The 57369-nt window shown below is 71.8% G+C and carries 51 protein-coding genes (1 of these 51 only partly in view); 14 read left to right on the top strand and 37 right to left on the bottom strand.

The annotated features are described in order from the left end of the window. The 4 genes from ACFWJB_RS27325 to ACFWJB_RS27340 form a co-directional block, all read right to left on the bottom strand. Positions 1-179, bottom strand: a 179-nt coding sequence (locus ACFWJB_RS27325; RefSeq protein WP_386925518.1) for a DUF2510 domain-containing protein, incomplete at its 3' end; no start/stop codon positions are given. 30 nt (positions 180-209) lie between these two features. After that, positions 210-1001, bottom strand: coding sequence for a 3-oxoacyl-ACP reductase (locus ACFWJB_RS27330; protein ID WP_386925465.1), 792 nt, complete (start codon positions 999-1001; stop codon positions 210-212). Continuing rightward, positions 998-2389 carry an aldehyde dehydrogenase family protein gene (locus tag ACFWJB_RS27335; RefSeq protein WP_386925467.1) on the bottom strand — a complete coding sequence of 464 codons (1392 nt, stop codon included), beginning with the start codon at positions 2387-2389 and terminating at the stop codon, positions 998-1000. The genes ACFWJB_RS27330 and ACFWJB_RS27335 overlap by 4 nt, the downstream gene beginning before the upstream one ends. An 8-nt stretch (positions 2390-2397) precedes the next feature. Further along, on the bottom strand, positions 2398-3762 hold the full coding sequence (locus tag ACFWJB_RS27340; RefSeq protein ID WP_385458397.1) for a glutamine synthetase family protein: 1365 nt from the start codon (positions 3760-3762) through the stop codon (positions 2398-2400). 72 nt (positions 3763-3834) lie between these two features. Here ACFWJB_RS27340 and ACFWJB_RS27345 point away from each other — a divergent pair, with 72 nt between their 5' ends. Together ACFWJB_RS27345 and ACFWJB_RS27350 are read left to right on the top strand one after the other, a co-directional pair. Beyond that, positions 3835-4569, top strand: a complete 735-nt coding sequence (locus tag ACFWJB_RS27345) for a FadR/GntR family transcriptional regulator (RefSeq protein WP_386925469.1) — start codon at positions 3835-3837, stop codon at positions 4567-4569. Between the two features lie 68 nt (positions 4570-4637). Then, positions 4638-5339 (top strand): gamma-glutamyl-gamma-aminobutyrate hydrolase family protein, encoded by a 702-nt coding sequence (locus ACFWJB_RS27350; RefSeq protein WP_385458399.1) that lies wholly within the window; start codon positions 4638-4640, stop codon positions 5337-5339. Positions 5340-5401: 62 nt separating this feature from the next. On the opposite strand, the gene ACFWJB_RS27355 is transcribed toward ACFWJB_RS27350, so the two are convergent. Continuing rightward, positions 5402-6358 carry a LysR family transcriptional regulator gene (locus ACFWJB_RS27355; protein WP_385458400.1) on the bottom strand — a complete coding sequence of 319 codons (957 nt, stop codon included), beginning with the start codon at positions 6356-6358 and terminating at the stop codon, positions 5402-5404. 70 nt (positions 6359-6428) lie between these two features. Between ACFWJB_RS27355 and ACFWJB_RS27360 the strand changes: the two genes are divergently transcribed. Then, positions 6429-7586 carry a TDT family transporter gene (locus ACFWJB_RS27360; RefSeq protein ID WP_386925472.1) on the top strand — a complete coding sequence of 386 codons (1158 nt, stop codon included), beginning with the start codon at positions 6429-6431 and terminating at the stop codon, positions 7584-7586. On the opposite strand, the gene ACFWJB_RS27365 is transcribed toward ACFWJB_RS27360, so the two are convergent. From ACFWJB_RS27365 to ACFWJB_RS27380, 4 genes are all read right to left on the bottom strand, one after another. Beyond that, on the bottom strand, positions 7513-8241 hold the full coding sequence (locus ACFWJB_RS27365) for a helical backbone metal receptor (protein ID WP_385458402.1): 729 nt from the start codon (positions 8239-8241) through the stop codon (positions 7513-7515). The genes ACFWJB_RS27360 and ACFWJB_RS27365 overlap by 74 nt on opposite strands. Positions 8242-8248: 7 nt before the next feature. Further along, positions 8249-8818: a helix-turn-helix domain-containing protein gene (locus ACFWJB_RS27370; RefSeq protein WP_385458403.1), complete on the bottom strand. Its 570-nt coding sequence runs from the start codon at positions 8816-8818 to the stop codon at positions 8249-8251. A 418-nt stretch (positions 8819-9236) separates the two neighbouring features. Beyond that, positions 9237-11852 (bottom strand): ABC transporter permease/substrate binding protein, encoded by a 2616-nt coding sequence (locus ACFWJB_RS27375; RefSeq protein ID WP_385458404.1) that lies wholly within the window; start codon positions 11850-11852, stop codon positions 9237-9239. Next, a complete protein-coding gene (locus ACFWJB_RS27380) occupies positions 11845-12933 on the bottom strand; it encodes a glycine betaine/L-proline ABC transporter ATP-binding protein (protein ID WP_385458405.1) in 1089 nt (362 codons plus the stop codon). Before ACFWJB_RS27380 ends, ACFWJB_RS27375 begins: the two co-directional genes overlap by 8 nt. A gap of 154 nt (positions 12934-13087) precedes the next feature. Between ACFWJB_RS27380 and ACFWJB_RS27385 the strand changes: the two genes are divergently transcribed. Both ACFWJB_RS27385 and ACFWJB_RS27390 read left to right on the top strand, forming a co-directional pair. Then, the gene (locus ACFWJB_RS27385; protein ID WP_385458423.1) at positions 13088-14032 is read left to right on the top strand and encodes a 5'-3' exonuclease H3TH domain-containing protein; all 945 of its coding nucleotides are present in this window, start codon (positions 13088-13090) and stop codon (positions 14030-14032) included. Positions 14033-14197: 165 nt separating this feature from the next. Further along, positions 14198-15040, top strand: a complete 843-nt coding sequence (locus ACFWJB_RS27390; RefSeq protein ID WP_386925475.1) for a siderophore-interacting protein — start codon at positions 14198-14200, stop codon at positions 15038-15040. A 56-nt stretch (positions 15041-15096) separates the two neighbouring features. Here ACFWJB_RS27390 and ACFWJB_RS27395 read toward each other — a convergent pair whose 3' ends face one another. Next, a complete protein-coding gene (locus ACFWJB_RS27395) occupies positions 15097-15678 on the bottom strand; it encodes a GNAT family N-acetyltransferase (RefSeq protein ID WP_385458407.1) in 582 nt (193 codons plus the stop codon). A gap of 80 nt (positions 15679-15758) precedes the next feature. Between ACFWJB_RS27395 and ACFWJB_RS27400 the strand changes: the two genes are divergently transcribed. After that, on the top strand, positions 15759-16730 hold the full coding sequence (locus ACFWJB_RS27400; protein WP_386925478.1) for an RluA family pseudouridine synthase: 972 nt from the start codon (positions 15759-15761) through the stop codon (positions 16728-16730). Here ACFWJB_RS27400 and ACFWJB_RS27405 read toward each other — a convergent pair. From ACFWJB_RS27405 to ACFWJB_RS27480, 16 genes are all read right to left on the bottom strand, one after another. Next, positions 16724-18214 carry a cytochrome P450 gene (locus ACFWJB_RS27405; RefSeq protein WP_385458409.1) on the bottom strand — a complete coding sequence of 497 codons (1491 nt, stop codon included), beginning with the start codon at positions 18212-18214 and terminating at the stop codon, positions 16724-16726. The genes ACFWJB_RS27400 and ACFWJB_RS27405 overlap by 7 nt on opposite strands. Positions 18215-18266: 52 nt before the next feature. Beyond that, positions 18267-18887, bottom strand: coding sequence for an ATP/GTP-binding protein (locus tag ACFWJB_RS27410; RefSeq protein ID WP_385458410.1), 621 nt, complete (start codon positions 18885-18887; stop codon positions 18267-18269). Further along, positions 18868-19272, bottom strand: coding sequence for a DUF742 domain-containing protein (locus ACFWJB_RS27415; RefSeq protein WP_386925480.1), 405 nt, complete (start codon positions 19270-19272; stop codon positions 18868-18870). Before ACFWJB_RS27415 ends, ACFWJB_RS27410 begins: the two co-directional genes overlap by 20 nt. After that, entirely contained in the window at positions 19269-19646 is a 378-nt protein-coding gene (locus ACFWJB_RS27420) for a roadblock/LC7 domain-containing protein (protein WP_202436838.1), read from the bottom strand. The genes ACFWJB_RS27415 and ACFWJB_RS27420 overlap by 4 nt, the downstream gene beginning before the upstream one ends. 26 nt (positions 19647-19672) lie before the next feature. Next, positions 19673-21280, bottom strand: a complete 1608-nt coding sequence (locus tag ACFWJB_RS27425) for a sensor histidine kinase (protein WP_385458412.1) — start codon at positions 21278-21280, stop codon at positions 19673-19675. A gap of 388 nt (positions 21281-21668) precedes the next feature. After that, on the bottom strand, positions 21669-24476 hold the full coding sequence (locus ACFWJB_RS27430) for a DEAD/DEAH box helicase (protein WP_386925483.1): 2808 nt from the start codon (positions 24474-24476) through the stop codon (positions 21669-21671). Positions 24477-24643: 167 nt separating this feature from the next. Beyond that, on the bottom strand, positions 24644-25549 hold the full coding sequence (gene tatC, locus ACFWJB_RS27435) for a twin-arginine translocase subunit TatC (protein ID WP_385458414.1): 906 nt from the start codon (positions 25547-25549) through the stop codon (positions 24644-24646). 92 nt (positions 25550-25641) lie between these two features. Further along, the gene (gene tatA, locus ACFWJB_RS27440; protein ID WP_385458415.1) at positions 25642-25923 is read right to left on the bottom strand and encodes a Sec-independent protein translocase subunit TatA; all 282 of its coding nucleotides are present in this window, start codon (positions 25921-25923) and stop codon (positions 25642-25644) included. Positions 25924-26189: 266 nt separating this feature from the next. After that, positions 26190-26384 (bottom strand): hypothetical protein, encoded by a 195-nt coding sequence (locus ACFWJB_RS27445; protein WP_385458416.1) that lies wholly within the window; start codon positions 26382-26384, stop codon positions 26190-26192. A 48-nt stretch (positions 26385-26432) separates the two neighbouring features. Further along, on the bottom strand, positions 26433-26666 hold the full coding sequence (locus tag ACFWJB_RS27450; protein WP_361577975.1) for a hypothetical protein: 234 nt from the start codon (positions 26664-26666) through the stop codon (positions 26433-26435). 56 nt (positions 26667-26722) lie between these two features. Further along, positions 26723-27808 (bottom strand): helix-turn-helix transcriptional regulator, encoded by a 1086-nt coding sequence (locus ACFWJB_RS27455; protein WP_386925486.1) that lies wholly within the window; start codon positions 27806-27808, stop codon positions 26723-26725. Between the two features lie 17 nt (positions 27809-27825). Next, positions 27826-28779 (bottom strand): helix-turn-helix transcriptional regulator, encoded by a 954-nt coding sequence (locus tag ACFWJB_RS27460; RefSeq protein WP_385458418.1) that lies wholly within the window; start codon positions 28777-28779, stop codon positions 27826-27828. 126 nt (positions 28780-28905) lie between these two features. Further along, a complete protein-coding gene (locus ACFWJB_RS27465; protein WP_328428862.1) occupies positions 28906-29277 on the bottom strand; it encodes an FKBP-type peptidyl-prolyl cis-trans isomerase in 372 nt (123 codons plus the stop codon). 58 nt (positions 29278-29335) lie between these two features. Then, positions 29336-30337, bottom strand: coding sequence for an FKBP-type peptidyl-prolyl cis-trans isomerase (locus ACFWJB_RS27470; RefSeq protein ID WP_385458419.1), 1002 nt, complete (start codon positions 30335-30337; stop codon positions 29336-29338). A 155-nt stretch (positions 30338-30492) separates the two neighbouring features. Beyond that, positions 30493-31854: a Pup--protein ligase gene (pafA, locus tag ACFWJB_RS27475; RefSeq protein ID WP_055416065.1), complete on the bottom strand. Its 1362-nt coding sequence runs from the start codon at positions 31852-31854 to the stop codon at positions 30493-30495. 9 nt (positions 31855-31863) lie between these two features. After that, complete coding sequence (locus ACFWJB_RS27480; RefSeq protein WP_385459680.1) at positions 31864-33123, bottom strand: MFS transporter; 1260 nt, start codon at positions 33121-33123, stop codon at positions 31864-31866. A 107-nt stretch (positions 33124-33230) separates the two neighbouring features. On the opposite strand from ACFWJB_RS27480, the gene ACFWJB_RS27485 reads away from it, so the two are divergent. After that, positions 33231-34241: a LacI family DNA-binding transcriptional regulator gene (locus ACFWJB_RS27485; protein ID WP_385459641.1), complete on the top strand. Its 1011-nt coding sequence runs from the start codon at positions 33231-33233 to the stop codon at positions 34239-34241. A 120-nt stretch (positions 34242-34361) separates the two neighbouring features. Here the strand turns inward: ACFWJB_RS27485 and prcA are convergent, their stop codons facing one another. The 5 genes from prcA to arc form a co-directional block, all read right to left on the bottom strand. After that, positions 34362-35123, bottom strand: a complete 762-nt coding sequence (gene prcA, locus ACFWJB_RS27490; RefSeq protein WP_386925490.1) for a proteasome subunit alpha — start codon at positions 35121-35123, stop codon at positions 34362-34364. A gap of 66 nt (positions 35124-35189) precedes the next feature. After that, positions 35190-36035, bottom strand: a complete 846-nt coding sequence (gene prcB / locus ACFWJB_RS27495; protein ID WP_351019907.1) for a proteasome subunit beta — start codon at positions 36033-36035, stop codon at positions 35190-35192. Between the two features lie 214 nt (positions 36036-36249). Next, on the bottom strand, positions 36250-36468 hold the full coding sequence (locus ACFWJB_RS27500) for a ubiquitin-like protein Pup (RefSeq protein WP_016325855.1): 219 nt from the start codon (positions 36466-36468) through the stop codon (positions 36250-36252). A 178-nt stretch (positions 36469-36646) separates the two neighbouring features. After that, the gene (gene dop / locus ACFWJB_RS27505; RefSeq protein ID WP_386925493.1) at positions 36647-38158 is read right to left on the bottom strand and encodes a depupylase/deamidase Dop; all 1512 of its coding nucleotides are present in this window, start codon (positions 38156-38158) and stop codon (positions 36647-36649) included. A 229-nt stretch (positions 38159-38387) separates the two neighbouring features. Next, positions 38388-40154 carry a proteasome ATPase gene (arc, locus tag ACFWJB_RS27510; RefSeq protein ID WP_385459648.1) on the bottom strand — a complete coding sequence of 589 codons (1767 nt, stop codon included), beginning with the start codon at positions 40152-40154 and terminating at the stop codon, positions 38388-38390. Positions 40155-40399: 245 nt separating this feature from the next. On the opposite strand from arc, the gene ACFWJB_RS27515 reads away from it, so the two are divergent. Continuing rightward, on the top strand, positions 40400-40705 hold the full coding sequence (locus ACFWJB_RS27515) for a ferredoxin (protein WP_385459650.1): 306 nt from the start codon (positions 40400-40402) through the stop codon (positions 40703-40705). A gap of 72 nt (positions 40706-40777) precedes the next feature. Here the strand turns inward: ACFWJB_RS27515 and ACFWJB_RS27520 are convergent, their stop codons facing one another. The 3 genes from ACFWJB_RS27520 to ACFWJB_RS27530 all read right to left on the bottom strand — a co-directional run bounded on the left by ACFWJB_RS27520 (position 40778) and on the right by ACFWJB_RS27530 (position 44234). Further along, positions 40778-41356, bottom strand: a complete 579-nt coding sequence (locus tag ACFWJB_RS27520) for a hypothetical protein (RefSeq protein WP_385459652.1) — start codon at positions 41354-41356, stop codon at positions 40778-40780. A 272-nt stretch (positions 41357-41628) separates the two neighbouring features. After that, the gene (locus ACFWJB_RS27525) at positions 41629-42531 is read right to left on the bottom strand and encodes a tRNA (adenine-N1)-methyltransferase (protein WP_384253267.1); all 903 of its coding nucleotides are present in this window, start codon (positions 42529-42531) and stop codon (positions 41629-41631) included. Between the two features lie 122 nt (positions 42532-42653). Beyond that, positions 42654-44234, bottom strand: coding sequence for a site-2 protease family protein (locus ACFWJB_RS27530; protein WP_385459654.1), 1581 nt, complete (start codon positions 44232-44234; stop codon positions 42654-42656). 173 nt (positions 44235-44407) lie between these two features. Between ACFWJB_RS27530 and ACFWJB_RS27535 the strand changes: the two genes are divergently transcribed. Together ACFWJB_RS27535 and ACFWJB_RS27540 are read left to right on the top strand one after the other, a co-directional pair. Continuing rightward, entirely contained in the window at positions 44408-45391 is a 984-nt protein-coding gene (locus ACFWJB_RS27535; protein WP_385459656.1) for a RecB family exonuclease, read from the top strand. Between the two features lie 14 nt (positions 45392-45405). Continuing rightward, positions 45406-46077: a response regulator gene (locus tag ACFWJB_RS27540; protein WP_385459658.1), complete on the top strand. Its 672-nt coding sequence runs from the start codon at positions 45406-45408 to the stop codon at positions 46075-46077. A 123-nt stretch (positions 46078-46200) separates the two neighbouring features. Here the strand turns inward: ACFWJB_RS27540 and ACFWJB_RS27545 are convergent, their stop codons facing one another. From ACFWJB_RS27545 to metH, 3 genes are all read right to left on the bottom strand, one after another. Continuing rightward, on the bottom strand, positions 46201-47805 hold the full coding sequence (locus tag ACFWJB_RS27545; protein WP_385459660.1) for an ABC transporter substrate-binding protein: 1605 nt from the start codon (positions 47803-47805) through the stop codon (positions 46201-46203). A 441-nt stretch (positions 47806-48246) separates the two neighbouring features. Continuing rightward, positions 48247-48948, bottom strand: coding sequence for an HAD family hydrolase (locus ACFWJB_RS27550; RefSeq protein WP_385459662.1), 702 nt, complete (start codon positions 48946-48948; stop codon positions 48247-48249). A gap of 137 nt (positions 48949-49085) precedes the next feature. Continuing rightward, the gene (gene metH, locus ACFWJB_RS27555) at positions 49086-52598 is read right to left on the bottom strand and encodes a methionine synthase (RefSeq protein ID WP_385459664.1); all 3513 of its coding nucleotides are present in this window, start codon (positions 52596-52598) and stop codon (positions 49086-49088) included. Between the two features lie 388 nt (positions 52599-52986). Here metH and ACFWJB_RS27560 point away from each other — a divergent pair, with 388 nt between their 5' ends. The 4 genes from ACFWJB_RS27560 to ACFWJB_RS27575 all read left to right on the top strand — a co-directional run. Further along, positions 52987-53760 carry an IclR family transcriptional regulator gene (locus tag ACFWJB_RS27560; RefSeq protein ID WP_386925499.1) on the top strand — a complete coding sequence of 258 codons (774 nt, stop codon included), beginning with the start codon at positions 52987-52989 and terminating at the stop codon, positions 53758-53760. A gap of 340 nt (positions 53761-54100) precedes the next feature. After that, complete coding sequence (locus tag ACFWJB_RS27565) at positions 54101-54895, top strand: MIP/aquaporin family protein (RefSeq protein WP_386925501.1); 795 nt, start codon at positions 54101-54103, stop codon at positions 54893-54895. Between the two features lie 84 nt (positions 54896-54979). Continuing rightward, complete coding sequence (gene glpK / locus ACFWJB_RS27570) at positions 54980-56518, top strand: glycerol kinase GlpK (RefSeq protein WP_385459670.1); 1539 nt, start codon at positions 54980-54982, stop codon at positions 56516-56518. Between the two features lie 8 nt (positions 56519-56526). Further along, positions 56527-57369, top strand: the 5' portion of a protein-coding gene (locus ACFWJB_RS27575) for an FAD-dependent oxidoreductase (protein WP_385459672.1). 774 nt of this gene lie beyond the right edge of the window; only the first 843 of its 1617 coding nucleotides appear in the window; the start codon lies at positions 56527-56529; its stop codon lies beyond the right edge, outside the window.

The raw sequence follows: 57369 nt of genomic DNA on the forward strand, positions 1-57369 counted from the left end.
GGCCGCCGCTGCCCGGGGCCGCCGCCCGGCGCCCGCGGCACGGCCGGGGGCTGCGGCACGGGCGGGCCGAAGCCCTCGGGCGCACGCCGGTGCTCGGTCCAGGCCGCGCCGTCCCACCAGCGTTCCCGGTGCGGGTCCGACGGGTCGCGGTACCAGCCGGGCGGAGGCGTCATGCTCATCCCGGCACTGTAGGACGCCGGTGCGGCGATCTACAGCGGTGTGACGTAGGCCCCGGAGATCCCGCCGTCCACCAGGAAGTCGGTGGCGTTGACGAAGGAGGAGTCGTCGCTGGCCAGGAAGGCGACGGCGGCGGCGATCTCCTCGGCCTCGGCGAAGCGCCCGACCGGGATGTGCACGAGCCGGCGCGCGGCCCGCTCCGGGTCCTTGGCGAACAGCTCCCGCAGCAGCGGGGTGTCGACCGGGCCGGGGCACAGGGCGTTGACGCGGATGCCCTCCCGCGCGAACTGCACGCCCAGCTCCCGGGACATGGCGAGGACGCCGCCCTTGGAGGCCGTGTACGAGATCTGGCTGGTGGCGGCGCCCATCCGCGCGACGAAGGACGCGGTGTTGATGATCGAGCCCCTGCCCTGGCGCCGCATGTGGGGCAGGGCGGCCCTGCAGCACAGGTAGACGGAGGTGAGGTTGACCTCCTGCACGCGTTTCCAGGCCTCCAGGCCGGTCTCCAGGATGGAGTCGTCGTCGGGCGGGGAGATGCCGGCGTTGTTGAAGGCGACGTCGACGCTGCCGTACGTGTCGTACGCCGCCCGGAACAGTGCCTCGACCTGCTCGGGGTCGGTGACGTCGGTTCTGACGAAGAGGCCGCCGGTCTCCTCGGCCGCCGCCCTGCCCCGGGTCTCGTCCACGTCGCCGCAGACGACGTGGGCACCCTCGGAGGCCAGCCGGCGGGCGGAGGCGAGGCCGATGCCGCTGCCGGCTCCGGTGACGACGGCGGTGCGGCCGGTCAGGCGGCGGCAGATGATCTCCTCGGTCGCTTCGCTCACTGTGCGGGGCCCTCCGGGCTCGTCGGGACGTTGCTGAGGAAGACGTTCTTGGTCTCGGTGAAGGCGGCCAGTGCGTCCGGGCCCAGTTCGCGGCCCAGCCCGGACTGCTTGAACCCGCCGAACGGCGTCCAGTAGCGCACGCTGGAGTGGGAGTTGACGGACAGGTTCCCGGCGCGCACGGCGCCCGACACGCGCAGGGCGCGGCCGACGTCCCGGGTCCACACGGAGCCGGAGAGGCCGTAGTCGGTGGCGTTGGCCAGGCGGATCGCGTCGGCCTCGTCCTCGAAGGGCAGGACGACGGCGACGGGCCCGAAGACCTCCTCGACGGCCACCCGGGCGTGCGGGTCGACGCCGGTGAGGACGGTGGGCGGGAACCAGAAGCCGGGGCCGCCCTCGGGTGCCTTGCCGCGGATGCCGGCCGCGCCGTCGGGGACGTAGGAGCGGACGCGGTCCAGGTGGGTCCGGGAGATCAGCGGGCCCATGTCGGTGTCCTCGTCGGCCGGGTCGCCGACGCGGACGGACTCGACGGCGGGGGCGAGGAGGTCGAGGAAGCGGTCGTGGACGGCGCGCTGGACGAGGATGCGGGTGCGGGCACAGCAGTCCTGGCCCGCGTTGTCGAGGAAGGACATGGGGGCGGCGGCCGCGGCGGCCTCCAGGTCGGCGTCGGCGAAGACGATGTTCGGGCTCTTGCCGCCGAGTTCGAGGGTGACGGGCTTGAGCAGGGCCGCCCCCGCGGCGGCCACCCGGCGGCCCACGGCGGCCGACCCGGTGAACACGATCTTGGCGACGCCCGGGTGCCGGACGAGCGCGTCGCCCGTGACCGGGCCGCGTCCGGGCAGCACCTGGAGCAGGCCCTCCGGCAGGCCGGCCTCCAGCGCCAGTTCGCCCAGGCGCAGAGCGGTCAGCGGGGTCGTCTCGGCGGGCTTGAGGAGGACCGCGTTGCCGGCCGCGAGCGCGGGGGCCGTGCCCCAGGCGGCGATCGGCATCGGGAAGTTCCAGGGCGCGATGACGCCGACCACGCCGAGCGGTTCGAGGAGGGTCACGTCGAGGCCGCCCGCCACCGGGATCTGCCGGCCGGTGAGCCGCTCCACTCCCCCGGCGGCGTAGTCGAGCAGGTCACGCACGTTGCCCGCCTCCCAGTGGGCGTTGCCGACGGTGTGCCCGGCCTCCCGGACCTCCAGCCGGGCGAGCTCCTCCAGGTGGCCGTCGACGGCGGCGGCGAAGCGGCGCAGCAGCCGGGCCCGGTCGCCCGGCGCGAGGGCCGCCCAGGCCGTCTGGGCCCGCGCCGCCCGGACGACGGCGGCGTCCACGTCGGCGGCGGAGGCGGCGGGGACGGTCGCGAGGACCTCTTCGGTGGCGGGGTTCAGTACCCGCAGGTCGTCGGGCAACGGGGGCCTCACAGGCGTTCGAAGGAGCGGCGCAGCTCCCAGTCCGTGACCGCGGCGTCGAAGGCGTCGAGTTCGACGCGTGCCATGTTGCGGTAGTGGGCGACGACCTCGTCGCCGAAGGCGGCCCTGGCGATGGCGCTGTTCTCCCACAGCTCGGCGGCCTCGCGCAGGGTGGTCGGGACGTGCGCGAAGCCGGCGGCGTAGGCGTTGCCCGGGCAGGGATCGGGCAGCTCCAGGCGCTGTTCGACGCCGTGGAGGCCGGCCGCGACCATGCCGGCCACCGCGAGGTACGGGTTGACGTCGCCGCCGGGGAGCCGGTTCTCGAAGCGCAGGGAGCGGCCGTGGCCGACGACGCGCAGGGCGCAGGTGCGGTTGTCGTGCCCCCAGGCGACCGCGGTCGGGGCGAAGGAGCCGGGCTGGAAGCGCTTGTAGCTGTTGATGTTCGGGGCGTAGAGGAGCGAGAACTCCCGGAGCGCCGCGAGCTGGCCGGCGAGGAAGTGCCGCATGACCTCGGACATGCCGCCCTCCCGGTCGCCGGGCATGACGGTGTTCCCGTCGGCGTCCGCGAGGGAGAGGTGGATGTGGCAGGAGTTGCCCTCGCGTTCGTTGTACTTGGCCATGAAGGTGAGCGACATGCCCTCCTGGGCGGCGATCTCCTTGGCGCCGGTCTTGTACACGGCGTGCTGGTCGCAGGTGACGAGGGCCTCGTCGTAGCGGAAGACGATCTCGTGCTGGCCGGGGTTGCACTCGCCCTTGGCGGACTCGACGGCGAGGCCGGCGCCGGCCATCTCGTTGCGGATGCGGCGCAGCAGGGGTTCGACGCGGCCGGTGCCGAGCACCGAGTAGTCGACGTTGTACCGGTTGGCCGGGGTTAGGGCGCGGTAGTCGGCGTCCCAGGCCTGTTCGTAGGTGTCCCGGAAGACGATGAACTCCAGTTCCGTGCCGGCCCGGGCGGTCCAGCCGTGTCCGGCCAGGCGGTCCAGCTGGCGGCGCAGGATCTGGCGGGGCGCGGCGGACACCGGGGAGCCGTCGGCCCAGGCGAGGTCGGCGACGGCCAGGGCCGTGCCCCCGTTCCAGGGCAGGCGGCGCAGGGTGTCCAGGTCGGCGTGCAGGGCGAAGTCGCCGTAGCCGCGGTCCCAGGAGGACATCGCGTAGCCGTCGACGGTGTTCATGTCGGTGTCGACGGCGAGGAGGTAGTTGCAGCCCTCGGTGCCGTGCTCGAGGACCTCGTCGAGGAAGAAGCGCGCGGCGAACCGCTTGCCCTGCAGGCGCCCCTGCATGTCCGGGAAGGCCAGGACGACGGTGTCGATCTCACCGCCCGCGACCAGGGCGTGCAGTTCCTCGACGCCGAGCGGGGCTGTGCGGTCTGCCACGGAGGGGCCTCCTTCCGACCGGGACCCATAAGGTATTGCCGGGAACCATTGTTGGGAAGGGGGCGCGGCGGTATGCCGGAGGGGAACGGTGGGAGCGTGCCGGACCGGCTCACGCCGGTGCTGCGGCCGGTGCGGGCCGGCAACGGCTTCGAGGAGGCGCTGGAGCAGATCCTCCAGGTGGTCCGGCTGGGCCTGGTGCCGGCGGGCGGGCGGCTGCCGGCCGAGCGGGAGCTGGCGGAGCGGCTGGGGGTCAGCCGGGTGACGCTGCGCGAGGTCCTGAAGGTGCTCCAGGACCAGGGGCTGCTGGAGGCCCGGCGCGGCCGGTACGGCGGCACGTTCGTGCTGCCCCGCCCGGACGCGGGCGGCGAGGACGAGCTGCGGCGCCGGATCGCCGGGGTCGACCTCGAGGACGTGCTGCGCTTCCGGGAGGTGCTGGAGGTGGGCGCGGCCGGGCTGTGCGCGGCGCACGGGCTGACGGGCGGGCGGGCGGCGCGGCTGCGCGCGGCGCTGGACGCCACGCACGACGCGCCGCTGGCGGAGTACCGGCGGCTGGACACGATGCTGCACCTGGCCCTCGCGGAGCTGTGCGGCTCGCCGACGCTGACCGCGCAGTACGCGGCCGTCCGGGCGAGCGTGAACGGCCTGCTGGACTGCATCCCGCTGCTGGTGCGCAACCTGGAGCACTCGCAGCGGCAGCACACCGCGCTGGTGGAGGCCGTGCTCGACGGGGACGCGGACGGAGCGCGGGAGATCACGCGGGAGCACTGCGCGGGGACGGCCGCACTGCTCCGTGGCTTCCTGGCGTGAGCGTTACGCGCGCGGGCCGGCCGGCAATGGTATGACGACGGTCCTTTGGTACTTCACCGGGAGGTCGGATGGGTGACAGGCCGCTGATCGGCGTCAGTACGTATCTGGAGCCCGGGGCGCGCTGGGGGGTCTGGGAGCTGGAGGCGGCGCTGCTGCCCGCCGCGTATCCACGGCTCGTGCAGCGGGCGGGCGGACTGGCCGCTCTGCTCCCGCCGGACGCGCCGGAGCACGCCGCCGCGGCCGTCGCCCGCCTCGACGGCCTGGTCGTCGCGGGCGGCCCGGACGTGGAGCCGGTCCGCTACGGCGCCGAGCGCGACCCGCGCACCGGTCCGCCCGCACGCGCCCGCGACGCGTGGGAGCTCGCGCTCGTCGGGGCGGCCCTCGCGGCACGCGTCCCGCTGCTGGGCGTCTGCCGGGGCATGCAGCTGCTGAACGTCGCGCTGGGCGGCACGCTCGTGCAGCACATCGAGGGCCACGCGGAGGCGGTGGGCGTGTTCGGCGGCCATCCGGTCACACCGGTGCCGGGGACGCGGTACGCCGGGGTGGTGGCGGAGGAGATGTTCGTGCCGACGTACCACCACCAGGCGGTGGAGCGGCTCGGCGCGGGCCTGGTCGTCTCGGCGTACGCGGCGGACGGAACGGTGGAGGCGGTCGAGCTGCCGCCCGCCGACGGCTGGGCCCTGGGCGTGCAGTGGCATCCGGAGATGGGCGAGGACGACCGCGTGATGCGGGCCCTGGTGGACGCGGCGACGCGGGTCGGCTCCGCCTGAACGACCCCGGCGGCGGGGCCGCCCGCCCCGGGGTGCCGGCCGCTCACCGCCGGTGGGCCGGGTCAGCCCCGGGTCAGGGACAGCAGTCGGCGTGCCGGGCCCGTCGGGCGGTGGCCCGTCGGCCACACGGCGCGCAGGTCGCGGGCCAGGGCGACGTCCGCCACGGGCACGCTGACCAGGCGCCGCGTCGTGAGTTCCTCGCCGACGGCGAGTTCGCTGAGGACCGCGGGGCCGGCGCCGCCGACCGCGGCGGCCTTCACCGCGGTGGTCGACGACAGCTCGATCAGGGGACGGGCCAGGCCGCCCAGGGCCGCGTCCAGGACCTGCCGGGTGCCCGAGCCCTCCTCCCGCAGGATCAGCGGGGTCGCCGCCAGCTCCTGCGCGGCCAGCGGGCGGCGCCGCCGGGCCCACGGGTGCGTGGGTGCCGCCACGACGATCAGCCGGTCGTGGGCGATGACGGCGGAGTCCAGACCCGCCGGGACGCTCACGCCCTCCACGAACCCCAGATCCGCCTCGTCGGCCAGCAGCCGCTCCGCCACGGCCGCCGAGTTCCCGGCTAGCAGCGACACGGCCGTGTCCGGAAGCTGGCCGCGCAGCGCGACCAGCCAGCCCGGCAGCAGGTACTCGGCGATGGTCATGCTCGCCGCCACCCGCAGCCGTGAGTCGCGCCGGTCCCGCAGCGCCTGCGCGCCCGCGTCGAACGCCTCGGCCGCCTCCACGATCCGGCGCGCCCAGTCCGTGACCAGCGCACCGGCATCGGTGAGCCGGGAGCCGCGCGGCGAACGGTCCACCAGGGCCACCCCGAGCTGGCGCTCCATCGAGCGGACGCGGCTGCTGGCGGCCGGCTGGGTGATGCCCAGCTCGCGCGCCGCCGCGCCGAGACTGCCCAGCCGCGCCACCGCCAGCAGCAGCTCCAGTGCGCCGAGATCCGGCACCCGGTGCGACAGCGAGCCCGCGACGTGCCGCCCCGGCTCGCCGGGTCCGTCCTCCCCGTTGCCCCTGACACTCCAGCTGCTCATAACCCCAGCTTATGCCCCCATAGGGACATGGTCCCTGGTCAGGGGCTTCGGGCGCCGGGACGGTAGGAGCATGGTCACCGCAGCCCAGCCCTTGTCCCCCACCCCCGTCCCGGTACGGCGTGTCCCGGCCGTCCGTCATCTCGGTCCGAACTGGTACGCGTGCGTCATGGGCACCGCCGTCGTCGGCACCGCGGGCGCCGGGCTCCCCCGGCAGGTGCCGGGTCTGCGCCCCGTCTGCACCGCCGTCTGGGCGCTGTCCCTGGCCGTGCTGGCGGCCCTGCTCCTGGCCCGGTCCCTGCACTGGCGGTACCACCGCGACCAGGCCCGCGCCCATCTGCTGGATCCGGCGGCGGCCCCCTTCTACGGCTGCCTCTCCATGGCCCTGCTGGCGGTCGGCGGCGGCGCCGTGACCGTGGGCCGGGACTGGACCGGCGGGCCGGCCGCGGTCGCCCTCGGCACGGTGCTGTTCACCGCCGGTACGGCGATCGGGCTCGCGGCGGCGGTCGCCGTGCCGTACCTGATGGCCGTACGGCACCGGATGGAGCCGGGTCAGGCCACCCCGGTCTGGCTGCTGCCGCTCGTCGCGCCGATGGTGTCCGCGGCCGTCGGCCCGCTGCTGGTGCCGCGTCTGCCGCCGGGCCAGCCCCGCGCGACGCTGCTGCTGGCCTGTGTCGCGATGTTCGGGATGAGTCTGCTGGCGACGCTGGTGACCCTCCCGGTGATCTTCGGGAGGCTGCTGACGGGCGGCCCGCTGCCGCTCGCGCTCACCCCGTCGCTGTTCCTGGTGCTCGGCCCGCTCGGGCAGTCCACGACCGCCGTGGGGAAGTTCGCGGACGCGGCCCCCGGTGTGCTGCCCGGCCCGTACGCCGAGGGGTTCGCCGTGTTCGCCGTCCTGTACGGCGTTCCGGTGACGGGTTTCGCGCTGCTGTGGCTGTGCCTGGCCGCCGCGCACGTCGTGCGGGCCCGGCGCCGGGGCATGCGCTTCTCGATGACGTGGTGGTCGTTCACCTTCCCGGTGGGGACCTGTGTCACCGGCGCCGAGGCGCTGGCCCGGCACACCGGTCTCGCCGCCTGCGAGGTGCTCGCCCTCGTCCTGTACGCGCTGCTCGTCGCCGCCTGGGCCGTCGCCGCCGTGCACACCGGGCGCGGGCTGGTCAGCGGCGCGCTGCTCGCAGGGCCGCGCCCAGCCGCCGGGGCGCCTCGGCCAGTGACGGCCCATACCAGGTGAGGGACCGTCCGTCGACGAGGGCGCAGGGCAGGCCGGGGAAGGCGTCCGGGCCGTCGGCGGCGGTGAAGCGGTACGGCTCGTCCGGCAGCACCACGACGTCCGGGCGGGCCGCCCGCAGTTCGTCGACCGGGACCCTCGGGTAGCGCTCGGCGTGGCCGGCGTACAGGTGGTCCACACCGAGGCGGGCGAGCACGTCGCCGGCGAAGGTGTCGCGGCCCAGCACCATCCAGGGCCGGCGCCAGACCGGCACGACGGCCGTGACGCGCTGCTCCGCGGCAGACGGGGCCGGCACGGCCGACCAGGCCTGCTCGGCCGCGTCCAGCCACCCGGGCCGGGACGGCGCGCCGCAGGCAGCCAGCACCCGGGCGAGTTCCACGAAGGCCTGTGCCACGGTGCGCACCTCGGTGACCAGGACCTCGACACCGGCCGCGCGCAGCGCCTCCAGGTCGGGGGCCCGGTTCTCCTCCTCGTTGGCGAGCACCAGGTCGGGCGAGAGGGCGAGGATCCGCTCGACGTCCGGGTTCTTCGTGCCGCCGATCCGGGCGGCGTCGAGACCGGCCGGGTGCGTGCACCAGTCGGTGACGCCGGCCAGGACGCCGGGGACCGTGCGGGCCACGGACTCGGTCAGGGACGGCACCAGGGAGACGACTCTCACCGCGGCCTCACCGGCGCGGCCGGTTCCGTACGGCCTCGATGTGCTCGGCGACGGCGACGACGATCAGCCGCGTGTCGGGCACCGTCGCCCGCCAGCGGTGGCGCACCCCGCCGGTCAGGTACAGGGTGTCGCCGCGGCCCAGCCGGTAGGCGCGCCCTTCTGCCTCGATCTCCACGGCACCCTCGGCGACGAACATCAACTGGTCGTTGCGGTACTGCAGTTCCCGGCCCGCGTCGTGGTCACCGGTGAACTCGGATGCGTGCATCTGGTGGTGGCCGCGCACCAGGGAGCGCACCCTGGGCCCGAGTTCGGGGTCGGGGTCCTCGGCCCGGACCACGTCCACGCTGCACGCGGGGTCGGCGGCGGCGAGCAGCTCCACGGCGGTGGTGCGCAGGGCGTCGGCCACCTTCTCCAGGGAGGTCTGGCTGGGGCGGGCCCGGTCGTTCTCGATCTGGCTCAGGAAGGGCACGGACAGGCCGCTGCGCTCGGAGACCACGGCGAGCGTGAGCTCCAGGGTCCGGCGGCGGCGCCGTACGGCCGCGCCCACTCGAAGGTGCTGGTCTTTGTGGTCGCCCATCGCTCCGGCTCCCTCCTTCGCCCGTCGCCGTGGTCCCGCCGTCCCGTGCCGGGGCACCGTCCCCCGAGGGGTTCCCTGCACCCTACGCATGTTCGGCAAACCGTTTCATGCGGCCGTCACATCGCTGTCACGGTGCGGTGGCCGCGACCTCTCGGTTCTCGCCACGCGACGAGCCGCCCGCTTCGTGCGGCGGGCACCCTACCGGTTCAAGGCACCGGCGGCTCCCGGTGTTCCCGCCGGTCCGCATCATGTCGCCGACCGTCCCGCGAGGCGGTGTGGCACTCCGTGGTTGTCCGGATCCCGACCGTGGTCCGGCGGAGAAACGACCCGAGGGGTGGGCCTCGCGCTCGGGAAGCGCGGGGACCCACCCCTCGGGGGCGTCCGGTGCGGAAGGCCGTCCTACCGCCGGTTCATCCGGTCACTGCGGGGTCATGCGCCCGACCATGTCCGGGTGTTCCTTCAGCCAGTCGGCCACCGCCTGCTCCTCGTGCCCCTGACCGCGGTTCTTGATCTCGGCCTCCAGGCTGCCGAGCTCGTCCTCGCTCATGTGGAAGTTCTTGATCCACTTGGTGAGCTGCGGGTACTGCCCGGGGAACTTCTCGCTGGAGATCGTACGGATCGTGTTGCCCTCGCCGAAGGCCTTCTTGGAGTCCTTCAGCTTGGTCAGCCCGTACTCGCTGTACGCCCAGTGCGGCGACCACAGGACGACGGCGACCGGCTCGTGCTTCGCGTAGGCCCGCTTGAGCTCGGCCAGCATCGCCGGGGTGGAGCCGTCGACGACCTTGTACTCCTTGTCCAGGCCGTAGCCCGGCAGGACCTCGTCCTTGAGGAGCTGCATCTCGCCGGTGCCGGGCTCGATGCCGATGATCCTGCCGTCGAAGAGACCGGCCTTGCCCTTGAGGTCCGCGAGGGACTTGACGTCCTTCACGTACGAGGGGACGGCGATCTCCAGGGAGGTCGGCTCGTACCAGGTGCCCAGGTCGGTGAGTCTGTCCTTGTTCTTGTCCCAGTAGTTCTTCTGGGCGTGGGGCAGCCACGCGTCGAAGTTGAGGTCGATGTCGCCGGAGGCCAGGCCGGTGTAGACCGGGCCGACGTCCATCTGCTTGAGGTTCAGCTTGTAGCCGCGCCGTTCCAGGACGTTCTTCCACAGGTAGGTGACGGCGACGTCCTCGTCCCAGGGGAACCAGGCGACGTCCACGGCGCGCTCGGCCTCGGCCGGGGTGGCGCCGGAGCCGCCCTGCACGGGGGCCAGCTTGTCGACGAGGCCCGGGTTGGACTCGAGCCAGGTGCGCACGGCGTCCTGCTGCTTGCCCTTGCCGGCCTTGTTGATCTCGGCCTCGAGGCTGGTGAGCTGCTTCTCGGTGAGCTCGAAGTCCTTCATCCACTGGGCGACGGTGGGGTCGTCGCCGGCGAAGCCCTTGCGGGACAGCGTGTGCACGCCGTCGCCCTGGCCCCAGGCGCCCTTCGGGTCCTTCAGCTTCTTCAGGTCGAGGTCGTTGTACGCCCAGTGCGGGGACCAGAGCGTGACGACGATCGGTTCCTTCTTGCTCATGGCCCGCTTCAGCTCGGCCAGCATCGCCGGCGTGGAGCTGTCGACGACCTTGTACTCCTTGTCCAGGCCGTACTCGCCGAGGACCTTGCTCTTCAGCAGGGCCATCTCGCCCGCGCTGGACTCGATGCCGGTGACCTTGCCGCCGAACAGGCCGGCCTTGCCCTTGAGGTCCGCCAGCGAGTCGACGTCCTTCATGTAGGCGGGGACGGTCAGCTCCAGGGAGGTGTTGTCGTACCAGGAGCCGAGGTCGTCGAGCCGGTCGCCGTACTTCTTCCAGTACTGCTCGTGGGTGGTCGGCAGCCAGGAGTTGGTGACGACGTCGATGTCACCCTGGGCGAGGGAGGTGTAGAGCGGCCCGGCGTCGAACTGCTTGGCCTCCACCTCGTAGCCGCGCTGTTCGAGCATCTCCTTCCACAGGAAGGTGGAGGCGACGCCCTCGTCCCACGGGACGTAGCCGAGGGTGACCTTCTTGCCCTGGCCGACGTTCTTGCCCTCGGCGACGCCCTCGGTGTCGCCGGAGCCGCCGAAGATGCCCATGCCGCCGGCCACGAGGCCCAGGACGACGACGCCGATCACGGCGACCTGCGGGCGGGGCCGGTAGGACCAGATCTTCAGACCGCTCGCGGCCCGGGCCTTGGCGGCGGCGCGCCGGCCCAGCGGCGACACCTGGGTGCCCAGGGCACTGGTCATGCGGTCGAGGTAGATCGCCAGGATGACGATGGCGACGCCGGCCTCGGAGCCGAGGCCCACGTTGAGCTGGCCGATGGCCTCGTTGACGTCGCCGCCGAGGCCGCCGGTGCCGACCATGCCGGCGATAGCGGCCATGGACAGGCCGAGCATGATGACCTGGTTGACGCCCGCCATCACCGTGGGCAGCGCCAGCGGGAGCTGGACGCGCAGCAGCGTGTTGCGGGGGCTGGTGCCGAAGGCCTCGGCGGCCTCGACCAGTTCCTTGTCGACCTGGCGGATGCCCAGCTCGGTCATGCGCACGCCCGGGGCGAGCGCGAAGATCAGGGTGGCGACGATGCCCGCGGAGGCGCCGGTGCCGAAGAACAGGATCGCCGGGATGAGATAGATCATCGCGGGCAGCGTCTGCATGAAGTCCAGCACCGGCCGGACGATGCCGCTGACCCGGTCGGAGCGGGCGGCCCAGATGCCCACGGGCACCGCGACGACCAGCGCGATGATGGTGGCGACGAGCACCAGCGCCAGGGTGATCATCGCGTTCTCCCACAGTTCCAGGGAGACGATGAACGCGAATCCGAGGAAGGTGAGGACACCGGCGACGGTGCCGCGCAGCCAGAAGGCGATGACGGCGAAGATGCCGACCAGGAGCAGCGGTTCGGGCGCCTGGAGGACGGCGTTGATGCCGTCGTAGGTGCCGGTGAAGACGGTCTTCAGGAAGTCGAAGAGCCACGCGACGTGCTGGAGCAGCCAGTCGACGGCGTCGTTGACCCAGTCGCCGAGCGGAATCCTAGGCACGGGCCATCACCTTCTCGGGGCCCTTGCCGCGCCGGGAGTCGCAGGTGCCGGCGTCGGCCTGCTCGTCGCCCAGGAAGCCGATCAGGCGGCGGGACGGGACGACGCCCACCAGGTCCCCGTCGCCGTCGACGACCGCGACGGGGTGCGGGACGCGCGCGCTGATGGCGCACAGCTCGGTGAAGGGCGTGCCGGGCGTGGCCGTCTCGCAGTCGCAGTCGGCCTCGTCGCCGCGCAGTTCCGTCTCCATGACGGCACCCGCGGTCAGGACGCGGGAGCGGTCGACGTCCTGGGTGAAGGAGGCGACGTAGTCGTTGGCGGGACGTATGAGGATGTCCTGCGCGGTGCCGATCTGCACGATGCGGCCGTCGCGCATGACGGCGATGCGGTCGCCCAGGCGCATGGCCTCGTTGAGGTCGTGGGTGATGAAGACGATGGTCTTCTTCAGGGTCTTCTGCAGCTCGATCAGCTGGTCCTGCATGTCGCGGCGGATCAGCGGGTCGAGGGCGCTGAAGGACTCGTCCATCAGCAGCAGATCGGCGTCGGTGGCGAGCGCGCGGGCGAGGCCGACGCGCTGCTGCATGCCGCCGGACAGCTCGTCCGGCCACGACTTCTCCCAGCCGGCCAGGCCACACAGGGCGAGCGCCTCGTCGGCGCGGCGTTCGCGCTCGGCGCGGGGCACGCCCTGCACTTCAAGACCGTAGGCAGCGTTGTCACGGACGCTGCGGTGGGGGAAGAGCGCGAAGTGCTGGAAGACCATGCTGATCTTCTTCGAGCGGACCTCGCGGAGCTGCCGCTCGCTGATCTCGGTGAGGTCCTCGCCGCCGAAGCGGACGTGTCCGGCGGTCGGCTCCAGCAGCCCGTTGAGCATGCGCAGCAGCGTGGACTTGCCGGATCCGGACAGCCCCATGACCACGAAGATCTCGCCGGGCTCCACGGTGAAGGAGGCGTCGATGACGGCGGCCGTGGTGCCGTCGGCGCGCAACTCCTCCCGGTCGGCAGACTTGCGCAGTCGTTCGACCGCCTGATCCGGTTTTCTGCCGAACACCTTGTACAGGTGCTCGGCCTCTAGCCTCGCTGACACGCTTACCTCTTGGCTCGGGGGCAGGACAGGGATACGAAGACTGGCTAACAGTTGAACGAATCAACCAGCTACGACCCGGCTGCGCGCCTGCCCTGATCGTCCCGACCCAAACACATGAGTGACCCAGTTCACACGCCCTCCGCCGCCCGCCCCCATGACCTGCGGCATGATGCGAGGCGTGACCGGACGACTGATGCTCCTCGACACCGCCTCCCTCTACTTCCGCGCCTACTTCGGCGTACCGGACTCCGTGAAGGCCCCCGACGGCACACCGGTGAACGCCGTGCGCGGACTCCTCGACTTCATCGACCGCCTGGTGAAGGACCACCGTCCCGACCACCTGGTCGCCTGCATGGACGCCGACTGGCGCCCGCACTGGCGGGTGGAGCTCATCCCCTCCTACAAGGCGCACCGCGTCGCCGAGGAGCGGCCGGCGGGGCCGGACACCGAGGAGGTGCCCGACACGCTGTCCCCGCAGGTGCCGGTCATCGAGGCCGTCCTGGACGCGCTCGGCATCGCCCGCGTCGGAGTGCCCGAGTACGAGGCGGACGACGTGATCGGCACGTACACCGCCCGCGCGACGGGACCGGTGGACATCGTCACCGGCGACCGCGACCTCTACCAGCTCGTCGACGACGCCCGGGGCGTGCGCGTGCTCTACCCGATCAAGGGCGTCGGCACGCTCCAGCTCACCGACGAGGCGGTGCTGCGCGAGAAGTACGGCGTGGACGGCCGCGGGTACGCCGACCTGGCGTTGCTGCGCGGCGACCCGAGCGACGGCCTGCCGGGCGTGGCCGGCATCGGGGAGAAGACGGCCGCCAAGCTGCTCGCCGAGTTCGGTGACCTCGCCGGGATCCTCGCGGCGGTCGACGACCCGGCGGCGAAGCTCACCCCCTCGCAGCGCAAGCGGCTGACCGAGGCCCGGCCCTACCTCGCGGTCGCCCCCACCGTCGTCCGGGTCGCCGGCGACGTCCCGCTGCCGGACGTCACCACCGCCCTCCCGCACGCCCCGCGCGACCGGGCCGCGCTGGACGCGCTCGCGTCCCGCTGGGGTCTGGGCGGATCCCTGGAACGGCTGCTGACGACACTCACCGCCTGAGCCGTACCGTCGGGGTGCGGGCACCGCCCGCGCCCCGAATCAGGTCCCGGACGAGGGGAAGCCGTACTGTGCGCCCGCGAGCTCGGGGAGTCGTGGACCGCGAGGTCCCGACGGTGACGGGGATGCTAACTTAGGTAAACCTAACTCAGGGACTGGGAGGCCGTCATGGCAGAGCGTCCGGGCCGCAGGCCGCGCAAGCCGCACACCGCGCAGGTCGTCCGCACCGAGCGGCTGACCCCGCACATGCACCGCGTGGTCCTCGGCGGTGAGGGTCTCTCCGCGTTCTCCGCGGACACCTGCACCGACCACTATGTGAAGCTGCTGTTCCCCGCCGAGGGCGTGACCTACCCGGAGCCCTTCGACATGGAGCGGATCCGCGAGGAGTTCCCGCGCGAGCAGTGGCCGGTGACCCGGACCTACACGGTCCGCCAGTGGGACGCCGAGCACCGCGAGCTGACCCTCGACTTCGTGATCCACGGCGACGAGGGCCTGGCCGGCCCCTGGGCGCGGCGCGTCCGGCCCGGCGAGACCGTCCGTTTCCTGGGCCCCGGTGGCGCCTACGCCCCCGACCCCGCCGCCGACTGGCACCTGCTCGCGGGCGACGAGAGCGCGCTGCCCGCGATCGCCCGGTCCCTGGAAGCGCTGCCCGACGGCGCCCGCGCGTTCGCCTTCGTCGAGGTCGAGGGCCCCCAGGAGGAGCAGAAGATCGACTCCGACGTGGAGGTCGTCTGGCTGCACCGCGACGGCCGCCCGGTGGGCCAGGCCCTGGTCGAGGCCGTGCGCGGCCTGGACTTCCCCGAGGGCCGGGTGCACGCGTTCGTGCACGGCGAGGCGGGCTGCGTGAAGGAGCTGCGCCGGCTGCTGCGGGTGGAGCGGGAGATCCCCCGCGAGGACCTGTCCATCTCCGGGTACTGGCGGCTCGGCCACAACGAGGACGGCTGGCAGGCGTCCAAGCCCGAGTGGAACGCCCGCGTCGAGGCCGAGCAGGAGGGCGCGCCGGCCGCGTAGGACAGGTCGGCGGTCCCGCCCCGCCCGGCCGCGGGGCGACCGCGGGATGCCCCGCCTCAGTCGCCGCGCACGCGCGCGTGCAGGTGCATGTCGTGCCAGCCGTCGGGGTGCAGCACGGCCTGCCGTTGGGTGCCCTCGAGGGCGAATCCGGTCTTCTCCGCGACGCGGCAGGACGCCTCGTTGGCGACCGAGTGCACGAGCTCCAGCCGCTGGAAGCCGATCTCGTCCAGGGCCCAGCGGGAGAGCGCGGTCGTGGCGCGCGCGGCGACGCCCCGGCCGCGGGCCGGCGCCGCGGTCCAGTAGGCGACCTCGGCGACGCCGTCGCCGAGCACCACCTCCCGGAACGCCACCCGGCCGAGGAGCCCGTCGGTCGCCGCGTCCGCGACCGCCCACTGCGGCGCCCGCTCCTCCTCCCAGGCCTGCTGCCACTCGGCGATCCAGCCGCGCACCTCCTCCTCGGAGTCGGCGGCGCGCGCGTGCCACCGGTGCATCACGGGGTCCTGGAAGACGGCGTGGACGGCGGGCGCGTCCTCGGTGCGCCAGGGGCGCAGGACCAGGCCGTCGCCGGCCGGGATCACGGGCTGCGGGGTGCGGGAGAGGGTGCCGGGCGGAAGGACGGGACGCGTCAGAAAGGGCATGACCGGCATCCTGTCAACGGCGGTCGTGGGCGGACCATCCGTTTTCCGGGGCCGCCCCCGGCCTCGTACGCTGGCACCCGATGAGACGCCGTACCCCTCCCCCGCCCTCGCCCCTCCCCCAGCGCCACGGGGTGGACCCGGTACGGGTGCGGCTGCCGGCCGCCGGGCCGTGGGCCACCGTGCGCGAGCACCTGGTGGAGCGGCTGTCCGGCGCGGGCGCCGGAACGGTCGAGGACATGTTCGACGCGGGCCGGATCGTCGGGGCCGACGGACGGCCCGTCGCGGCGGACGCGCCGTACGAGCCGGGGCTGTACGTCTGGTTCCACCGCGACCTGCCGCCGGAGGTGCCGGTGCCCTTCCCGCTGGAGGTCGTGCACCGCGACGAGCACATCGTCGTCGCCGACAAGCCGCACTTCCTGGCCACCACCCCGCGCGGCGGCCACGTCACCGAGACGGCGCTCGCCCGGCTCCGCCGCGAGCTCGGCGTCCCGGCGCTCGGCGCCGCGCACCGCCTGGACCGGCTCACCGCCGGCCTGGTGCTGTTCACCGTCCGCCCCGAGGAGCGCGGCGCCTACCAGTCGCTGTTCCGCGACCGGCGGGTGCGCAAGGAGTACGAGGCGGTCGCGCCCTACGACCCCGCGCTCGCCCTGCCCCGCACCGTGCGCAGCAGGATCGTGAAGGAGCGCGGGATCCTGGCCGCCCGGCAGGTCGAGGGCGAGCCGAACGCCGTGACCCGCGTCGAGCTGACCGGGCACCGCGGCCCCGGCCCGGCGGGCGTGCCGGCGCTGGGGCGGTACCGGCTGGTGCCCGCCACCGGGCAGACCCACCAGCTGCGCGTGCACCTGAGCGCGCTCGGCGTGCCGATCCTCGGCGATCCGCTCTACCCCGAGGTGGCCGCGCCCGTAGCGGCCGGCGACTTCCGGCGGCCCCTGCAACTCCTGGCGCGGGAGCTGTCGTTCACCGATCCGGTCACGGGGCGCGAGCACCGGTTCCTGAGCGGGCGGTCCCTCGGGGCGTGGGCGGCGTACGAGGAGTGGGCCGGCGGTCAGTAGCCGCGCCACCAGAGCAGGAAGCGCTGCCACGCTCCCGCGGGGCGGGCCGGTGCCGTGGGCCCGGGCGTCGCGGCCGTCGCCGTGGGAGCGGTGGGCGCGGCCGGTTCCGGGGCCGTGGGCGCGGGTTCCGGTGACGGCGGCGGGGTGCCGACGTGCCAGGCGGCGCGCTGCCGCGGTTCGTCGGTGTGGCTGGGCCGCTGGTTCACCTCCTGCTGCGGCCGCGGTTCGAACCGCACCGGCAGCTCCACCAGGTGGCGCGACGCGATCGACGACCGCCAGCCGAGCTCGTCCTCGGCGCAGTCGAGCCGTACGTCCGGCAGCCGCATCAGCAGCGCGTCGATGCCGGCGTCCGCGATGGCGCGCCCGATGTCCTGGCCGGGACACTCGTGCGGGCCGCCGCCGAAGGCGAGGTGGGAGCGGTTGCCCTGCATGCCCGCGTCCAGGTCGGGGCGGATGCGCGGGTCGACGTTGCCCGGTGCGATGCCGAGCAGCAGTCCGTCGCCCGCGCGGATGCGCCGGCCGCCCAGTTCCGTGTCCTGCTTGGCGAAGTAGGCGAAGACCGTGCTGAACGGCGGCTCGTCCCACAGGGACTGCTCGACCGCCTCGGGCACCGTCATCTGACCGCCGCTGAGCTGGGCGCGGAAGCCCGGGTCGGTGAGCACCACGCGCAGCACGTTGCCGATGAGGTTGACGGTCGCCTCGTAGGCGGCGAGCAGGACCAGCCGCAGGTGTTCCCTGACCTCGTCGTCGGTGAGCCCGGCCGGGTGGGCGACGAGGTGACTGGCCATGTCGTCGGCGGGCCGGGCCCTGCGGGCGGCGGTGAGCCGTCCGAGGGCGTCCATGACGTAGGCGTGGCTGGCGATGGCCGTCTCGGTGCCCTTGAGCGTGTCGCGGGCGGCCTCCACCATGCGGTCGGTGTACTCGTCCGGCATGCCGAGGACCTCGCACATCACGCCCATCGGCAGGTGCTCGGCGAACTCGCCGACGAGGTCGGCGCGGCCCTCCTCGCAGAAGCGGTTGACGAGGCGCTGGGTGTGCCGCGTGATGTGCCGGCGCAGCCCGCGGTAGTCGATCGTGGACATGGCCCCGGTGACCGCGCCGCGCAGCCGCTTGTGCTCGTCGCCCTCGGCGTGCGAGCAGATCGGCTGCCAGGCGATGTGCGGCATGAGCGGGTGGTCCGGCTTGACCATGCCCTCGTTGAGCGGGGTCCAGATCCGGCTGTCGCGGGAGAACTGGGCCGGGGTGCTCACCATGTGGAGGTTCTCGGCGTGGCCGAGGACCACCCACATCGGCACGTCGTCGTGGAGCAGCACGGGCGCCACCGGCCCGTACTGTTCCCGCAGCTTCTCGTAGAGCTCGTCCAGGTCCTCCGTCTCGTGCAGCCGGCGCAGTCCGCCCGGTCCGAGGCCGTGCGCGGGGCAGCCGGGAGGCGGTCCGGGCAGCAGGTCGCCCGTTCGGGTCGGGGAGTGGCGTTCAGGCGTCACAGGGTCGCTCCGCAACAGGGGTGAGAGTCGGTCAGGGGGGCGTCCGGGCGGGTCAGGTGAGCGCGCCCTTGAGGGCGAGGGAGTGCAGGAGGCGCATCAGCGTCATCAGGACGTCCCGGCTGGAGGCCCGGCGCCGTACGTCGCAGTCGAGGATGGGGATCTCCTCGGGCAGGTCGAGAGCGGTGCGCAGTTCCGCGACGGGGTGACGGGGCGCGTCGGGGAAGGAGTTGACGGCGACGACGAAGGGCACGCCGCGTTCCTCCAGCCGCCCCATGACGTCGAAGCTGACCTCCAGGCGGCGGGTGTCCACCAGCACCACCGCACCGAGCGCGCCCTCGAACAGGCCGTTCCACAGGAACCAGAAGCGCTCCTGGCCGGGCGTGCCGAACAGGTACAGCACCAGCTGGTCGGTGATGGTGATGCGGCCGAAGTCCATGGCGACGGTGGTGGCGGTCTTGGAGGCGGAGCCGTAGTTGTCGTCCACGCCGACGCCCGCCTGGGTCATCGTCTCCTCCGTGGTCAGCGGTCTGATCTCGCTGACCGAGCCGACCATGGTGGTCTTGCCGACCCCGAAACCGCCCACGATGACGATCTTCACGGCGGCCTCGGCCGTGTGCGGCAGCCGGTCCTCCGTCCGTGGGCCCGGAATCGTGTCAGAGCTTTTGAAGTCCATGCATCACCGCTTCGAGAAGGGATCGGTCGGCGGCCTTCTGGCGGACGACCGGGGCGCGGGCCTGCACCAGTTCCGCCGTCAGCAGGTCGGTGAGCAGCACGGTCACCACACTGAACGGCAGGCTCAGGTAGGCCGACAGCTCGGCTACGGACAGGGGTGCGGCGCACAGCCGCAGCAGGGCCGCCTGTTCCGGTGTGGCGGACACCGGCGGGTCGGCGCGGGCCACGATCAGCGTGACCAGGTCGATGTCGGCGCGCTCGCCGCCTCCGTCCCCGCCGATGACGAACAGCCGCTCGGGGTTGCGGAGTTCGCCTTCCGCGGGTGGCGGGGGCGCCGGGGACGGATCGTGGCCGGGGGTTCGCCTCTGGCGCCGCGGAGGAGTCATACGGTCTGCCCGTTGCGCCGCGCGGGGCTGGTCAGGTGGGGTCCGATGCGGGCGACGAGGTCGGCCATGCTGAGGCTCATCCGGCCGGGCTCGCAGCGGACGTCGGAGAGCACGGCGAGGAAGGCGTTGGGGCCGGCGGCCATCAGGTAGAAGTAGCCGCCGTTCATCTCGATGATGACCATCTTCATCTCGCCGTCGCTGGTGGGGATCTCCTGGGCGACGGCCCCCGCCAGGCTCTGCAGGCCCGCGCAGGCCGCGGCGACCCGGTCGGCGGCGTCCGGGTCGCCGGAGTAGCGGGCGATGCGCAGTCCGTCGGCGGAGAGCACCACGATCATCTCGATGCCCGGTACGCCGTCGTAGAGGTCCCTGAGCATCCAGTCGAACTTGCCCTGCTGTTCGATCACTTGAGGTTCCCCTCGTCGTCGGCCGGGGCGCCGGCCGGCCGGCTGGTGGACTGCTGGTGGGCCTGGGTCAGGCCCGGGTGCTGCTTGAGGCCCTCCCAGAAGGCCTCGACCCACTGCCCCGGCGGGGTGGTCTCGGCCGGCTCGGGCTCGGGCTCCGCCGGGATGCCGTTCCGGGTCCGTTCGGCGGCCTCCCGGGCCTCGCGCTCGGCGTCCTCGCGCTCCCAGACCGCCTGTTCGGCGAGCCGCCGGCTGAGCGGCATCTTCACCCGGCTGCGGCGCTGCGGGAGGCCGCCCGCCGTCCACTCGGTGACCTCGGGGACGTCGTCCTCGAGCGAGACCGTGGCCGGGACGCGCGGGCTGGTGGGGCGGCGCTTCTTGGGCCTGCGCTGGGGGCCGGGGAGGGCGTCGGGGCCCGGGGTGGGGATCGAGGTCGCGCCGATGCCGTGGGCGAGGCCGACGCCGGGCTCGGTGGTCAGCATCGTGCCGGGCACGATGAGGATGGCGCGGACCCCGCCGTACGCGGAGGCCCGCAGCGAGACGTCCATGCCGTACTGGGTGCACAGCCGGCCGACGACGGACAGGCCCAGGCGGGGGTGCTGGCTGAGGTCCTGCACGTCCGTGCCGCGCTTGGCGTCCTCGAGCAGGCCCTCGATGCGGGCGCGGGACTCCTCGCTGAGGCTGACGCCGGCGTCCTCGATCTCGATGCACACGCCGCTCTGCACCTCGGTCGCGGTGACGTGCACCTTGGACCCGGGCGGCGAGTAGCGGGTGGCGTTGTCGAGGAGTTCCGCGGCGGCGTGGATGACCGGCTCGACCGCGGTGCCCTTGATGTTGACCTTGGCGATGGAGGCCAGGTTGATCCGGCGGTACTCCAGGATCCGGGACATGGCGCCGCGCAGCACGCTGTAGAGCGCGACGGGGTCGGGCCACTGGCGTCCGGGCCGGCCGCCGCCGATGACGGAGATGGAGTCGGCGAGGCGGCCGATCAGCGCGGTGCCGTGGTCGATGCGCAGGAGGTCGTCGAAGACCTCGGGGTTGCGTCCGTGGTCCTCCTCCATCTCGCGCAGTTCCTTGTTCTGCTGGTGGACGATCGCCTGGACGCGTCGGGCGATGTCGACGAAGGAGCGCTCGGCGGACTCGCGCATGGCGTCCTGGTGGTCGATGATCGCGCACACCGAGCGGATGAGATGCCGTTGCGGCTCGCCGAGGTCGGCGTAGGAGGCGTCGAGTTCGGGCAGGTGCCGCATCGTCTCGTCGGGTGTGTTGCCCCGGCGCATGTGGCGGACGGCGGCGGGCAGGATCTCGCCGCCGATGCGGGCCATCTCCTCGTGGTGCCCGGCGACCCGCCGTTCCAGATACGCGCTGTGACGGGCGTGTTCGGCGCGCAGCGCGCGCAGGGCACGGCCGCGGCGTACCGCTTCGGCCGCCGTGGCGACCACCAGCAGCGTGGCGACGGCGCCGCACCAGCCGACGGCGGGGCGGGCCGGGTCCGTCACCAGGGCGACGGCGGCCCCGGTCGCCGCGGCCATCAGTATGACGGGGAGCAACAGCGTCCGCGCGTAAGGAAGTTCACGGCGCCCTGGAGGGGAATCAACACTCACCATGTAGGCCCTCTGAAACGAGTCGGCGGGGATGGGGAAGCTTGCAGGGGGGTATGTGTGCGGGAGCTGACGGGACGTTCGGCGCATTGGGAACAAGCGCGCGAATCCACCTCAACTCGGTGCGCTGCGGGCGAGCCTAGTCCGAGCGGATCATCGTCGTGTCATATTCGGCAAGCACCTGAAACGGGCATGGGTGCCGGAGTAGCCTCGGGTTCATTTGCACGCTGGGCAGTCGTTCGAACACCTTGAGTAAGGGCGTGCGGGCGTGCGAATACCACTCACCGTGACGAGTGATCGGGACGCCGTGCCCCGGAAGCACGAAGGCCCGGCGGGGCGCGGTCCGCCCGCGTGTACGGGGACGGACCGCGCCCTGCCGGGCCGGTGGGGCGGATCAGCCCACGGACGAGTAGGCGACCACTCCGCGCAGCAGCCCTTCGACCGCCTTGCGGGCGTTCTTCGGGACCGTCGAGCCCTCGCGGGGCGCGGCCGCCGCGATCTGGCCGAGGACGTCGATGACCTGCTTGCACCAGCGCACGAAGTCACCGGCCGGCATCTCCGCCTCGCGGAGCACCTCGTCGAGGCCCTTGCCGGACGCCCACTCGTGGGCCGCCCAGGCGAAGCCGAGGTCGGGCTCGCGCTGGCCGACCCCCTCGGTCTGGCTGATCCGGAACTCCTCCTCCAGGGCGTCCAGCCGTCCCCAGATGCGCACCGTCTCGCCGAGCGCGGCCTTGGCCTTCCCGGAGGGCACCTTCGGGGCCATCGCGTCGTCGGCGACCCGCGACTCGTAGACCAGCGCCGAGACACAGGCGGCGAGCTCGGCCGGGGAGAGCCCCTCCCAGACGCCCTCGCGCAGGCACTCGCTGGCGAGCAGGTCGAGTTCGCCGTACAGCCGGGCGAGCCGCTTGCCGTGCTCGGTGACCTCGTCGGCGCGCAGGTAGTCCATCTCGGTCAGCAGGGCGACGATCCGGTCGAAGGTGCGGGCGATGGTGTTCGTCCGTCCCTCGATCCGGCGCTCCAGCTGGGAGGTGTCACGCATCAGCCGGTGGTAGCGCTCGGCCCAGCGGGCGTGGTCCTCGCGGTCGTCGCAGCCGTGGCAGGGATGGGCGCGGATGGCCTTGCGCAGCCGGGCGATCTCCCGGTCGTCGGCCGCCTGGGAACGCTTCTTGCGGGCCCGCTCCGGCGGGATGTGGCCGGCCTTGGTGCGCAGCGCGGAGGCGAGGTCCCGACGGGACTGCGGGGAGCGCGGGTTGAAGGACTTCGGGATGCGCATCCGCTCCAGCGCCTCGACGGGCACCGGGAAGTCCATCGACGCCAGCCGCTTGACCTGCCGCTCGGCGGTCAGCACCAGCGGGCGCGGGCCGTCGTGGTGCTCGAAGCCGCGGTGGCCGTTGGAGCGTCCGGCGGGCAGGCCCGGGTCCAGCACCAGGGCGAGACCGGCGTACTTGCCCGTCGGCACGTGGATCACGTCACCCGGCTTCAGCTTCTCCAGCGCCACGGCGGCCTCGGCGCGCCGCTGGCTGACGCCCTGCCGGGCCAGTTCGGTCTCGCGGTCCTTCAGCTCGCGGCGCAGCCGCGCGTACTCCTCGAAGTCACCGAGGTGGCAGGTCATGGAGGCCTTGTAGCCCTCCAGGCCTTCCTCGTTGCGCTGGACCTGCCGGGAGATGCCGACGACCGACTTGTCGGCTTGGAACTGCGCGAAGGAGGTCTCCAGCAGCTCCCGCGAGCGGTGCCGGCCGAACTGCTCGACCAGATTGACCGCCATGTTGTACGACGGCCTGAAGCTGGAGCGCAGCGGGTAGGTACGGGTGCCGGCCAGCCCGGCCAGGTGCTCGGGGCTCATGCCGCGCTGCCACAGCACGACGGCGTGGCCCTCGACGTCGATGCCGCGCCGGCCGGCCCGGCCGGTGAGCTGCGTGTACTCGCCGGGGGTGATGTCGGCGTGCTGCTCGCCGTTCCACTTGACCAGCTTCTCCAGCACCACCGAGCGGGCGGGCATGTTGATGCCGAGGGCGAGGGTCTCGGTGGCGAAGACGGCCTTGACCAGGCCGCGCACGAAGAGCTCCTCGACGACCTCCTTGAAGGTCGGCAGCATGCCCGCGTGGTGGGCGGCTATGCCCCGCTCCAGCCCCTCCAGCCACTCGTAGTAACCGAGGACGTGCAGGTCCTCGGCCGGGATGGAGGCGGTGCGCTCCTCGACGAGGGCGCGCACCTCGGCGCGCGCGTCGTCGTCGTTCAGCCGCAGTCCGGCGTACAGGCACTGCTGGACGGCGGACTCGCACGCGGCCCGGCTGAAGATGAACGTGATCGCGGGCAGCAGGCCCTCGGAGTCGAGCCGCTCGATGACCTCGGGCCGGCCCGGCGTCCAGATGCGGGAGCGCTGTCTGCGCTCGCGCTCGCGGTCGGCCTCCCGCATGTGCCGGCCCCGGCGGCGGTCCTGGTACGAGGGGCGGGTCGCCTCCATGCGGGCCATGCGCATGAGGTCCGGGTTGACGGCCTTCTTGTGGCCCTCGCCCTCCTCGAACAGGTCGTACATGCGGCGCCCGGCCAGCACGTGCTGGAACAGCGGCACCGGACGGTGCTCGGAGACGATCACCTGGGTGTCGCCGCGCACCGTGTCCAGCCAGTCGCCGAACTCCTCGGCGTTCGACACGGTCGCCGACAGCGACACCAGGGTCACCGACTCGGGGAGGTGGATGATCACTTCCTCCCACACGGCGCCGCGGAAGCGGTCGGAGAGGTAGTGCACCTCGTCCATCACCACGTAGCCGAGGCCGAGGAGGGTCTGCGAGCCGGCGTACAGCATGTTCCGCAGCACCTCGGTGGTCATCACGACCACCGGGGCGTCGGAGTTCACGCTGTTGTCGCCGGTGAGCAGCCCCACCTTGTCGGCGCCGTAGCGGCGGCACAGGTCGGCGTACTTCTGGTTCGACAGGGCCTTGATGGGTGTCGTGTAGAAGCACTTCTTGCCCTGCTGGAGGGCGAGGTGGACGGCGAACTCGCCGACGATCGTCTTGCCGGAGCCGGTGGGCGCGGCGACCAGCACGCCCTTGCCGGCCTCGAGTGCCTGGCAGGCCTCGATCTGGAAGGGGTCGAGGCCGAAGTCGTACATCTCGCGGAAGGCCGCGAGCGCGGTGGCCTGCTCGGCAGCACGCTGACGGGCTGCCGCGTACCGCTCGGCCGGTGAGAGATCCTCTGTCATCGTACTTTCGAGCGTACCGGGCCCCACTGACAACAGGACGATCTTTATCCGACCCGCGCCCGGATACCGGCGTCACGTCCCCGATGTGATGTTCGTCCCGGTGCGCCGTACATGCGGGAGGGGCCGGACGGTGATCCGTCCGGCCCCTCTCCCGTACCGCTGCCGGGTCAGGTCACGTCGTCGTAGCCGTTGTACCGGGTCGACGGCGTGCCGTCGACGGCACCGCTCGCCTGCTGGGGCAGGGCCCGCGCCGCCGTCACGGGTTCGACCTCGTCGACCGGTTCCGGCGTGAGGTCGAGCTGTGACGCCTCGTCGTCGTCGAGTTCGGCGTCGCTGTCGGCGCGGCGGCGTCGCTTGTCGTTCAGCAGGGCGAACCCGACCGCCATGAAGTACAGGACGACGATCGGCCCGGCGAGGGCGATCATGCCGACGGGGTCGGTGGTGGGTGTCGCCACGGCGCCGAAGACGAAGACGCCCATCACGACGCCACGCCACCAGCCGGCCATCCTGCGCCCGGTGACGGCACCGGCGAGGTTGAGCATGACGAGGACCAGGGGCAGTTCGAAGGCACCGCCGAAGATCAGGATCATCCGGACGATGAAGTCCAGGATCTTGTCCATGGGCAGGATGTTCGCCGAGCCGTCGGGCGTGATCCCCAGCAGCACGCGCATGCTGATGGGCATGATCGTGTAGGCGAGCCACCCGCCGCCGAGGAAGAGGGGTACGGCCGCCGCCACGAACCAGTACGTGTACTTCCGCTCGTTCTTGTGCAGACCCGGCGCCACGAAGGCCCAGAGCTGGTAGAGCCAGACCGGGCTGGAGAGGACGATGCCCGCCATCAGGCACACCTTCACCGTCGTGGTGAAGGGGGACAGCAGGTCGGTGTAGGCGATGACGGCGCAGGCGCCTCCGGTGGACTCCCCGAGACCTTCGGTACAGCGCGGCACGGGGTCCATGAGGAAGGTCATCAGCTGCTGGCTGTAGAAGACAGCCGCCACGGTGACGACCGTGATCGCCAGCATGCCTTTCGCGAGCCGGTTGCGCAGCTCACGCAGGTGCTCCACGAGGGGCATCCGCCCCTCGGGATCCTTCTCTTTCTTGCGGGCAGACTTGAGCAACCCACGTCCTCATCTCGTGCGGCGGGCCGGTCCTCACCGGCCCTGCGTCAGCGCTTGGTCGTGTCCGTCGGCTCGGTGACCGGGCGGGAGCTGGTCACGTCGCCGGGGGCGGCCTGGATGGTGCGCTGCGTCGCGGACTGCTCGGGGTTCGGCGGGTCGGCGGGGGCGGCGGACTTGTTGTCGTCCTTCATCGCCTTGGCCTCGCTCTTGAGGATGCGCGCGGACTTGCCGAGCGAGCGCGCCATGTCCGGAAGCTTCTTCGCGCCGAACAACAGGACGATGACGACGAGGATGAGAATGATCTCGGGGGCGCCGAGCCTTCCGAACATAAGTCTTTACCTTCTCACCGAGGCGGCTGGGTGGGGGTGCTGTGCGACCCGTTGGACAGGTGTCCGACCGATCGTCTCGTGCAGCGATCGTAACGCTCAGGGGTGAACGTCAGGCAATCCCCGTGCGTACTCCCGTCCGCGTCCGGGCCTCGTTTTCCGGAGCGCGATCAGCAGCGTACCTCTCGGAACCTGCGTGGTGACAGGGCGAAGTCGCCCCGAACGCGGCTCTCGGCACCCGCCGGGTCACTCCCGGAATGGGGCCGGACTCACAGGGCGTCCGCGGAGCGGGCGGCGCTCTGGGCGGCGCGCTCCAGGTCCGCGGCGGCCCGGTTGATGCGGGACGCCGAGTCCGTCACCTGCCGTCCCAGCCTCTGCGCCTCGACGAACACCCGTACGGCGCACACCGCGAGAACGGCGAGACCCAGGAAACCCACGGCAACCGCGAACATCGGCCAGAACATGACACCGAGCCTAGTCCGTCCCGCGGGCCGGTCGTGAACGGCGGCCGGTCACACGGTGGAGTGCAGCCGCAGGGTCCTGACCCCGCCGCCCGTGAGCAGCTCCACGATCCGCTCCCCCGCGGGCTTGCGGACGGCGGACCCGCACTCGGGGCACGTGAAGGAGTAGAACGTGGTGCGGCTCGTGGCGCCGATGGCCAGGCGCAGGGCGCTCGCGGCGAGTTCGAAGCGGCCCCGGCAGTCCGGGCAGCCGGCCCGGAAGACGACCGGGGAGACACGTCTCATGCCGGCGAACGCCGAGGCCGCCGTCACGTCCGGGAGACCGGGTCCCGTCACCTCGCTCACCGCGCCCGCTCCGGCCTGTCGTACCGGTCCGGTCCGCCGGCCTCCGTGGGCCCCGCCCCGGTCGCCGGTGCCGGCCCCGCACCGTGCGCCGCGACGGCCTCGATCCCGTCGTAGGCGGCGAGCGCCTCGCGGGCCGCCTGCCGGGCGCTGCCGGCGAGCTCGGGCGGGGACACGATCCGGCCGTCGCGCCCGAGCCGGAGCGCCAGCCGTCGCAGGGACGCCGGGTCGGGCGTGCGCAGGGTGATGCGCAGGCCGCCGTCGGGCAGCTCCTGCGCACTGTCGTGCGGGTAGTACTCGGCGACCCAGCGTCCGCCCGGACCGACCTCCACGACGACCTCGGGGTCCTCGGCGGCCGGCTGCACCAGCGCCTCGGACAGGTCCCGCAGCTCCACCTCGGGTGGCGCGGCCGGCTCGTCCAGGATCCGGATCTCGGCGACCCGGTCGAGCCGGAAGGTGCGCCGGGCCTCGGAGCGGCGGCACCAGGCCTCCACGTACGTGTGCCCCACGCTGACGAGGCGGATGGGGTCGATCTCGCGCTCGGTGAGCTCGTCGCGGGCCGGGGAGTAGTAGCGGATCCACAGGCGCCGGCGCTCGGAGATCGCCCGGTCGACGTCGGCGAAGACACCGCCCTCGGACTCGAAGGTGACGGACAGGCGCGAACTGGCGCCCGCGGCCTCGCCCGCCGCCGTCTCGACCTTGGCGGTGGCCCGCAGCAGCGCCTGCCGGTCGCTCTCGCGCAGGCCGGGCAGGGTCGCCACCGCGCGGGCGGCGACGAGCAGCGCGGTGGCCTCGTCGGCGGCGAGCCGCAGCGGCTCTGCCGCGTCGGCGCCCAGGGCGGCCGGGTTGTGCCACCAGATGCGCTCGCCGTCGGTGTCGATGTCGAGCAGATCGCCGCCGCGGAAGCTGGTGCCGCACATGGGCAGCACGTCGAGGTCGGAGACCAGCTCGTCCTCGGTGATGCCGAAGGCACGCGCGACGTCCTCGACCCGGGCGCCGGGACGCTCGCGCAGATACGTCACCAGGGACAGCATCCGTCGGGTCTGGTCGATGGCGTTCACGGGCCTGACCGGTTTGCCTGCCACTGTGTTGTCCGTCCCCCTCAGCCCTTGGCCACGGCGCGCAGCCGGTCCACCACGTCCGCACGCAGCTCCGCGGGCTCCAGGACCACCACGTCCGGCCCGAACTCCACCAGCCAGGCGTCCAGGCCGTGCCCGTACGGAATCTCCAACTCGTCCCAGCCGTCCCCGCGTTCCCGCACGGCGGTGGCCTTCGCCCGAAGGGGGTAGCCCGCGCCCGTCCGCAGCCGGATCAGCGCCGAGCGGTCGGCGGTCTCCCCCGCCCAGCTCGCGACCGTCTCACGGACGGTGACGACGTCGGGAACGGGAGCGGTGAACCGCGCGCCGCGCGAGCGCACCTTGCCGGTGATCCGCGACAGCCGGAAGACCCGCTCCGCGCCGCGGTCGCGGTCGAAGCCCGCCAGGTACCAGTGGCCGCGCCAGCACTCCAGGGCCCATGGCTCGACGTGCCGCGGCTCGGGCTGCGCCGCGTTGGCCTTGCGGTAGTCGAAGAGGACCGGCCGGCGGTCGCGGCAGGCCAGCATCAGCGGCTCGAAGGCGGCCTCGTGCACGGGGATGCGCGGCTCGAGCGCGCCGTGCGCCTCGTACGGGTCGACGTCCTCGGGCAGCCCGGCCGCCCGCAGCTTCTGCAGCGCGCCACTGGCGGCGCCGGCGAGCCTGGCCTGCTGCCACACCTTGGCGGCGAGCCCGAGGGCCGCGGCCTCCTCGGCGTCGAGGGTGATGGGTGGCAGGCGGTTGCTGTCGCGGCGGGCCAGGTACCCGATCTCGCCGTCGAGGCCCTCGACGGTCTCGATGACCAGGCCGAGTTCCCGCAGGTCGTCCTTGTCCCGCTCGAACATGCGGTTGAAGGAGTCGTCGGATCCCGCCTCGAGGTAGGCCTCGATGGACTCACGCAGCTCGCGCTTGCTGAGTGGCCGCCGCGTCCCGAGCAGACACAGCGCCAGGTTCATCAGCCGCTCGGCCTTGGCAATGGCCATCGACGCCCTTCTCCCTATGGTGCTTACGACGGATGACCGTACCGCCCCGCGGTGGCGCGGCAAAAGCCGAGGGCCCATGCCCGACCAGGCATGGGCCCCGGATGACCGGCTTCGATCGGACGTCGGTCAGACTCCGAGCAGATCGACGACGAAGATCAGCGTCTCGCCGGGCTGGATCGCCGGGGTCGGGCTCTGGTTGCCGTAGGCGAGGTGCGCGGGGATGGTCAGCTGGCGGCGGCCGCCGACCTTCATGCCCTGCACGCCCTGGTCCCAGCCCTTGATGACACGGCCGCCACCGAGCGGGAAGCGGAACGGCGCACCGCGGTTCCAGCTGGCGTCGAACTCCTCGCCCGTGCTGAAGGCCACGCCCACGTAGTGGACGGTCACGGTCTGGCCGGCCTGCGCGACCGGGCCGTCGCCCTCCCAGATGTCCTTGATCTCGAGGTCCGCCGGGGGCTCGCCGCCGGGGAAGTCGATCTCGGGCTTGTCGATGCTCACGTGTCTGGCTCCTGCTTGTCTGCGGAAAGGCAACGCCCAAGTCTTACATCCCGGCGGGTCACATCGAAGCGAGGATGTCGACCGAGAACACCAGCGTGGAGTCCTTCTCGATGCCGCTGCCCTGCGGCGGGTTGTCGCCGTAGCCCAGGTCCGGCGGGATGACGATGAGGACGCGGCTGCCGACCTTCTTGCCGGTCAGGCCCTGCGACCAGCCCTTGACGACCTGCTGGAGCGAGAAGGACGTCAGCTGCTTCCTGCTGTACGTCGAGTCGAACTCCTTGCCGCCGTCCCACACGACGCCCTTGTACTGGACGAGCACGGTGCTCTGCGCGCCGACCTCGGGGCCGTCGCCCTCGATGACGTAGTTGGCCACGAGCTTCTTCGGCGCCTGCGTGTCGGGCACCTCGATGGAGGGCGCCGCGCCGTCGGTGTTCGTGCCGACCTCGGGCAGCGCCGCGTCGTCCTGCGGGACGTCCTTGCCCTTGGCGGAGCTCTTGGCGTTGAAGGTGTCCTTCACGTCGACCACGAACACGAGGGTGTCGGTGCCCTTGATGCCCGCCTGCTCGTTGCCCTGTTCGCCGTAGCCGTAGGTGGGCGGCACCGAGAACTCGACGCGGCTGCCGGTCTTCTTGCCGGCCAGCGCGTACCGCCAGCCGTCGATGATGCTGCCCTGCGCCAGCTGGATGACGATCGGCGTCTTGCGGTCGTAGGAGTTGTCGAAGACCTTCGCGCTGGACCAGATCTGGCCCAGGTAGTCGGCCACGAGGAAGTCGTTCTCGGCGACCGCCTTGCCGCCGCCGGCGATCACCGTCTTCACCGCGAGGTCCTTGGAGGGCTCACCGCTGCCCTTGGCCACGGTCGGCTTCTCCCCGAACTTCGTGCCCGCCGTGATCGCCGGCAGCGGGCCGTCGACGATCTTCGGGCTCGGAGCGGCGGACGTGGCCGACGCCTGGGGCGTCGCGCTGTCGGTGGCCTTGCTCGAGCCGGAGTCCTCGTCACCGCATGCGGCGAGCGTGACCAGTCCGGCGGGAACGGCGATGAGGAGTGAGCGTCGGCGCACGGTGGGGGCCTCGTATCGGTATCGGTATGGGTCGATCTTGCTTGTGGCGTGCGCGCAACTCTACGACGTGAGAAGGGCACCGTACGGCTAACGTACGGTGCCCGTGTGGCGTTCCGTGCCCTTCGGGCGCGGAACGCCTTCCCGGTGCGTCCGGATCACATTCCGGCGATCAGCTTCTCCACCCGGTCGTCCACCGAACGGAACGGGTCCTTGCACAACACGGTGCGCTGCGCCTGGTCGTTGAGCTTGAGGTGGACCCAGTCGACCGTGAAGTCCCGGCGCTGTTCCTGGGCCCGCCTGATGAAGTCGCCGCGCAGCCGGGCCCGAGTGGTCTGCGGCGGAACCGACTTGCCCTCGAAGATCTTCAGGTCGTTGGCGACCCGGGCGGCCTGACCCTTCTTCTCGAGCAGGTAGTACAGGCCACGACGGCGGTGGATGTCGTGGTAGGCGAGGTCTATCTGCGCGACCCGCGGGTGGGACATGGTCATGTTGTGCTTGGCCCGGTACCGCTCGAGGAGCTTGTACTTCATGACCCAGTCGATCTCGGTGTCGATGCGGTCCAGGTCCTCGGCCTCGATCGCGTCCAGCGTGCGGCCCCACAGCTCCAGCACCCGCTCCACCGTCCCGGTGCGGATGCCGCGGCGCTCGCAGAAGTCCACGGCCTTCTCGTAGTACTCCCGCTGCACCTCCAGCGCGGAGGCCTCCCGGCCGCTGGCCAGGCGCACCTTGCGCCGCCCGGTGATGTCGTGGCTGACCTCGCGGATCGCCCGGATCGGGTTCTCCAGGGTCAGGTCGCGCATCACCGTGCCCGCCTCGATCATGCGCAGCACCAGGTCGGTGGCGCCGACCTTGAGCAGCATGGTCGTCTCGGACATGTTGGAGTCGCCCACGATGACGTGCAGGCGCCGGTAGCGCTCGGCGTCGGCGTGCGGCTCGTCGCGGGTGTTGATGATCGGCCGGGAACGGGTGGTCGCCGAGGAGACGCCCTCCCAGATGTGCTCGGCCCGCTGGCTGACGCAGTACACGGCACCGCGCGGCGTCTGCAGCACCTTGCCGGCGCCGCAGAGCAGCTGCCTCGTCACCAGGAACGGGATGAGGATGTCCGCGAGCCGGGAGAACTCCCCGTGCCGCGCCACCAGATAGTTCTCGTGGCAGCCGTAGGAGTTTCCCGCGGAGTCGGTGTTGTTCTTGAAGAGGTAGACGTCGCCCGCGATTCCCTCCTCGTGCAGGCGTCGTTCGGCGTCCACCAGGAGTCCTTCGAGAATGCGCTCGCCCGCCTTGTCGTGGGTGACGAGTTCGATCACGTTGTCACATTCGGGTGTCGCGTATTCCGGATGTGATCCCACGTCGAGATAGAGGCGGGCCCCGTTGCGCAGAAAGACATTGCTGCTGCGGCCCCATGACACGACACGGCGGAAGAGGTACCGCGCCACCTCGTCAGGCGACAGGCGGCGCTGTCCCCTGAACGTGCACGTGACGCCGTACTCGTTCTCCAGCCCGAAAATGCGGCGGTCCATGACTGAACATTACGCCTGATGACCCGAACTGAAACGGGGTTCGACGGCACGGTTCGGATCATTTTCCGATGAAGCGGCAACCACCGCTCCCCGGGCCGGAGCTGCGAGGACCCGTCCCGTGCACGCCAGCACGAGCAGGGACACCACGCCGGCCGCCCCCGGCACGGCGAAGCCCCACAGGGCCCCGCCCGCCTCGACGACCGGTCCGGCCAGGCCCGTACCCACCGAGGCCCCCACGGTGAACGTCGTCACCAGCCAGGAGAAGGCCTCCGTCACCGTGCCCCGCGGCGCGTGCCGGTCCACCAGGACGAACGCGCAGGCGATGCACGGCGCGAGGAAGACACCCGCGACCGCGGTGAGCAGCACCATGGCGACCGTGCCCGGCATCAGCATCAGCGGCAGGTAACACACCGCCAGAAGGGCCACCAGGAGCCTCAGTCGCCGCGCCGGGTCCCCGGCCCACTGCCGGGCCCCGTAGACGGCCCCGCCGACCAGCGCGCCGAGCCCCAGGGCGGCCATCAGCCAGCCGTAGACGGCGTCACCGCCGTGCTCGTCCGCGTAGGGCACGGAGGCCACGGTGATGGACCCCAGCGCCATCCCGATGAACAGGAAGGCCCCCAGCAGGGCCAGCAGCCCGGACGACCGCAGCGCGCCCAGCCAGTGCGCCTCGCGCGGAGCCGACCGCCACGCGCGCGAGGGTGGCGACACGACCACCGACAGGGCACCCAGCACACCCACCGCGTTCAGCACGAGCAGCGCCACCAGGGGCGACCACAGCGACACGCACACCGTGACGAGCAGCGGCCCGACGGTGAACATGACCTCCTGCGCCACGGCGTCCATGGCGTACGCCGTGTGCACCTGGCCCTCCTCGCGGAGCACACTCGGCCACAGCGCCCGCAGTCCGCCCTCCAGCGGGGGCGTGAACAGTCCCGCGGCACCCACGGCCGCGTACGCGAGCGCCGCCTGCCCGGTACCGGCGAACGCGAAGACCGCCATGGCCAGCCCCGACAGCACGGCGGCCGGCAGCTGCACCCGGGGCTGCCCGTGCAGGTCGACGAGCCGGCCCAGCACGGGCTGCCCGACGGCGTTGGCGACGCCGTACACGGCGGCCAGCGCCCCCGCGAGGCTGTACGAGCCGCCCTCGGCCCGGACGAACAGCACGATCGCGATCGCCGCGGTGGCGTTGGGCAGCCGCCCCACGAGCGTGCCGACGAGCAGCCGTACGGCGTGTCGCGCCCGGAGAATGTCCAGGTATCCGGCGACCACGACCCACCCCCTTCGCATGGGACCTCGATGAGGTTTTACGTATAACTTCCGCCGTCATACGTACCATGTCGGCTGTTCACGAGTCCAGACGAAAGCGCAGGCGAACGGTGGCACGAGGCAGCACCCGCCCCACCAGCCGGGACGTCGCCCAGGCCGCCGGCGTCTCCCAGGCAGCGGTCTCCCTGGTCCTGGGCGACAAGTGGCGCGGCCGCGTGTCGGAACCCACCGCCCAGCGCGTCCGCGAGGCCGCCCACGCGCTCGGCTACCGCCCGAACCTCGCCGCCCGCAATCTCCGCCTGGGCCGGACCCGCACGGTTCTGCTGGTCGTCCCCGCGCTGACCACCGAGTTCTTCGCCGGCGTCTACACCGGCGCGGCGCGCGTCGCCGCCGAGCACGGCTTCGGAGTGGTCCTCTACCCCTCCCCCGAGGGCGTCGGGCCCGCCCGGGACCCCTTCGCCTCCGCCCAGGCCGCCCTGGACGGGGTCATCGCGTCCTCCATGGCCGCCGACGCGCTCACCGCCATCCGCGGCGACCAGCTCCCGCTCGTCATGCTGGACAGCGACCCGGAGGGCAGCCTGGGCGCGGCGACGGTCAACCTGGACATCGCGGACGCCATCCGTCAGATCGCGGAGCACCTGCTGTCGCTGGGCCACCGCCGTTTCCTGCACCTGGCGGCGGACGTCCCGTCCTGGACGTTCGAGGTCCGCGCGCGGGAACTCGCGGCGCGGCTGGAGGCCGTCCCCGGCACGACGCTGCGCACCGCCAGGGCCCGGATCTCGATCGAGGACGCGCTGACGGCCACGGAGGCCGCGCTCGCGGGCCCGGGCCCCCGTCCGACGGCGCTGGTCTGCGACGACGACAAACTGGCGGCCGGCGCGTACAAGGCGGCCCGGCGCGCGGGACTGCGCGTCCCCGACGACCTCTCGGTCACCGGCCTGGACGACCTCGGCCTGGCCACGGCCATCGACCCCGAGCTGACGACCGTCCGCCTGGACGCCGAGCTGTTCGGCGAACGGGGGATGCGGGCGCTGCTGGCGGTTCTGGAGGGCGGGACCCCGGAGGCCGGCGACATCCCGGTGAACCTGGTCGTGCGGGGCTCCACGGCGCCACCCCGGTGAGGCGCCCGGCGCCGGGTGGGTGACGCGCGGGCCACCGCACGCGCTACACGCACCCCCGCCGAACCCGCACAGGCCGCCGTGGGCGTCCCACGGCGGCCGACGGCAAGGGCACCGGCGTGCCTACTCCTCGTCCCCGTCCTCGTTCCCGGACGTGGCCTCGGACGCGGTCCCGCCCCCGCCCGCTCCCCCGTCCAGGAGCCGCGACAGCTGACCCCCCACGATCCGCTTGAACTTCCGTTTCTGCGGCCGCGTACGGTCCAGCACGGCGACCTCCAGCCGCTCCGCCGGGATCTCCCGCTCGCTGCCGTTGGTGTCGCGGGACAGCGCCTGCACCGCCAGCTTCAGCGCCTCGGCCAGCGTCATGCCGTCCCGGTGCCGCTGGTCCAGGTACCCGCTGATCTGCTCCGCGTTGCCCCCGACCGCGACCGAGCCGTGCTCGTCCACGATCGAGCCGTCGTGCGGAAGCCGGTAGATCTGGTCGCCCTCGGGGCTCTCCCCGACCTCGGCGACGACCAGCTCGACCTCGTACGGCTTCTCGGCCGAGCTGGAGAAGATCGTGCCCAGCGTCTGGGCGTACACGTTGGCGAGCCCCCGGGCCGTCACGTCGTCCCGGTCGTAGGTGTAGCCCCGCAGGTCGGCGTACCGCACACCACCGATGCGCAGGTTCTCGTACTCGTTGTACTTGCCGGCGGCCGCGAAGCCGATCCGGTCGTAGATCTCACTGAACTTGTGCAGCGCACGGGACGGGTTCTCGCCGACGAACACGATGCCGTCGGCGTACTGCAGCACGACCAGGCTGCGGCCACGGGCGATGCCCTTGCGGGCGTACTCCGCCCGGTCGGCCATCGCCTGCTGGGGTGAGACATAGAACGGCGTCGACACCGGTTATCCGTCCCTTTCTGTCGAAGTCACTGGACCACTTGTCATCCGCACGGCGAGGCCCTGCCGCTACAGCAGCGCGGCCCGCGGGCCGTCGGGCTGCTCCAGCCGCCGGTCGAGGACCGAGCGGGCGAGCTGCGAGCTCTCGTCCTCGGTCAGCCGGCGGAAGCCGTCCTCGGTGATCACAGTGATGATCGGATAGATCCGGCGCGCGACGTCGGGACCGCCGGTCGCCGAGTCGTCGTCCGCCGCGTCGTACAGCGCCTGGACCACGAGTGTCGTGGCCTCTTCCTCGCTCAGGTCCTCGCGGAAGAGCTTCTTCATCGCGCCGCGCGCGAAGATCGATCCGGACCCGGTGGTCGCGTAGTGGTGCTCCTCGGAGCGCCCGCCCGTGACGTCGTACGAGAAGATGCGGCCCCTGCCGCGGTCCACGTCGTAACCGGCGAACAGCGGCACCACGGCCAGCCCCTGCATCGCCATGCCCAGGTTGGAGCGGATCATCGTCGACAGGCGGTTCGCCTTGCCCTCCAGGGACAGCTGCGCGCCCTCGACCTTCTCGAAGTGCTCGAGCTCCAGCTGGAAGAGCTTCACCATCTCCACGGCCAGACCCGCCGTGCCGGCGATGCCCACCGCCGAGTACTCGTCGGCCGGGAACACCTTCTCGATGTCCCGCTGCGCGATCATGTTGCCCATGGTCGCCCGCCGGTCACCGGCGAGCACGACGCCGCCGGGGAAGGTCACGGCCACGATCGTGGTGCCGTGCGGCGCCTCGACCACGCCCTGCACCGGCGGCAGCTGCCGGTTGCCCGGGAGCAGCTCGGGCTGGTGCTCTCCCAGGAAGTCCATGAACGAAGAGGACCCGGGCGTCAGGAAGGCAGCTGGTAGACGCCCGGTGCTACGAGTGTTGGCTTCCACGCGATTCCTTCCAGGTATGCGTCTGCTGTGCCACGGACCCTACCCGCCTGGCGGCGGTGATCCACATACTCGGCGGGAACCACGGAACGAACACCACGGCCCCCCGTTTTCCGGCCGCGCGCGGCACGGCTTCCACCGCACCGCGCGCGACACTCGTCCTGCTCGTCCGTCCCTCGTCGGCCCTCGGGCCCACGTGTCCAGGGGAGGGACAGGCCTACTGGCCGCCCTTCTGCACGAAGGAGCGCACGAAGTCCTCGGCGTTCTCCTCGAGGACGTCGTCGATCTCGTCCAGGACGGAGTCGACGTCGTCGCTGAGCTTCTCCTGGCGCTCCTTGAGGTCCTCCGACGCCTGCGCGTCCTGCGCCTGCTCCTCGACCTCCTCGGTGGAACGCGTGGCCTTCTGCTGCCCGCCGCCGGTGTCCTTGGTCGCCATAACCCTCACCCCGCTCGGTTCGCCCGACACAGTTGCTCGGTCAAGATCAGACCCTACAAGCCGGGTCCGACATCGGCCCCGCAGTTTCCTCAACGTGCGGGGGTCATCTCGATGGTTCCCGGACGCGGTGACTTTCACCCTGTCCGGCGGTCGTCTCCCGGGTACCCGCTCGGCGCCGTCACCCGCCGGACAGGACCCTGACCAGGTCGTCCGCGGTGCGGCAGCGGTCCAGGAGCTCCTTGACGTGATTACGCGTTCCGCGAAGCGGTTCCAGGGTCGGCACCCGCTGGAGGGAGTCCCGCCCCGGCAGGTCGAAGATCACCGAGTCCCAGGAGGCCGCCGCGACGTCGTCCGCGTACTGCTCCAGGCAGCGGCCGCGGAAGTACGCCCGGGTGTCCTCCGGGGGCTTCGTACGGGCCCGCTCGACCTCGGTCTCGTCCAGCAGCCGCTTGATGCGGCCGCGGTCCACCAGACGGTTGTACAGGCCCTTGTCGGGCCGTACGTCGGCGTACTGGAGGTCGACCAGGTGCAGCCGGGCGGCGTCCCAGTCCAGGCTGTCCCGGCGCCGGTAGCCCTCCATGAGCTCCCGCTTGGCGACCCAGTCCAGCTCGCCGGCGAGGCTCATCGGGTCGTTCTCGAGACGGTTGAGGGTGTCCTCCCAGCGGCCCAGGACGTCCTTGGTCTGCTCGTCGGCGTCCGCGCCGTACCGCTCCTCCACGTACTTGCGCGCCAGCTCGTAGTACTCCATCTGGAGCTGCACCGCGGTGAGGGTGCGCCCGCTGCGGAGGGTGATCAGGTGCTGGAGGGACGGGTCGTGCGAGACCCGGTGGAGGGTGCGCACGGGCTGGTCCACGGCCAGGTCGACGGCGATGAAGCCGTCCTCGATCATGGACAGGACCAGGGCCGTCGTGCCCAGCTTCAGGTAGGTCGAGATCTCGGACAGGTTCGCGTCGCCGATGATCACGTGCAGGCGGCGGTACTTCTCCGCGTCGGCGTGCGGTTCGTCGCGCGTGTTGATGATGGGCCGCTTCAGCGTCGTCTCCAGGCCGACCTCGACCTCGAAGTAGTCGGCGCGCTGGCTGAGCTGGAAGCCGTGTTCGTGCCCGTCCTGGCCGATGCCGACGCGGCCGGCGCCGGTGACGACCTGGCGGGAGACGAAGAAGGGCGTCAGGTGGCGCACGATGTCCGAGAAGGCGGTCTCCCGCTTCATCAGGTAGTTCTCGTGCGTGCCGTAGGAGGCGCCCTTGTTGTCGGTGTTGTTCTTGTAGAGGTGGATCGGCCTGGCGCCGGGCAGCTGGGCCGCCCGTTCGGCCGCCTCGGCCATGATGCGCTCGCCGGCCTTGTCCCACAGCACGGCGTCCCGCGGGTTGGTGACCTCCGGCGCGCTGTACTCGGGGTGGGCGTGGTCGACGTAGAGCCGTGCTCCGTTGGTGAGGATGACGTTGGCCAGGCCGATGTCCTCGTCGGTGAGCTGGCTGGAGTCCGCCGCCTCGCGGGCGAGGTCGAAGCCTCGCGCGTCCCGCAGCGGGTTCTCCTCCTCGAAGTCCCAGCGGGCCCGGCGGGCCCGGTGCATCGCCGCCGCGTAGGCGTTGACGATCTGGGACGAGGTGAGCATGGCATTGGCGTTGGGGTGACCGGGGACGGAGATCCCGTACTCCGTCTCGATGCCCATTACTCGCCGTACGGTCATGCGGCCCTCCTTGCCCGGCGGCGCCCTCGGTCGTGGGCGCCGCTCACGTGGCGCTCCGGTGCGTGTGCGGTGCCCGTCCCCGCACTGCGCGACTCGGCGGTACGGAAGAGCCTAGAACGCCTCTGCGCTGGTGGGGAGATCATTTGCCTCATTGCCTTGCTCCAGCCGTGGCCCCCAAAAACAGTCGGCTGCGGGTACCCGCTGAGGGCACCCGCAGCCGCCCTGCCTTTTACAGGTACTGACCGGTGTTCGCCACCGTGTCGATGGAGCGTCCGGTGTCCGCGCCCTGCTTTCCGGTGACGAGCGTACGGATGTACACGATCCGCTCGCCCTTCTTGCCGGAGATGCGGGCCCAGTCGTCCGGGTTGGTGGTGTTGGGCAGGTCCTCGTTCTCCTTGAACTCGTCCACGCAGGCCTGGAGGAGGTGGGAGACGCGGAGACCCTTCTGGTTCTTGTCGAGGAAGTCCTTGATCGCCATCTTCTTGGCGCGGCCGACGATGTTCTCGATCATGGCGCCGGAATTGAAGTCCTTGAAATAGAGGACTTCCTTGTCGCCGTTGGCGTAGGTGACTTCCAGGAAGCGGTTCTCCTCGGATTCGGCGTACATGTGTTCCACCGCCGTCTGGATCATGCTCTGGACGGTGGCCGCCTTGTCCTTCTCGTGCTCCAAGAGGTCGTCCTCGTGGAGCGGGAGGCGCTCGGTGAGGTACTTGCCGAAGATGTCCTTGGCCGCTTCGGCGTCCGGGCGCTCGATCTTGATCTTCACGTCGAGCCGGCCGGGCCGCAGGATGGCGGGGTCGATCATGTCCTCACGGTTGGAGGCGCCGATCACGACCACGTTCTGCAGGCCCTCCACACCGTCGATCTCGGCGAGCAGCTGCGGGACGATGGTGTTCTCCACGTCCGAGCTGACACCGGAGCCGCGGGTGCGGAAGAGGGACTCCATCTCGTCGAAGAAGACGATGACGGGGGTGCCCTCGCTGGCCTTCTCCCGAGCACGCTGGAAGACGAGGCGGATCTGCCGCTCGGTCTCGCCGACGTACTTGTTGAGGAGCTCGGGTCCCTTGATGTTGAGGAAGAAGCTCTTGCCGGCGGCCTGGCCGGTCACCTCGGCGACCTTCTTGGCCAGCGAGTTGGCGACGGCCTTGGCGATGAGTGTCTTGCCGCATCCCGGGGGCCCGTAGAGCAGGACGCCCTTGGGCGGACGCAGCTCGTGCTCCCGGAAGAGGTCCGGATAGAGATAGGGGAGCTCGACCGCGTCGCGAATGGCCTCGATCTGTCCGCCGAGGCCACCGATCTGCTCGTAGCCGATGTCGGGGACCTCTTCGAGGACGAGTTCCTCGACCTCGCTCTTGGGGACGACCTCGTAGACGTATCCGGAGCGTGGCTCGAGCAGGAGGGCGTCGCCGGGGCGGATGGTGATGCCCCGCAGCGGCTCGGCGAGCCGGACCACGCGCTCCTCGTCGGTGTGCCCGAGCACGAGGGCGCGCTCGCCGTCCTCGAGGATCTCCTTGAGGGTGACGATGTCGCCGACGCTCTCGTACTCCATGGCCTCGACCACGTTGAGGGCTTCGTTGAGCATCACTTCCTGGCCGCGCCGGAGCTCCTCGAGCTCGACGCTCGGGCTGACGTTCACCCGGAGTTTGCGGCCGCCGGTGAAGATGTCGGCGGTGCCGTCCTCGTTGGCCTGCAGGAACACGCCGAAGCCCGCCGGTGGCTGGGCCAGCCGGTCGACCTCCTCCTTGAGGGCCACGATCTGGTCGCGGGCCTCGCGGAGCGTGCCGGCGAGTCGCTCGTTCTGGGCGGACACGCCGGCCAGGTTGGTCTGCAGCTCGACGATCCGCTCTTCGAGAATTCTCGTGTGCCGCGGAGAGTCGGCGAGCTTGCGTCGCAGGACGGCGATCTCCTGCTCAAGGTAGGCCACCTGCCCGGCCGGGTCCTCGGACCCGCGTCCCGGGCGGATGCCGCGGTTCATGTCGTCGTCGTGGGCTGCCACGGTCCTCACCTCCTCCAAGGGGAGCTGGACGCTTCCAGACCCTACCTGGGTGGGTGTCGATTGAAACCCCTAGATCACAAAGACTGCGGGGTGTGTCCGATCTTCACCCTTGCGCTCTCCCTCACGCCAGGGGAATACCCACGGAACGTGACGGGAACCCAGGCGGGGGTAGGGTCGAAGCGTTCAACACCCGTCAGAGCTGGCCGGATTCCCGACCGGTTCGACGCAGGAAACGGCAGGAAGCAATGAGTGTGCAGCAGGAGGCCGGAGTCGACGGCGAGGCTCTCGAGGTCTGGATCGATCAGGACCTGTGTACCGGTGACGGCATCTGCGCGCAGTACGCGCCCGAGGTGTTCGAGCTGGACATCGACGGTCTGGCCTACGTCAAGGGCGCGGACGACGAGCTCCTGCAGGCGAAGGGAGCGACAACGCCCGTGCCGTTGCCGCTCCTGACGGACGTGGTCGACTCGGCGAAGGAATGCCCCGGCGAGTGCATCCATGTACGTCGCGTTTCGGACAGGGCCGAGGTCTACGGTCCGGACGCAGAGTGACCGAACTGTGACGTAGCACCACGCACGGTGACCATAACGGTGGGGTCAGGTCACGCGTGGGGGCCCTGTCGTTCAGACGGTCCGTGCCCGGGACGGCGTGTCGCGGACGAACGCGCCGTTCTTCCACTGCCACTTCACGTCGTCGGTGACGTCCGGGCAGCAACTGGGCACGTCGGCCGTCGAGTAGCCGAGGAGCGTGGCGAGGACGGCGCCGCCGCGCACCGCGAGGTCGGTGACGGTCCGGCGCTCCTTGGGGTCCACCAGGGTGGCCACCACACGGGACTTGCCGCTGCCGGCGTCCCGGGTGACGACGTAGACGCCGTCGGGCGGGGTGCCCATGGGGGCGTCGCAGTGCACGACGGCCACCGTCTCGGACCGGCCGTCGCCGTCGAGGTCCCCGGACGCCTTCTTCTGCACCAGGGCTTGGACCGGGCCGCAGTCCAGGGGGAACGTGACGGTGGCCGGGTCGGGCGCGGTGACGTGCACCGGGGCGGTCTTCGTCTCCGGTCCGGCGGCCTGGGCCGCTGTCGCGGCGTCGGGCTGCAGGACCGAGGAGAGGGCCACGACTCCGGCGAGAGCGGTGGCGGTGGCGACCCAGTGGATCGGCCGGGTGTGCGTGTGCGACAGGTCCGGAACGGCGGGGTGCTGCACGAGGAGTGTCTCCTGTGAGGGCTGTGCCGGTGGGGGTGGCCTGCATCGTGCCACACGTCACAGTGCGGGGGAACGGCGGGGTGGGTACTCACTCGGGTTCCGCCCGGCCCTCGGGCCCGGACAGCGGCCCCGGCCCCGCGGGCCCGGACCGGGCTCCCGTCGGCGGGCCGCCCGGACAGGAACCTCAACGCGGCGGCGCCGTGGTGGAGTTCCCCGGGATGTGCGGGAACTGCACCACGGCGCCGTTGCGTTGCGGGCGGGAAGGGACCGCGTCAGCGGCCGGAGCCTCCGTCGGCATTGGGGCCGGCGTAGTCCTCGCCGTAGGCGCCCTTGGCGGGGCGGCGGCGGCGCATGGGCGGCTCGACCCCGTCGGCGAGGCGGCGGGCGGTCAGCAGGAAGCCGGTGTGGCCGATCATCCGGTGGTCCGGGCGGACGGCCAGGCCCTCGATGTGCCAGTTGCGGATCATCGTCTCCCACGAGGTCGGCTCGTTGAAGCAGCCGATCTCGCGGATGGACTCGACGGTGCGGGCCAGCTGGGTCGTGGTCGCGACGTAGCAGCACAGGATGCCGCCGGGCACGAGCGCCTTGGAGACGGCCTCCAGGCACTCCCAGGGGGCGAGCATGTCGAGGATGACCCGGTCGACGTCGGCGTCGGACAGGTTGTCCTGGAGGTCGCCGACGGTGAGCTGCCAGGCGGGGTGCGGGCCGCCGAAGTAGCGCTCCACGTTCTGCTGGGCGATCTCGGCGAAGTCCTCGCGGCGCTCGTAGGAGTGCAGCATTCCCTGGTCGCCGATGGCACGCAGCAGGAAGCTGCTGAGCGAGCCGGAGCCGACGCCGGCCTCGACGACGCGCGCGCCGGGGAAGATGTCGGCGAAGGCCAGGATCTGCCCCGCGTCCTTCGGGTAGACGACGGCGGCCCCGCGGGGCATGGACAGGACATAGTCGGGGAGCAGGGGGCGCAGCGCGAGATAGGCGACGTTACCGGTGGTGCGGACAACGCTGCCCTCGGGAGCACCGATCAGTTCGTCGTGGGGGAAGGAACCCTTGTGGGTGTGGAAGTTCTTCCCGGCCTCGAGCGTGAACGTGTAGTGGCGGCCCTTGGGGTCGGTCAGCTGAACCTGGTCCCCGACCTTGAAGGGCCCGCGCCTGCGGGCGGCACCGGTCGGTTCGGACATGTGACCAGCCTACCGGTTCCCTGCCGGGCGATTTACCGGCCGAGGGGCGGGACGACGGTGCGGGGAACGCCGCGGGCGGCGCGTGGTCGCCCACCCGCCTCCCGGCGCCCTCGGGGTCGTGCTCAGCTCGGCCGCGCCATCGCCTTGACGAAGGCCCGCTCCACGTCCGCCGCGGACAGCACGCCGAAGATCTCGCCGGTCTCCTCGACCACCAGGTACTCGGTGGCCGGGGACGCCCGCAGCGCGTCGAGGAGCTCCTCGCCCGACAGCTCGGCCGAGACGCGCATGCCCTCGGTGAGGTCCTGCGCCAGCTCGCTGACCTGGACCCAGGGGCGGCGGTGCTCGGGTACGCCGACGATGGCGGCCTCACGGACCAGGGAGACCGGCCTGCCCTCGGCGTCGACGACGACCAGGGCGCGGGCTCCGGACGCGTTGGCGCGGCGCAGGGCCTCGGAGAGCGGGGTGGCGGCGGGGACGGGGACCGCGCGCCGGGTGAGGGCGCGGGCGCGCAGCTCGGGCAGGTGCTCGCGCAGGCGGGCCATGCGCAGGCTGTTGCCGGCGCCGGTCCAGATGATCGCGGCCAGGATCGCGGCGAGCAGGGCGTCCATCAGGGTGTCCATGCCCACGTTGTCCACGGCGCCGGAGCCGAGCGCGCCGGACTGGGTGAGCAGCGGCAGCCCGATCAGGACGGAGACGGCGAGTGCCCGGCCGACCCAGGCGGCGGCGACCGTGCCGGTCATCGGCTTGCCGGTGACCTTCCAGACGACGGCGCGGAGCATCCGGCCGCCGTCCAGGGGGAGGCCGGGGAGCAGGTTGAAGACCGCCACGATGAGGTTGGAGATCATCAGGCCGGCGAGCAGGACGCCGGGGACGGTGCCCGGCTCGACGGGCAGCAGGGCGAGGTAGAAGACGCCGGCCAGGACCAGGGAGAGCAGCGGGCCGACGAAGGCCAGCACGAACTCGCGGCCGGGGGTCTCGGCCTCCTTCTCGATCTCGGAGACGCCGCCGAAGAACTGGAGCTGGATGCGGCGCACCGGGAGCTTGAAGCGGAGGGCGGCCACGGTGTGCGCCAGTTCGTGGACGAGGACGGAGGCGTAGAACGCGACCGCGAAGAAGAGGGAGACCAGGTAGCGTGCGGCGCCGAGCTCGGGCAGGACCCGGTCGAGCTGGCCGCCGAACACCCAGGTGATCAGCGCGGCGACCAGGAACCAGCTCGGCGCGACGTACACGGGCACGCCGAAGGGCCGCCCCATCAAAAGCCCGCCTCCGGGCTCGGGGCGGCGCTGCGGTGGCCGTCCCGGGCCGGCACCGGTGTGGGCCTCGGAACGGGCGTGGTGGTGGGGTGCCGGGCCCGCCGGCGGGGTGCCGGCCTCCGGCGTGCGGCCGTCGGAATCCGGGTGCTGCGGTGCGGGCGCGTGCGGGGTGTCCTTCCCCGGCTCGTTCCGTGCGGCGGCGTCCTCGGCGGGGGGCCCGTCCGAAGGGGCGGCCGCCGGCGGGTCCGTCCGGTCTCCGGTGTCCTCGCCCTTGCCTACTGTCCGTGACTGTTCCGCGGGGCCCTCCCCCGGGTGCGAAGGCCGTTCCCCGGGCGTGTCGGCAGCCGTGGGCTCCGGGTGCACGGGGTCCGGGGCCGGGGACCCCGCGTGGGGGCCGGCCGGCTCGTCGTTGCCGGACCGCGGGTGCCCGTTCCCGCCGCTCACGTCCACGGTGTCCCCTCGTTCGAAGCGTTTCCCGCGCCTGCGGTGCGGGAGGGTCTGATGTCGATGGTATGCGGCCGTCGCGGCCCCTTCCGCCCCGGCACCCTGTGCTTCCCCGTCCGTCGCGCGGGTCGCGGCCGCGACTGGGTCACTGTCGGTGGCGGGCCGTAAGGTCTGTGGACATGGAGACGAGCATCGAGGATGTCGCGGAGGACGCCGGCGGTCCCGCCCCGGCGGCAGCGGCAGCGGCGGAGACGGTGGACACGCCCCAGGGCGGGTCGGCGGCCGCCGGCCCGCGGCCGCCCGTGTCCGCGGCCGCGGCGCCCGCCTCGCTCTCGCCGTCGCGGGCCGGCGACTTCATGCAGTGCCCGCTGCTGTACCGGTTCCGGGTGATCGACCGGCTGCCGGAGAAGCCCAGTGAGGCGGCGACCCGGGGCACCCTGGTGCACGCGGTGCTCGAGCGGCTCTTCGACGCACCTGCGGCCGAGCGCACGCCGCCGCGGGCCAAGGCACTGATCCCCGGGCAGTGGGACCGCCTGCGGGAGACCCGGCCCGAGGTCGGAGAGCTGTTCGCGGACGACCCCGAGGGCGAGCGGATGGCCGGCTGGCTCGCCGAGGCGGAGCGGCTCGTCGAGCGCTGGTTCACGCTGGAGGACCCGAGCCGGCTGGAGCCCGCCGAGCGGGAGCTGTTCGTCGAGGCCGACCTGGACTCCGGGCTGCGGCTGCGCGGCATCATCGACCGGGTCGACGTGGCCCCCACCGGCGAGGTGCGGATCGTCGACTACAAGACGGGCAAGGCACCCCGGCCGCAGTACGCCGAGGGCGCGCTGTTCCAGATGAAGTTCTACGCGCTGGTGGTGTGGCGGCTGAAGAAGGTCGTCCCACGGCGGCTCCAGCTCGTCTATCTCGGCAGCGGTGACGTGCTCACGTACGACCCGGTCGTCGCCGACCTGGAGCGGGTCGAGCGCAAGCTGCTGGCTCTGTGGGAGGCCATCCGGCTCGCCACCGAGACCGGTGACTGGCGGCCGCGCCCCACCAAGCTGTGCGGCTGGTGCGACCACCAGGCGCACTGCCCGGAGTTCGGCGGCACTCCCCCGCCCTATCCGCTGCCGGTGAGGGCGGCCGAGTCGGGCACCACCGAGCAGGGCAGAATGGGGCCGGACTAGCGAAGGAGACTTACGTGGCCATCCGCGTCCTACTGGTCGACGACCAGCCGCTGCTGCGCACGGGCTTCCGGATGATTCTGGAGGCGGAGCAGGACCTCGCGGTCGTCGGCGAGGCCGGAGACGGCCTTCAGGCTCTGGACCAGGTGCGGGCGTTGCAGCCCGATGTGGTGCTGATGGACATCCGCATGCCGCGGATGGACGGTGTGGAGGCGACCCGGCAGATCACCGGCCCGGAGCGGGACGGTCCGGCCAAGGTGCTGGTCCTGACGACCTTCGACCTCGACGAGTACGTCGTGGAGGCGCTGAAGGCGGGTGCCAGCGGGTTCCTGCTGAAGGACGCCCCGGCCCATGAACTGGTGCAGGCGATCCGCGTGGTGGCGAACGGCGAGGCGATGCTCGCGCCGAGCATCACCAGGCGGCTGCTCGACAAGTACGCCACCCACCTGCCCTCCGGCGACGAGCCGGTGCCGGACACTCTGCACACGCTGACGGACCGTGAGGTGGAGGTCCTGAAGCTGGTGGCGCGTGGCCTGTCCAACGCGGAGATCGCCGCCGACCTGTTCGTCAGCGAGACCACCGTGAAGACGCACGTCGGGCATGTGCTCACCAAGCTGGGGCTGCGCGACCGGGTACAGGCAGCCGTGTACGCGTACGAGAGCGGGCTGGTGCGCCCCGGCGCGCAGTAGGCCCGCGGCAGCCGCCGCCACCGTCTCGCGGTGGCCCCGGCCCGGGAAGCCCGAAGGGCGCCCTCTTCCACCGGGAAGGAGGGCGCCCTTCGGTTCGTACGGCGCGGCGGGTGCCGGGTGGCGTCAGCCGCTCACACCGCGGGCCAGCTCCCACAGCTGCAGCGAGGAGGCGGAGTTGAGGACGTAGGCGGTACCGGTGATGTCGTCCCGGGCCGCGACGTACTGCTTGCCCTGCCACAGCGGGATCATCGGGACGTCGGCGGCGACGCGGTTCTGGATCTCGGTCAGGCTGTCACGGGCGGACAGCCGGTCGGCCTCGCGGCGGGACTCCGGGATGAGCTGGTTGATGACCTCGGTGTTCGTGTAGGGCGAGTTCAGCATGTTGCCCTTGTCGAGGAACGGCGCGAGGAAGTTGTCCGCGTCGGGGAAGTCGGGGAACCAGCCCATGCCGAAGACGTCGTACTCGCCCTTCAGCTCGGCCGGCCGGAACTTGTCCCAGGGCGTGCCCTTGACGTCGACCTGGAACAGGCCGCTGTCGTTGAGCTGCTTCTGCAGATGCTCGAACTCCTGCTTGGTGGCCGCACCGTAGTGGTCGGTGGTGTAGTTCAGGGTCAGCTTCACCGGCGTGGAGACGTTGGCGGACTCCAGCAGGGACTTGGCCTTCTCGACGCTCGGGTCGCCGTACTTGTTGAAGAACGAGTTCGAGTGGCCGGTGATGGTGGCCGGGACCAGCGAGTACAGCGGTTCGGCCTGCGAGCCGTAGACGCTCGAGACCAGTTCGCTGCGGTTGATGAGCTGGGCGACCGCCTGCCGGACGGCCTTGGTCCGCACGCTCGGGGCCTTGGTGTTGAAGGCGAGGTAGCGGATCTCGAGACCGGCCATCTCGACCAGGTCGACGTCGGTGCCCGTGGCGTTGGCGAGCTTCTGGATCTGGTCCGGCGTCATCGCGCGGGACATCACGTCGATGTCGCCCTTGGCGAGCGCCGTGCCCATGCTGTCGGCGTCGGCGAAGGAGACGACCTCGGCCTTGTCGTTGTTCACCGTGAGAGCGCCCTTGTAGGAGGGGTTCTTGGAGAACACGGCCTTGGTCAGCTCGCCGTCCTTCACCTCGGACTTCATGGTGTACGGACCGGAGCCGTCCACCTCGAAGCCCGCGCGCAGCTTGCCCTTGTCGTAGTCGTCGGGGTTGAGGATGCCGGCGACCGGCGTCGACAGCTTGAACGGGAAGGTCGCGTCGGCGGTGTTGAGGTGGAAGATGACCTCGCGGTCGCCCTGGGTCTCCACGGTGTCGACGGTGGACAGCAGGGAGGACACACCGCTGTCGGCCTTGATGGACAGGGCGCGTTCGATGGAGAACTTCACGTCGGCCGCCGTGACGGGGTCGCCGTTGGCGAACTTCAGTCCGTCACGCAGGGTGCAGGCGTAGCGCTCGTTGCCGGTGTCGGTGAAGTCGCACTTCTCGGCCGCCTCGGGCACCGGCTGGCCGTCGCCGCGCGGCTGGATCATCAGCGTCTGCACGGTCTGACGCAGCAGGTTCCAGGAGCCGACGTCGTAGGCGTACGCCGGGTCGAGGGGCGCGGGGGCCTCCTCCGAGGCGGTGAACCGGTCCGTGGTGCCGACGACGATCGCGTCCCCGCCGCCGCTGCCTCCGTCGGACCCGCCGCAGGCGGCGAGTACCGGGGCGAGCAGGCCGACGACGGCCGGCAGCACCAAAGTCTTGCGGTTCATGCTCGAGTTTCTCCAGAGCTGTCGGTCCGTGTATGCGGCATGCAGGGGTGTCGCTGGCCGATCACGGGGTAGTGGCCGAGGTTCTCGCGACGAGATTAGTCCGCGCCCGCACGGAGGCCCGCAGCCCCCGGAGTTGAGGGCTCATCACAGAGCGAAACCGGGCGCGGACACACCGAAAACCCGACAGCGGAAGGATTAGTGCAGCGCTTCACCAATCGGGACACAAGGGCGCGCCGACAACGTTCTCCTGGGGCGAATCTGCACAGCCGCACCCGCCTGTCGACCCCTGATTGCGTGGTGAACGTCACATGTGGGTGGGTTCGGTGGCCGTCGTAAACCGGCCGTCGGCGCGTCCGGTTTCACGCTCCGTGCGCGGCCCCGGTCCGGCCGGGGCGTTCGCGCACACGGCCGGCCGACGGCTCCGCACGCGTGGGCGCGTGCTCAGCCCACGTGGGTGATCAGGCCGCGCAGGAAGAACAGGTCGACCTCTTCCAGTGACCCGACCACGGTGCGCCGGGCGGCCGGGGTGATGGGGGCGACCGAGGGGACGGCCACGACGTGGCAGCCGGCGGCCTCCGCGGCGGCGACTCCGGTCGCCGTGTCCTCGACCACGGCGCACCGGGCCGGGTCCACGGCGAGTCCGGCGGCGGCGGCCAGGTAGGGGTCGGGGTAAGGCTTGGTGCGCGGGACCTCGTCGCCGGCGACGGTGAGCGCGAAGTGGTGGCGGCCGAGCGAGGTCAGGACGCGGTCGATGATGCGCCGGTGCGAGGCGGAGACCAGGGCGGTCGGGATCCGGTGCTCGGCCAGCTCGGCGAGCAGCCGGGCCGCGCCCGGCATGAGGGGCAGGGTGCGGCCGATGCGCTCCTCGAAGCCGTCGTTGAGCAGCACGCTGAGTTCGGCGAGCGAGATGTCGGCCCCGGTGGCCTCGATGAGGAAGCCCGCGCTGCGGGTCATGGGACCGCCGACCACCACGTGGCGCCACGAGTCGTCGAGGGTGTGGCCGAGCGAGGCGAAGACCTCCTTCTCGACGTCCCACCAGAAGCCCTCGGTGTCCACCAGGGTGCCGTCCATGTCGAGGAGCACCGCCTGGAGGGCTGAGCCTTCGGCCGTGCGGGTTCCGAGCGCGGGGACCGTACTGGTCATCCACGTACCTCCTTGAGGGACGATCAGGCCGGTTCCCACGAAGGGAACCGGCCTGCAGTGGACCGACCAGTGTACGTCGTGCCGAACCGGAACGCCTGGTGTGACGCCCGCAGCGGTGCGGAAGGCCCGTACCGGCGTCAGCGCGCGTTGAAGTACTTGGCCTCCGGGTGGTGGATCACGATGGCGTCGGTGGACTGCTCGGGGTGGAGCTGGAACTCCTCCGAGAGGTGGACGCCGATGCGCTCCGGCCGGAGCAGGTCCGCGATCTTGGCGCGGTCCTCCAGGTCGGGGCAGGCGCCGTAGCCGAGGGAGAAGCGGGCGCCCCGGTACTTCAGGGCGAACATGTCCTCCATCCCGGCCGGGTCCTCACCGGCGAAGCCGAGCTCGGATCGCACGCGCGCGTGCCAGTACTCGGCGAGGGCCTCGGCGAGCTGGACGGACAGTCCGTGCAGCTCGAGGTAGTCGCGGTAGGCGTTGGCCTGGAACATCCGGGCCGTCTCCTCGCCGATCCGGGATCCGACGGTGACGACCTGGAAGCCGACGACGTCGGTCTCGCCGGACTCCTCCGGGCGGAAGAAGTCGGCCAGGCACAGGCGCCGGCCGCGCCGCTGGCGGGGGAAGGTGAAGCGGGTGCGCTCGTTGCCGGCGTCGTCCAGGACGATCAGGTCGTCGTCCTTGGAGACGCAGGGGAAGTAGCCGTAGACCACGGCGGCCTCCAGCAGGTTCTCCGTCTGGAGCCGGTCCAGCAGGCCGCGCAGCCGGGGCCGGCCCTCGGTCTCGACGAGCTCCTCGTACGAGGGTCCCTCGCCGGTGCGGGCCTGCTTCAGGCCCCACTGGCCCTTGAAGAGGGCGCCCTCGTCGAGCCAGGACGCGTACTCCTTGAGCTGGATGCCCTTGACGACGCGGGTGCCCTGGAAGGGCGGGGTGGGGACGGGGTTGTCGGTGGCGACGTCGGAGCGGACGTGGCCCTCCTCGGGCCGCTCCTCCACCTCGACGGTGGCGGCCCGCACCCGGCGCTGGCGCAGCTCGGGCAGCTTGGCCCCGGGCACCCCGCGCTTGATGCCGATCAGGGCGTCCATCAGGCGCAGCCCCTCGAACGCGTCGCGGGCGTAACGGACCTCGCCGTCGTAGATCTCGTGCAGGTCCTGCTCGACGTACGCCCTGGTGAGGGCGGCGCCGCCGAGGATGACGGGGTAGTCGGCGGCCAGTCCCCGCTGGTTGAGCTCCTCCAGGTTCTCCTTCATGATCACCGTGGACTTGACCAGGAGCCCGGACATGCCGATGACGTCGGCCCGGTGCTCGTCGGCGGCCTCCAGGATCGCGGAGACCGGCTGCTTGATGCCGAGGTTGACGACGGTGTAGCCGTTGTTGGACAGGATGATGTCGACGAGGTTCTTGCCGATGTCGTGGACGTCGCCGCGGACGGTGGCCAGCACGATGGTGCCCTTGCCCTCGTCGTCGGTCTTCTCCATGTGCGGTTCCAGGTGGGCCACCGCGCTCTTCATGACCTCGGCGGACTGGAGCACGAACGGCAGCTGCATCTGGCCGGAGCCGAAGAGCTCGCCGACGACCTTCATGCCGTCCAGGAGGGTCTCGTTGACGATGTCGAGGGCCGGGCGCTCCTTCAGGGCGTCGTCCAGGTCCTGCTCGAGGCCGTTCTTCTCGCCGTCGATGATGCGGCGCTTGAGGCGCTCCTCCAGCGGGAGGGCGGCCAGTTCCTCGGCCTTGGACGCCTTCAGCGACTTGGCGGTGGCGCCCTCGAAGAGCTGCATCAGCTTCTGCAGCGGGTCGTAGCCCTCGCGGCGGCGGTCGTGGATGAGGTCGAGGGCGGTGGTGACCTGCTCCTCGTCGAAGCGGGCGATCGGCAGGATTTTGGAGGCGTGCACGATCGCCGAGTCCAGCCCCGCCTTGACGCACTCGTCCAGGAAGACCGAGTTCAGCAGGATGCGGGCGGCCGGGTTGAGGCCGAAGGAGATGTTGGACAGGCCGAGCGTGGTCTGGACGTCCGGGTGCCGCTTCTTCAGCTCGCGGATGCCCTCGATGGTCGCCAGGCCGTCCTTGCGGGACTCCTCCTGGCCGGTGCAGATGGTGAAGGTCAGGCAGTCGATGAGGATGTCCGACTCGTGGACGCCCCAGTTGCCGGTGAGGTCCTCGATCAGCCGCTCGGCGATCTCGACCTTCTTCTCGGCGGTGCGGGCCTGGCCCTCCTCGTCGATGGTCAGCGCGATCAGCGCGGCGCCGTGCTCCCGGGCCAGCCCCGCGACCTTGGCGAACCGGGACTCGGGTCCGGCGCCGTCCTCGTAGTTCACCGAGTTGATCACCGCGCGGCCGCCCAGCTTCTCCAGTCCGGCGCGCAGGACGTCGACCTCGGTGGAGTCCAGCACGATCGGCAGCGTCGAGGCGGTCGCGAAGCGTCCGGCCAGCTCCTCCATGTCGGCGACGCCGTCCCGGCCGACGTAGTCGACGCACAGGTCCAGCATGTGGGCGCCCTCGCGGATCTGGTCGCGGGCCATCTCCACGCAGTCGTCCCAGCGGCCGGCCAGCATGGCCTCGCGGAACTTCTTCGAGCCGTTGGCGTTGGTGCGCTCGCCGATCGCCAGGTAGGACGTGTCCTGGCGGAAGGGCACGGTCTGGTAGAGGGAGGCGGCACCGGGCTCGGGGCGCGGGTCGCGCTCGCCGGGGGTGAGGTCGCGGACGCGCTCCACGACCTGCCGCAGGTGCTCGGGGGTCGTGCCGCAACAGCCGCCGACCAGGGACAGGCCGTACTCGCGGACGAAGGTCTCCTGCGCGTCGGCCAGCTCGGGCGCGCTCAGCGGGTAGTGGGCGCCGTCCTTGCCGAGGACGGGCAGGCCGGCGTTGGGCATGCAGGACAGCGGGATGCGGGAGTGCCGGGCCAGATAGCGCAGGTGCTCGCTCATCTCGGCCGGGCCGGTGGCGCAGTTCAGGCCGATCATGTCGATGCCGAGCGGCTCCAGCGCGGTGAGCGCGGCGCCGATCTCCGAGCCGAGCAGCATGGTGCCGGTGGTCTCGACGGTCACCGACACGATCACGGGCAGGTCGAGTCCCAGGGCGTCCAGCGCGCGCCGGGCGCCGAGCACGGAGGCCTTGGTCTGCAGCAGGTCCTGCGTGGTCTCCACCAGCAGGGCGTCGGCGCCGCCGGCGACCAGGCCCTCGGCGTTGCGCTGGTAGGCGTCGCGCAGGGTGGTGTACGGGGCGTGGCCGAGGGTGGGGAGCTTGGTGCCGGGGCCCATGGAGCCGAGCACCCAGCGCTGCCGGCCGTCGCGGGCGGCGAACTCGTCGGCGACCTCGCGGGCGACCCGGGCGCCGGCCTCGGAGAGCTCGTGGACGCGTTCGGCGATGTCGTACTCGCCGAGGGCGGAGTGGTTCGCGCCGAAGGTGTTGGTCTCCACGCAGTCGACGCCGGCGGCGAAGTACTCCTCGTGCACCGAGCGGACGATGTCGGGCCGGGTCAGGTTCAGGACCTCGTTGCACCCTTCCAGCTGCTGGAAGTCGTCGAGCGAGGGGTTCTGCGCCTGCAGCATGGTGCCCATCGCTCCGTCGGCGACCACCACACGGGTGGCGAGTGCCTCACGGAGGGCGGACACACGGGTCCGGGTGTCGGCGGACGGGGTGGACGGCGACGAGGCCATGAAGGGGCTCCCTAGGATGCGACGGCTGTCGGCTTTGCGCTGCCCGGTGCCGTCCGTCCAGAACGTCCCGGGGAGAACGCACGTCGCCAGGGTAGCCGGGAGCCGGGGCCGGTGGTCGGGGCGTCCACGAGACGGACGAGGATGGAGGGCCGGATGCCCTCCCCCAGGGGTGACGCGCACACCCGAAGGGACGAATCCCGCCGCCGGTCCGACGCCGGAGGACGGTCGCGTTCCGGACAGCCGGGACCCGTCCGGAACGCGGTCCGGATGCAACAGTTGCCCGCCGACCATTAGCGGGAGGTCGGCATGGACCGGTAGTGTTCGGCATTGCCGAACGACGTCAGCGACGCCGAGGTCGGCAGTCGAAGGGGACGGAGGCAGTACGTCGATGGCACGGAACATCCAGTCGCTCGAGCGGGCGGCCGCGATGCTGCGCCTGCTCGGGGGCGGCGAGCGGCGGCTCGGCCTGTCGGACATCGCCTCGTCGCTGGGTCTGGCCAAGGGCACCGCCCACGGCATCCTGCGCACGCTCCAGCAGGAGGGCTTCGTGGAGCAGGACGAGGCCTCCGGGCGCTATCAGCTGGGCGCCGAGCTGCTACGCCTGGGCACCACCTACCTCGACGTGCACGAGCTGCGGGCGCGCGCCCTGGTGTGGACGGACGACCTCGCCCGGTCCAGCGGCGAGAGCGTCCATCTCGGCGTCCTGCACCAGCAGGGCGTGCTGATCGTCCACCACGTCTTCCGGCCCGACGACAGCCGGCAGGTCCTGGAGATCGGGGCCATGCAGCCGCTGCACTCCACCGCCCTGGGCAAGGTGCTGTCGGCGTACGACCCGGTGGCGCACAGCGAGGCGCTGGAGGCCGAGCGCAAGGCGTTCACCGACCGGACCGTCTGCGAGCCGGACGACTTCGAGCACATCCTCGACATCACGCGCGCGCGGGGCTACGCGGCCGACGTGGAGGAGACCTGGGAGGGCGTCGCGTCCATCGCCGCCCCCATCCACGACCGGCGCCGCATGCCGGTCGGCGCGGTCGGCATCACCGGCGCCGTGGAGCGGCTGTGCCGGTCCGACGAAGAGGGAGCGCTGCGGCCGGAGCTCATCGCGGCGGTACGGGACTGCGCCCGCGCGGTGTCGCGGGACCTGGGCGCCGGGCGGTTCTGAGGCGCGCACGCACACGAGGGGCCGGACGCCGGGCGCGTTCCGGCCCCTCGTCGTACCCGCGGGCGGACGCCTGCCGGCAAGGAGCCCGGCACCCCGTCCGCGGCACCGATAGGCAGCGGCGATCAATAACGATCGTGCTTTCGATTACAGAACTCTTGACGCACCCGTGACGCCAGGCAAGACTCCCGTCCATCGGTCGGCATTGTCGAACACCTACCGGTAATACGCGTTAGAGTGTGACAACGCCAAGGGCCGCCATCGCTCTCACACCGAGGGCGCCGGAACACCCGGAGGGACCCGGGGTTCGGCTTCCCCTGGACGAAGGACAAAGGAGTCGCGGGTGTCCAGCTCCGACATCTTCATCGGCGAGACCATCGGTACCGCCATACTCATCCTGCTCGGCGGCGGTGTCTGCGCCGCCGTGACGCTCAAGGCCTCGAAGGCCCGCAACGCCGGCTGGCTCGCCATCACCTTCGGGTGGGGCTTCGCCGTCATGACGGCGGCGTACATCTCCGGTCCGCTCTCCGGCGCGCACCTCAACCCGGCCGTGACGGTCGGCATCGCGATCAAGGACGGCGACTGGGGCAACGTCCCGACCTACCTCGCGGGCCAGCTGCTCGGAGCCATGATCGGCGCGGTCCTGGTCTGGGTCGCCTACTACGGCCAGTTCCAGGCGCACCTCACCGACCGTGAGATCGTCGGAGGCCCGGGCGCGCAGGACACGACGGCCAAGGCCGTCGAGGCGCAGGAGACCGGAGCCAGCCCCGTGCTGGGCATCTTCTCGACCGGTCCCGAGATCCGCAACGTGGTGCAGAACCTCGCCACGGAGATCATCGGCACCTTCGTCCTGCTGCTCGCCATCCTCACCCAGGGCCTCAACGACGAGGGCAACGGTCTCGGCACCCTGGGCGCCCTGGTCACCGCGTTCGTGGTGGTCTCCATCGGTCTGTCCCTCGGTGGTCCGACGGGCTACGCCATCAACCCGGTCCGCGACCTCGGCCCGCGCATCGTCCACGCGCTGCTGCCCCTGCCCAACAAGGGCGGCTCCGACTGGGGCTACGCCTGGATCCCGGTCGTCGGTCCGCTCATCGGCGGAGCGATCGCGGGAGGTGTCTACAACGTCGCGTTCGCCTGAGCGGGTATCCGCTCGGCCATCATCGAGCCGCAGCACACGCGCCGTAGCACCGGCCGTCCCACCACGGAATCCCAGGAGCACACAGTGACCGACGCCCACACCGCAGGCCCCTTCATCGCCGCCATCGACCAGGGCACCACCTCCTCCCGCTGCATCGTCTTCGACCGCGATGGACGCATCGTCGCCGTCGACCAGAAGGAGCACGAGCAGATCTTCCCCAAGCCGGGATGGGTCGAGCACGACGCCACCGAGATCTGGACCAACGTCGAGGAGGTCGTCGCCGGGGCGGTCGAGAAGGCCGGCGTCACCCGTGACGACATCAAGGCCATCGGCATCACCAACCAGCGCGAGACGACGCTGGTCTGGGACAAGAACACCGGCGAGCCCGTCCACAACGCCATCGTCTGGCAGGACACCCGCACCGACGCGCTGTGCCGGGAACTCGGCCGCAACGTCGGCCAGGACCGCTTCCGCCGCGAGACCGGCCTCCCCCTCGCCTCGTACTTCGCCGGCCCCAAGGCCCGCTGGCTGCTCGACAACGTCGACGGCCTGCGCGAGCGCGCCGAGGCGGGCGACCTGCTCTTCGGTACCATGGACACCTGGGTCATCTGGAACCTGACCGGCGGCGTGAACGGCGGTCGGCACGTCACCGACGTCACCAACGCCTCCCGCACCATGCTCATGAACCTGCACACCATGGAGTGGGACCCGCGTATCTGCGAGTCCATCGGTGTGCCGCTGCAGATGCTCCCCGAGATCCGCTCCTCCGCCGAGGTCTACGGCGAGATCAAGGGCGGCAGGCTCGGCGACCTGCTCGGCGGCATCCCCGTCGCGTCCGCGCTCGGCGACCAGCAGGCGGCCCTGTTCGGCCAGACCTGCTTCTCCGAGGGCGAGACGAAGTCGACGTACGGCACCGGCACCTTCATGGTGATGAACACCGGTGACAAGATCATCAACTCCTACTCGGGCCTGCTGACCACGGTCGGCTACAAGATCGGCGACCAGGACACGGTCTACGCCCTGGAGGGCTCGATCGCCGTCACCGGTTCGCTCGTGCAGTGGATGCGCGACCAGATGGGCCTGATCTCCACCGCCGCCGAGATCGAGACCCTGGCCCTGTCGGTCGAGGACAACGGCGGCGCCTACTTCGTGCCGGCCTTCTCGGGCCTGTTCGCCCCGTACTGGCGCTCCGACGCCCGCGGTGTGATCGCCGGCCTGACCCGGTACGTCACCAAGGCGCACCTCGCGCGCGCCGTCCTGGAGGCGACCGCCTGGCAGACCCGCGAGATCGCCGACGCCATGACGAAGGACTCCGGTGTCGAGCTCTCGGCCCTCAAGGTCGACGGCGGCATGACCTCCAACAACCTGCTGATGCAGACCCTCGCCGACTTCGTGGACGCCCCCGTGGTGCGCCCGATGGTCGCCGAGACCACCTGCCTCGGCGCCGCCTACGCCGCCGGCCTCGCCGTCGGCTTCTGGAACAGCACCGACGACCTGCGCGCCAACTGGCGACGGGCCGCCGAGTGGACCCCCCGCATGGACGCGGAGACCCGCGACCGTGAGTACAAGAGCTGGCTCAAGGCCGTCGAGCGGACCATGGGCTGGCTCGAGGACGAGGAGTAAGAACCGCAATGACCACTCAGTCCACCCTGCAGTCCGTGCCTGCCCTGGGGACCCGCCCGGCCTCCGGCTCCAACCCGAGCCGCGCCGAGACCCGGGAGCAGCTCTCCAAGGCGTCGTACGACCTTCTCGTGATCGGCGGCGGCATCCTCGGCATCTCCACCGCCTGGCACGCCGCGCAGTCCGGCCTCAGGGTGGCCGTGGTCGACGCCGGCGACTTCGCCGGTGCCACCTCCTCCGCCTCCTCCAAGCTGCTCCACGGCGGACTGCGCTACCTGCAGACCGGCGCGGTGAAGCTGGTGGCGGAGAACCACTTCGAGCGCCGTGCGGTCTCCCGCCAGGTGGCCCCCCACCTGGCGAACCCGCTCACCTTCTACCTCCCCGTGTACAAGGGCGGGCCGCACGGCGCGGCGAAGCTCGGCGCCGGTGTCTTCGCGTACTCGGCGCTCTCCGCCTTCGGCGACGGCGTCGGGCACCTGCTCTCCCCGGCCAAGGCCGCGCAGGACGTGCCGGAGCTGCGCACCGACAACCTCAAGGCCGTGGCCGTGTACGGCGACGACCAGATGAACGACGCCCGCATGGCGCTGATGACCGTGCGCGCGGCGGTCGACTCGGGCGCCGTCGTCCTCAACCACGCCGAGGTCACCGGCCTGCGGTTCACCAAGGGCCGGGTCACCGGCGCCGAGCTGAAGGACCGGCTCTCGGGCGACGAGTTCGGGGTGAACGCCCGCCTGGTGCTCAACGCCACCGGCCCCTGGGTCGACCACCTGCGCCGGATGGAGGACCCGAACGCGGCGCCGTCCATCCGCCTGTCCAAGGGCGCGCACCTGGTGCTCAAGCGCACCGCGCCCTGG

This window comes from Streptomyces sp. NPDC127100 (genome assembly GCF_042724095.1).
GTDB lineage: Bacteria > Actinomycetota > Actinomycetes > Streptomycetales > Streptomycetaceae > Streptomyces.

What these genes read in the sequence shown, in the direction of transcription:
- tatA (WP_385458415.1), bottom strand. Translation starts at nt 25,923, where the DNA reads ATGTTCGGAAGGCTCGGCGCCCCCGAGATCATTCTCATCCTCGTCGTC.
- ACFWJB_RS27560 (WP_386925499.1), top strand. Translation starts at nt 52,987, where the DNA reads ATGGCACGGAACATCCAGTCGCTCGAGCGGGCGGCCGCGATGCTGCGC.
- ACFWJB_RS27445 (WP_385458416.1), bottom strand. Translation starts at nt 26,384, where the DNA reads ATGTTCTGGCCGATGTTCGCGGTTGCCGTGGGTTTCCTGGGTCTCGCC.
- ACFWJB_RS27500 (WP_016325855.1), bottom strand. Translation starts at nt 36,468, where the DNA reads ATGGCGACCAAGGACACCGGCGGCGGGCAGCAGAAGGCCACGCGTTCC.
- ACFWJB_RS27515 (WP_385459650.1), top strand. Translation starts at nt 40,400, where the DNA reads ATGAGTGTGCAGCAGGAGGCCGGAGTCGACGGCGAGGCTCTCGAGGTC.
- ACFWJB_RS27345 (WP_386925469.1), top strand. Translation starts at nt 3,835, where the DNA reads ATGCCGGAGGGGAACGGTGGGAGCGTGCCGGACCGGCTCACGCCGGTG.
- ACFWJB_RS27550 (WP_385459662.1), bottom strand. Translation starts at nt 48,948, where the DNA reads ATGACCAGTACGGTCCCCGCGCTCGGAACCCGCACGGCCGAAGGCTCA.
- tatC (WP_385458414.1), bottom strand. Translation starts at nt 25,549, where the DNA reads ATGCCCCTCGTGGAGCACCTGCGTGAGCTGCGCAACCGGCTCGCGAAA.
- ACFWJB_RS27420 (WP_202436838.1), bottom strand. Translation starts at nt 19,646, where the DNA reads ATGCTCAGGGACCTCTACGACGGCGTACCGGGCATCGAGATGATCGTG.
- pafA (WP_055416065.1), bottom strand. Translation starts at nt 31,854, where the DNA reads ATGGACCGCCGCATTTTCGGGCTGGAGAACGAGTACGGCGTCACGTGC.
- ACFWJB_RS27415 (WP_386925480.1), bottom strand. Translation starts at nt 19,272, where the DNA reads ATGACTCCTCCGCGGCGCCAGAGGCGAACCCCCGGCCACGATCCGTCC.
- ACFWJB_RS27450 (WP_361577975.1), bottom strand. Translation starts at nt 26,666, where the DNA reads ATGAGACGTGTCTCCCCGGTCGTCTTCCGGGCCGGCTGCCCGGACTGC.
- ACFWJB_RS27390 (WP_386925475.1), top strand. Translation starts at nt 14,198, where the DNA reads ATGGCAGAGCGTCCGGGCCGCAGGCCGCGCAAGCCGCACACCGCGCAG.
- ACFWJB_RS27525 (WP_384253267.1), bottom strand. Translation starts at nt 42,531, where the DNA reads ATGTCCGAACCGACCGGTGCCGCCCGCAGGCGCGGGCCCTTCAAGGTC.
- ACFWJB_RS27425 (WP_385458412.1), bottom strand. Translation starts at nt 21,280, where the DNA reads ATGGTGAGTGTTGATTCCCCTCCAGGGCGCCGTGAACTTCCTTACGCG.
- ACFWJB_RS27355 (WP_385458400.1), bottom strand. Translation starts at nt 6,358, where the DNA reads ATGAGCAGCTGGAGTGTCAGGGGCAACGGGGAGGACGGACCCGGCGAG.
- ACFWJB_RS27400 (WP_386925478.1), top strand. Translation starts at nt 15,759, where the DNA reads ATGAGACGCCGTACCCCTCCCCCGCCCTCGCCCCTCCCCCAGCGCCAC.
- ACFWJB_RS27395 (WP_385458407.1), bottom strand. Translation starts at nt 15,678, where the DNA reads ATGCCCTTTCTGACGCGTCCCGTCCTTCCGCCCGGCACCCTCTCCCGC.
- ACFWJB_RS27545 (WP_385459660.1), bottom strand. Translation starts at nt 47,805, where the DNA reads ATGAACCGCAAGACTTTGGTGCTGCCGGCCGTCGTCGGCCTGCTCGCC.
- dop (WP_386925493.1), bottom strand. Translation starts at nt 38,158, where the DNA reads ATGACCGTACGGCGAGTAATGGGCATCGAGACGGAGTACGGGATCTCC.
- ACFWJB_RS27370 (WP_385458403.1), bottom strand. Translation starts at nt 8,818, where the DNA reads ATGGGCGACCACAAAGACCAGCACCTTCGAGTGGGCGCGGCCGTACGG.
- ACFWJB_RS27410 (WP_385458410.1), bottom strand. Translation starts at nt 18,887, where the DNA reads ATGGACTTCAAAAGCTCTGACACGATTCCGGGCCCACGGACGGAGGAC.
- ACFWJB_RS27385 (WP_385458423.1), top strand. Translation starts at nt 13,088, where the DNA reads ATGACCTGCGGCATGATGCGAGGCGTGACCGGACGACTGATGCTCCTC.
- ACFWJB_RS27535 (WP_385459656.1), top strand. Translation starts at nt 44,408, where the DNA reads ATGGAGACGAGCATCGAGGATGTCGCGGAGGACGCCGGCGGTCCCGCC.
- ACFWJB_RS27360 (WP_386925472.1), top strand. Translation starts at nt 6,429, where the DNA reads ATGGTCACCGCAGCCCAGCCCTTGTCCCCCACCCCCGTCCCGGTACGG.
- ACFWJB_RS27460 (WP_385458418.1), bottom strand. Translation starts at nt 28,779, where the DNA reads ATGGCCATTGCCAAGGCCGAGCGGCTGATGAACCTGGCGCTGTGTCTG.
- ACFWJB_RS27350 (WP_385458399.1), top strand. Translation starts at nt 4,638, where the DNA reads ATGGGTGACAGGCCGCTGATCGGCGTCAGTACGTATCTGGAGCCCGGG.
- ACFWJB_RS27430 (WP_386925483.1), bottom strand. Translation starts at nt 24,476, where the DNA reads ATGACAGAGGATCTCTCACCGGCCGAGCGGTACGCGGCAGCCCGTCAG.
- metH (WP_385459664.1), bottom strand. Translation starts at nt 52,598, where the DNA reads ATGGCCTCGTCGCCGTCCACCCCGTCCGCCGACACCCGGACCCGTGTG.